The sequence below is a fragment of the Streptomyces sp. Isolate_45 genome, assembly GCF_024721315.2.
Classification (GTDB): Bacteria; Actinomycetota; Actinomycetes; order Streptomycetales; family Streptomycetaceae; genus Streptomyces.
This window is the reverse complement of sequence record NZ_JANFAK020000029.1, coordinates 1-57,279: the sequence shown is the minus strand read 5'-3', so window position 1 is coordinate 57,279 and position 57,279 is coordinate 1. Positions and strand designations below refer to the sequence as shown.

The window sequence follows — 57,279 nt, the reverse complement described above, 5'->3', positions numbered from 1 at the left end:
GCCGAGCGGTCCATGGACTTCAAGGGTTCGGGCAAGCGGCTGCTGGGGCAGCTGGCGCAGGACCGGGCGAGGCTGTGGGGCATGGTCGCGGCGGTGGTCGGCAGCGTGGGCTGCGCGGTCGTCGGCCCGAAGATCCTCGGCAGCGCGACGGACCTGGTCTTCGCGGGGATCGTCGGCCGGGAGTTCCCGGCCGGGGTCACCAAGGAGCAGGCGCTGGAACGGATGCGCGCCAACGGCGACGGCGGGATGGCCGACATGCTGTCGGGCACCGACTTCACCCCGGGCGAGGGCATCGACTTCGGCGCGGTCGGCGTGGTGTCGCTGTGGGCGCTGCTGGTGTTCACGCTGGCCGGTCTGCTGATGCTGGTCGCGACGCGGCTGTCGAACCACGTGATGAACGGCGCCGTCTACCGGATGCGCGAGGAGCTGCAGGCGAAGCTGTCGCGGCTGCCGTTGTCGTACTTCGACCGGCAGAAGCGCGGCGAGGTGCTGAGCCGGGCGACGAACGACATAGACAACATCGGGCAGACGCTCCAGCAGACGATGGGGCAGCTGCTGAACTCGCTGCTGACCATCGTCGGCGTGTTGGTGATGATGTTCTGGATCTCTCCGCTGCTGGCGCTGGTCGCGCTGGTGACCGTGCCGCTGTCGGTGGTCGTCGCGGCGAGGATCGGCAAGAAGTCGCAGCCGCAGTTCGTGGCGCAGTGGAAGAGCACGGGCGCGCTGAACGCCCACATCGAGGAGATGTACTCCGGTCACGCGCTGGTGAAGGTGTTCGGGCGGCAGGAGGAGTCGGCGGCGGTCTTCGCCGAGCAGAACGAGGAGCTGTACCGGGCGTCGTTCAAGGCGCAGTTGGTCAGCGGCATCATGCAGCCGGTGATGTTCTTCCTGTCGAACATCAACTACGTGCTGATCGCGGTCGTGGGTGGTCTGCGGGTGGCTTCGGGCACCTTGTCGATCGGTGACGTGCAGGCCTTCATCCAGTACTCGCGCCAGTTCTCGATGCCGCTGACGCAGGTGGCGTCGATGGCGAACCTGGTGCAGTCGGGCGTCGCCTCGGCGGAGCGGGTGTACGAGTTGCTGGACGCGGAGGAGGAAGAGCCGGACGTGGAGGTTCCGGAGCGTCCGGAGGTCCGGCGCGGCCAGGTCACCCTCGACAAGGTGGCCTTCCGGTACGAGCCGGGCAAGCCGCTCATCGAGAACCTCTCGCTGACGGTGGAGCCGGGCCACACGGTGGCGATCGTCGGCCCGACGGGCGCCGGCAAGACCACGCTCGTGAACCTGCTGATGCGCTTCTACGAGGTCACGGGCGGCGAGATAGCCCTGGACGGCGTGGACATCGCGAAGATGAGCCGCGCGGAGCTGCGCGGCGGCATCGGCATGGTCCTCCAGGACACCTGGCTGTTCGGCGGGACCATCGCGGAGAACATCGCCTACGGCGCCTCCCGCGAGGTCACCCGGGAGGAGGTCCAGGAGGCGGCCCGCGCGGCGCACGCGGACCGGTTCATCCGTACCCTGCCGGACGGCTACGACACGGTGCTGGACGACGAGGGCGCGGGGGTCAGCGCGGGCGAGAAGCAGTTGATCACGATCGCCCGGGCGTTCCTGTCGGATCCGGTGATCCTGGTCCTCGACGAGGCGACGAGCTCGGTGGACACCCGTACCGAGGTGCTGATCCAGAAGGCGATGGCGCGCCTGGCGCACGGCCGTACGTCCTTCGTGATCGCGCACCGGCTGTCCACGATCCGGGACGCCGATGTGATCCTCGTCATGGAGAGCGGTTCGATCGTGGAACAGGGCACGCACGAGGAACTGTTGGCGGCCGGCGGCGCGTACGCGCGGTTGTACGCGGCGCAGTTCGCGCAGGCGGTCGCCGAGGTCGACTGACCCGCGGGGTCGGGGTCGAGCGGGGTGGGGGCGTCCTTCGGGGCGCCCCCTGCCCGTTTCAGTCGAGGTAGCCGCGGAGTTGGTCGGCGAAGGCGTGGTCGCGCAGCTTGCCGAGGGTCTTGGACTCGATCTGGCGGATCCGTTCGCGCGTCACGCCGAAGATCCGGCCGATCTCCTCCAGGGTGCGGGGCCGGCCGTCGGCGAGTCCGTAGCGGAGCTGGACGACCTTGCGTTCGCGTTCCCCGAGGGTCGACAGGACGGCTTCGAGGTGTTCGCGGAGCAGGAAGAACGCGGCGGACTCCACGGGCGAGGCGGCGTCGCCGTCCTCGATCAGGTCACCGAGGGCGACGTCGTCCTCCTCGCCGACGGGGGCGTGCAGGGAGACCGGTTCCTGGGCGAGCCGGAGCACCTCCATGACCCGCTCGGGGGTCAGTTCGAGGTGGGCGGCGACCTCTTCGGCGGTGGGTTCGTAGCCGCGTTCCTGGAGCATGCGGCGCTGGACGCGGATGACGCGGTTGATGAGTTCGACGACGTGGACGGGGACGCGGATGGTCCGGGCCTGGTCGGCGAGGGCCCGGGACATCGCCTGGCGGATCCACCAGGTGGCGTAGGTGGAGAACTTGTAGCCGCGGGCGTAGTCGAACTTCTCCACGGCGCGGATCAGTCCGAGGTTCCCCTCCTGGACCAGGTCGAGCATGGTGAGGCCGCGGCCGACGTACCGTTTCGCGACGGAGACGACGAGCCGCAGGTTCGACTCGATGAGGCGGCGCTTGGCCATCCGGCCCATGACGACGAGTTTGTCGAGGTCGTGGGCCAGCCGGGAGTCGAGGTCCGGGGTGCTGCCCAGTTTCTCCTCCGCGAAGAGACCCGCCTCCACCCGCCGCGCGAGGTCCACCTCTTCGGCGGCGGTGAGCAGCGGGATCCTGCCTATCTCGCGCAGGTACTGCCGGAAGAGGTCCGCGGACGGCCCCGCTCCGGCGGCGTTGCCCCTGCTGCGCGTACGTGGCGCGGGCTCCCGGTCGACCGGTTCCAGGGCCTCGGGTTCGTCGTCCACGGCTTCGGCCTCGGGGTCGGGCTCTTCGGCGACGGCGACGGCGACGACGGCCACGGCTTCGGTGTCGTCGGCCGGTTCCGCGTCGGCGGCGGGGGCGGCGGGGTGGCTCACGTTCGCGGTCAGGGTCCGGGACTGCACGGGGGCGACCTCCAGGGCTCCGAGGACGGTGGCACCGCACCTCAGTGTGGGGTACGGCACATCACCGCCACGAGGGGCGTGCGAGCACTTTCTGAGTCCGGTGCGTGACCGGATGGTTACCCCCCGGCGGGAACCCCGATGCGGATCGGACGCATGTCCGAGATGATCGATGTCATGTCTTCGCACGGAACCTACGAAACCCACGTGACGGTCCGCTGCCCGGACGCGGTGGAGCTGGAGCGGCTCGAATCCTGGGCCGCAGCACGGGAGTTGAAGGTCACGCACATCCTGCCGGCCCGGGGTCGGATGCTCTCCCAGCCGATGTTGACGCTGCCGGACCGGACGAGTCACGAGCGGCTGGTGCCGCAGCTGCGGGCCGCGGGTTTCGACCCGGTCCGGGTCAAGGTGGAGACGGTCCCGTGGACCACGGACAGCCCGGGGCCGGGCGGCGGCTACTACGAGCACCACCTGAAGCTGCGGCTGCCGGCGGACTACGACGGGGCGACCCTGGAGTCCCTGGTCACGGAGCACCGGGCCAACCTGTCGTGGAACGCCCGCCGCACCCTGCCGGGCCCCGACGGCCAGCACGAACGTTTCGTCACGCAACGCTGCCGGGGCACCGCGTCCGGGGCGACGGCGGCCTGCGACACGTTGATCTCCGTCCTGGTGGAGGCCGGCTACGAGGTCCTCTCGGAGGAAAGGGAGTTCGTGCTGTACGACAGCGACCTGTCGGTGGACGAGGGTTGGATCGAGTGCGGGTCCCGCGTCCGACCTCCTGCGGTGAACTCCCTCAAGCCGTCTCCACCCGGACCGCGCAGGTCTTGAACTCGGGCATCCGGGAGACGGGGTCGAGGGCCGGGTTGGTGAGGGTGTTGGCGCGGCCCGCGCCCGGCCAGTGGAACGGCATGAACACCGTGTCGGCGCGGATCGTGTCGGTGATGCGGGCCGGGGCCACCGCCCGGCCGCGGCGGGAGACGACCGCCAGCGGGGCGCCGTCGTCGATGCCGAGGCGGGCCGCGAGGCGCGGGTGCAGTTCCACGAAGGGCCCGGGGGCGGCCTCGTTGAGTTCGGGCACGCGCCGGGTCTGGGCGCCGGACTGGTACTGGGCCACGACCCGACCGGTGGTGAGCAGCAGCGGGTACTCCGCGTCGGGCATCTCGGCGGCGTCCCGGTGGGTGACGGCGGCGAAGCGGGCCCGGCCGTCGTCGGTGGCGAACCGGTCCAGGAAGAGGCGGGGAGCGCCCGGCGAGCCGGCCGGGCAGGGCCAGAAGACGCCCTGTTCGGCTTCGATGCGGGCGTAGGTGATGCCCGAGTAGTCGGCGGGGCCGCCCTCGGAGGCGAGCCGGAGTTCCTCGAAGACCTCCTCGGGGTCGGTGGGGAAGCCCTTCTCCACGCCGAGGCGGGCCGCGAGGCCGTGGAGGACGTCGAGGTCGCTCCGGACGCCGGGCGGCGGGGTGAGGGCGCGTCGGCGCAGCAGGACCCGGCCTTCGAGGTTGGTGGTGGTGCCGGTCTCCTCCGCCCATTGGGTGACGGGGAGGACCACGTCGGCGAGGGCCGCCGTCTCGGACAGGACGACGTCGGCGACGGCGAGGAAGTCCAGGGACCGGATGCGTTCCTCGATGTGGGCGGCGCGGGGCGCGGAGACCACCGGGTTGGAGCCCATGAGGAGCAGGGCCCGTACGTCGCCGCCGAGGGCGTCGAGGAGCTCGTAGGCGCTGCGGCCGGGGCCGGGCAGGCTGTCGGGTTCGACGCCCCAGACCCCCGCGACGTGGGCGCGGGCGGCGGGGTCGGTGAGCTTGCGGTAGCCGGGGAGCTGGTCGGCCTTCTGGCCGTGCTCGCGGCCGCCCTGGCCGTTGCCCTGGCCGGTGAGGCAGCCGTAGCCGGAGAGGGGCCGGCCGGCCCGGCCGGTGGCCAGGCACAGGTTGATCCACGCGCCGACGGTGTCGGTCCCCTTGGACTGCTGTTCCGGGCCGCGGGCGGTGAGGACCATGGCGGTGGAGGGGGCGCAGAACAGGTCCGCGGCCTCGCGGAGCCGGGGCACGGGGACCCCGGTGATCCGTTCGACGAGTTCGGGCCAGTGGGCCATCGCGCCGGCCCGGGCCTCCTCCCAGCCGGTGGTGCGGGCGGCGATGAACTCCTCGTCCGTTCGGCCCTCGGCCACGATCAGGTGCAACAGGCCCAGGGCCAGGGCGAGGTCGGTGCCGGGGCGGGGCGCCAGGTGCAGGTCGGCGTGCTCGGCGGTGCGCGTACGGCGCGGGTCGACGACGATCAGGGTGCCGCCGTTCGCCTTCAGCTCGGTGAGGAAGCGCAGCGCGGGGGGCATGGTCTCGGCCGGGTTGGAGCCGACGAGGATGACGCAGCCGGTGCGCGGTACGTCCTCCAGCGGGAAGGGCAGCCCGCGGTCGAGGCCGAAGGCCCGCTGGTGCGCGGCTGCCGCCGAGGACATGCAGAAGCGGCCGTTGTAGTCGATCTGCGAGGTCCACAGGGCGACCCGGGCGAACTTGCCGAGCGCGTAGGCCTTCTCGTTGGTGAGCCCGCCCCCGCCGAAGATCCCGACGGCGTCGTTGCCGTGGGTTCGGCGGGTGCGGGCCAGGCCCTCGGCGACCTTGTCGAGGGCCTCCTCCCAGCCGGCCGGCTCCAGCCGCCCCGAGTCGCCCCGGACGAGCGGCTCGGTGAGGCGTGCCCGGGAGGACAGCACGGCGGGCGCGGTGCGGCCCTTGCCGCAGAGCGCGCCCCGGTTCACGGGGAAGTCGGCCCGCTCCTCCACGGTCACGCCGTCGCCGCCCGGTGTGGGGCGCAGGTTCATCCCGCACTGCAGCGCGCAGTACGGACAGTGCGTGGCGATGGGGGCGCCGGGAGCGGCTTCCGGGGTGTGCATGCGCCCCAGCGTGCGTCGCCGGTGTTACGCCGACCGCCGCTCCCGGTTACGCCTCCCGGACGGCCCCCTCACCGCCGGCCGGGGGCCGGGGTGAGGGGGCGGGCGCGGCGGGGCGGTGGTGGCACCGGCCGGTGGGGTCACCGGCCGGTGGGGTCACTGGCCGGTCAGGTACTTCACCGTCAGGCCCGCGGTCCAGCCGCCGTCCACGGCCAGTTCGGCGCCGGTCACGTAGCCGGCGGCGTCCGAGAGGAGGAAGGCGACCGCGGCGGCTATCTCCTCGGGGAGGCCGACCCGGCCGAGCGGGGCTCCGGGGTAGTTGCCCTCGCCCGCCGCGATGCCGATCGGGGCGGTCATCGGGGTCAGCGTCATGCCCGGGTGGACGGAGTTGACGCGGATCCGGGCCTCTGCGAGCTCGACGGCGCCGATCTTCGACAGGCCGCGCACGCCCCACTTGGAAGCCCCGTAGCCGGCCGTGAGGGCGAGTCCGGTCAGGCCGGCCGCGGAGGAGATGTTGACGATGGAGCCGCCGCCGTTGTCGCGCATCAGCGGGATCGCGGCCTTGATGCCGATGAACACGCCGACCAGGTTGATCTCGACCACCCGGCGGAAGTGCTCGACGCTCTCGTGTTCCAGGAACTGGCCGGTGGAGATGCCGGCGTTGTTCACGAGCCCGTCGACCCGACCGAACTCGGAAACCGCGTACGCGAACGCCGCCTCCCAATCGGCCTCGCTGGTCACGTCGTGCCGCAGGAAGCGCGCCGCGTCCCCGAGCTCGGCCGCGGTCTCGGCGCCCTCGGCCTCCAGCACGTCGGTGATCAGCACCCGGCCGCCGCCGTCGACGACGGCCCGGGCGGCCGCCGCGCCCAGACCGCGGGCACCACCGGTGATGACGACGGCCTTGCCGCCCAGATCCACAACAGCCACGGTTCCACACCCCTGACGTACAGACTGGTATATGACTAATCGGCATACGCCGATCGCGGCGTCAGTCTGCCAGAGCCGCCAGCACCCGCGACACCCCCTCCTCCTTCGGTCCCAGGAACCGCGGTTCCGGCTTGAACACGGCGTCCAGCGCCGCCTTGCCGGCCGCGAAGACCTCGCGGGTCCCGCCGTAGTACCAGGTGGCGTCGTGCACGTCCTGGACGCCGACCCCGTACGAGTCCACGCCCGCGGCCTGGCACAGCGCGACCGCCCGGCGGATGTGGAAGCCCTGGCTGATCAGCACCGCCCGGCGCACGCCGAAGATCTCCCGGGCGCGCACGCAGGAGTCCCAGGTGTCGAAGCCGGCGTAGTCGCTGACGATCCGGTCGTCCGGCACCCCGTGGGCGGTGAGGTAACCGCGCATCGAGTTCGGCTCGTCGTACTCGGTGCGGCTGTTGTCCCCCGTCACCAGGACCACCTTCACCTTCCCGGCGCGGTACAGCTCCACGGCCGCGTCGAGCCGGTCCGCGAGGTACGGGGTGGGCCGGCCGTCGTAGAGGAGGCCCGCCCCGAACACGACGGCCACCTCGGCCGGCGGCGCGTCGGCCGTGGTGCGCAGCCGGTCGGCGGCGGCCGCGTGGGTCCACGCCGAGGGCAGCAGCGCGAGGACGCAGACCGCCATCACGAGCCGTACGAGTCGGCGCCGGGCCCTGACGGTGCGCGGCACCAGCCCCCGCGCGGCGCGCGCGATCCGGTGCGGGCGCGGTGTGCGCATGAGGTTCCCCCTGGTCGTGCCGGCCGGTCTGCGGCCGGTGCCGCACCCGCAGGTCAGGACGTACGAGGAGGGCGGACGGTTTCACCGACCGCGTCCCACCCGGGCCCCGCCGCCGCCCCGGACCGGGCCGACGGTCCCCGGCGCCCGACCGGCGGGCCGGGCGCACGGCGCCGTACACCCGCGCGCCCGATCGGCGGGCCACCCGCACGGCGCCGTACACCCGCCGGTGAGCAGGCCGTAAACACCCGTCACCCCGACGCAACGCCCGCGCAACCTCCGCCCCCCAGGATCGGTTCATGACGGAGCCGGTGCACCCTCCCGAACCCTTCGCCCTCCCCTTCGGCAGCGCGGCCGAGCTGCTGACCCGGATCACCGCACAACTCGGCACGCAGCTCAGCGGCCTGCGCCCACCACGCGCCCACGGAGCCCCCGCATGCAGCCCACACTCGTCGCCGTGGCCCACGGCAGCCGTGACCCGCGCGCCCCGCGCACCGTCCTCGCCCTCCTCGAACGGGTCCGCGAGCTGCGCCCCCGCCTCGACGTCCGGCTCGGGCACGTCGAGCTGAACCAGCCGCTCCTCGGCGACGCCCTGAGCGGGCTGCCGGCGGGCGGGGAGGCGGTCCTCGTCCCGCTGTTGCTGGGCCGGGGCACCCACGTCAAGCGGGACCTCCCCGCGGCCGCCGCCCGCGCCGGACACCTGCGCGTCCGCGTCGCCGCCCCGCTCGGCCCGCACCCGCTGCTCGTCGAGGCCCTGTACGAGCGGCTCCTGGAGGCCGGCTGGACCCCGGGGACGGCGGTGGTACTGGCCGCCGCCGGGTCCCGCGACCCGGACTCCGCCGCCGACACCGGCCGCGGCGCCGCGCTGCTGTCGGAGCGGCTCGACGGAGTGCCCGTGGTCCCGGCCTACGCCTCCGCCGCCGCGCCGGGCGTGCCCGACGCCGTCCGCGCGCTGGCCTCCCGGGGTCACCACCGGATCGCGGTCGCCTCGTACTTCGCCGCCCCGGGCCGGTTCTCGGCCGCGTGCGCGGCCGCCGCGCCCGGTCCGGCGGCCGCCCCGCTCGGCGACCACCCGGCGCTGGCCCGGCTCGTCCTGCTCCGCTACGAGCAGGCCCTCGCCCGGCGGGCCCGGCCCATGGAGCTGGCCACGGCCTGAGGGCCGCGTCCGTACGGATCTCCCGGTTTGTCGGCCGGTGCGGTTACCGTCGGAGCATGGAAGGCACCGCACACTCCCCCGCCTACGAGTCCTACGACCTCGCCGCCACCGAACGCTGGGCCCCCGAGCCCGACAAACAGCCGGGCCGCACCGCCTTCCAGCGCGACCGCGCACGCGTCCTGCACTCCGCCGCGCTGCGCCGCCTCGCCGGTAAGACCCAGGTCGTCACCCCGGGCACCCGCTCCTACGACTGGGACGCGAGCCCCCGTACCCGACTTACCCACTCCCTGGAGTGCGCGCAGGTCGGACGCGAGCTCGGCGCGGCCCTCGGCTGCGATCCCGACCTCGTGGAGGCGGCCTGCCTGTCCCACGACATGGGCCACCCGCCGTTCGGGCACAACGGCGAGGAGGCTCTGAACGAGTTCGCGAAGGACAGCGGCGGCTTCGAGGGCAACGCCCAGTCGCTGCGCCTGCTGACCCGGCTGGAGCCCAAGCGGTTCGTGCCCGATCCGGCGAGCGGCGAGCTGGTGAGCGTCGGCCTCAACCTGACCCGCGCCTGTCTGGACGCCGCCACCAAGTACCCGTGGGCGCGCGGCGACCATCCGACGGACCCGGGTTCGGTGAAGTTCGGCGCCTACGAGGACGACCTGCCGGTCTTCGAGTGGCTGCGGCGCGGCGCGCCCGCCGACCGCAAGTGCTTCGAGGCGCAGGTCATGGACTGGGCCGACGACGTCGCGTACTCGGTCCACGACTTCGAGGACGGTCTGCACGCCGGTCACCTCGACCCGAACATGCTCTTCGCGGAGCCCGAGCGCACCGCGATCTGGCAGGTCGCGATCGGCCGGTACGTGCCCGCCGACACCGCCCCCGAGGAACTCCGCAAGGCCCTGGACCGGCTGATGGAGCAGGAGTGGTGGCCGCACGGCTACGACGGTTCGGCCGTCGCCCAGGCCCGGTTGAAGGACGCCACCAGCCAGCTGATCGGCCGGTTCTGCCAGGCGGCGGAGGGCGCCACCCGCGAGGCGTACGGGCCCGGCCGGCTCACCCGGTACGCGGCGGAGCTGGTCGTCCCCCGCGAGGCGCGCAACGAGTGCGCCGTCCTCAAGGCCGTCGCCGACCTGTACGTCATGCAGCGCGACGAGCAGGAGCGGCTGCGCGCCGACCAGCGCATCGTCCTGGCCGAACTCGCGGAGGCGCTCAGCGCCCGGGCCCCGGAGGGCCTGGACCCGCAGTTCCGGGCGATCTTCGACGCGGCGCCCGACGACCGGGCGCGGAAACGCGCGGTCATCGACCAGATCGCGTGCCTCACCGACGCGGCGGCCCGCTCCCTGCACGCCCGCCTCACCAGACGCCCGCAACGCGCCGAAGGGTGAGCCGATCGGGCCACTCCCCCTTCACGCGGCAGGCTCGGTGCGGGACGCTCGCATGTGGTCGCATGTGGCCCAGAGGTTATGAGGAGGCATCAGGTGGTCGACGCACACCGGACGTTCGTGATCGTCGGGGCAGGGCTCGCCGGGGCGAAGGCGGCCGAGACACTGAGGTCGGAGGGGTTCACGGGCCGGGTGATCCTGATCGGCGACGAACGCGACCATCCGTACGAACGGCCTCCGCTGTCCAAGGGGTACCTGACGGGCAAGGAGGAGCGCGAGAGCGTCTTCGTCCACGAACCGTCCTGGTACGCGGCGGCCGACATCGAACTGCACCTGGGGCAGCCGGCCGTCCACCTGGACCGGGAGAACAGGACGGTGCGCCTCGGTGACGGCGCGCTGCTGCACTACGACAAGTTGCTGCTGGCCACCGGTGCCGAGCCGCGTCGCCTGGACATCCCGGGCACCGGCCTGGCCGGGGTGCACCACCTGCGGCGGCTCGCGCACGCCGAGCGGCTGCGCAACGTACTGGCCGCCCTCGGGCGGGACAACGGCCACCTGCTGATCGCGGGCGCCGGGTGGATCGGCCTGGAGGTCGCGGCGGCGGCCCGCGGCTACGGCGCCGAGGTCACCGTGGTCGAGGCGGAGGCGACCCCCCTGTACACGGTGCTGGGGCCGGAGATCGGCCGGCTCTTCGCCGACCTGCACGCCGCGCACGGGGTCCGGTTCCACTTCGGGGCGCGGCTCACCGAGATCGTCGGCCACGACGGGATGGTGCTGGCGGCCCGTACGGACGACGGTGAGGAACATCCGGCGCACGCGGTGCTCGCCGCGATCGGGGCCGCGCCGCGGACGGCGCTGGCCGAGACCTCCGGGCTGGCCCTGGTGGACCGCGAGCACGGCGGGGGGATCGCCGTGGACGCCTCCCTGCGCACCTCGGACCCGGACGTCTTCGCCGTCGGGGACGTCGCCGCCGCCCACCACCCGGTCCTGGGGGCCCGGCTGCGGGTCGAGCACTGGGCGAACGCCCTCAACGGCGGGCCCGCCGCGGCGCGGGCGATGCTCGGGCAGGAGGTCCGCTACGACCGGGTGCCGTACTTCTTCTCCGACCAGTACGACGTGGGCCTGGAGTACTCGGGGTACGCCCCGGCGGGCGGCTACGACCAGGTGCTGATCCGCGGGGACGTGGGCAGGCGGGAGTTCATCGCGTTCTGGCTGTCGGAGGGCCGCGTGCTCGCCGGGATGAACGTGAACGTGTGGGACGTCACCGAGCACATCCAGGCCCTGATCAGGTCGAAGACGCCCGTGGACCGCGACAGGCTGGCGGATCCGTCCGTTCCGCTCGCGTCGTTGATCACCGGGGAGGGCGCCTGACGGGATTGTCCCCGCCCGGCCGTAGACTTCACGCGTGGCAGGACGGATCAACGAAGACGACGTGAAGGCGGTACGGGACGCGGTCCCGATCGACGCCGTGGTCTCCGAGTACCTCCAGCTCCGCAACGCCGGCGGCGGCAACCTCAAGGGCCTGTGCCCCTTCCACGACGAGAAGTCCCCGTCCTTCCAGGTCAGTCCCAGCAAGGGCTTCTACCACTGCTTCGGCTGCCAGGCGGGCGGGGACACCCTCGACTTCATCATGAAGATCGACCACCTCTCCTTCTCGGAGGCGGTCGAGCGCCTGGCCGGCCAGGCCGGCATCACCCTGCGGTACGAGGAGGGCGGCTACACAGCCGGCACCAGCGGCCGCGGCGAGCGGATCCGGCTGGTCGAGGCGCACAAGGCCGCCGCCCTCTTCTACGCGGAGCAGCTGGGCGGCGCCGAGGCGGAGATCGGGCGCCGCTTCCTGGCGGAGCGCGGCTTCGACCAGGCGGCGGCCGAGCACTTCGGCGTGGGCTACAGCCCGGCCGGCTGGGACCACCTGACCCGGTTCCTGCGGGGCAAGGGCTTCACGGACAAGGAACTGGTCAGCTCCGGGCTCGCCCAGGACAGCCGCAGCGGCAAGCCCATCGACCGCTTCCGCGGCCGGCTGATGTGGCCGATCCGGGACATCAGCGGCGAGGTGGTCGGCTTCGGCGCGCGCAAGCTCCGCGACGACGACAACGGCCCGAAGTACCTGAACACCCCCGAGACCTCGATCTACAAGAAGTCCCAGGTCCTGTACGGCATCGACCTGGCCAAGAAGGAGATCGCGAAGACCTCCCGGGCCGTGGTCGTCGAGGGCTACACCGATGTGATGGCCTGCCACATGGCCGGGGTCACCACCGCCATCGCCACGTGCGGCACGGCCTTCGGCGGAGACCACATCAAGATCCTGCGCCGGCTGCTGATGGACAACGCGACCGCCGAGGTGATCTTCACGTTCGACGGGGACGCGGCCGGCCAGAAGGCGGCGCTGCGGGCCTTCGAGGACGACCAGAAGTTCGCGGCCGAGACCTCCATCACCATCGCCCCGAACGGGATGGACCCCTGCGACCTGCGCCTCGCGCAGGGCGACGCGGCCGTGTCCGGGCTGGTCGAGTCGCGGACCCCGCTGTTCGAGTTCGCGCTGCGGCACATCGTGTCCCGGCACAACCTGGAGAACCCGGCGGGCCGCGCGGCCGCGCTGGACGAGGCCGCTCCGGTCGTCGCCAACATCAAGAACATCGCGATCCAGCACGAGTCGGCCGTCCAGTTGGCGGGCATGCTCGGCATTCGTGACGAGCAGTTCGTCGTCAAGCGGGTCGCGCAGCTGGCCCGCTGGGCACGCGAGCGCGGCAACCAGCCGCAGCAACAGGGCCGGGGCGGCGGCCGGTCCTCCGAGTCGGCCCCCGCGGCCCCGGCCGTGACGCCCGGCGGTCCCGCGCTGAACCTGCGCAGCCCCGCCCACCGCACCGAGCGCGAGCTCCTCAAGCTGGCGCTCCAACGGCCGGCCCTGGTCTCCCCCGCCTTCGACGCGTACGGCATCGACGAGTTCACCGCCCCGCCCTACGCGGCGGTCCGCCAGGCCATCCAGGACGCCGGCGGCGCCGCACAGGAAACCGACGACTACCTGATCCGGGTCCGCGAGGCGGCGCCCAACGACACCGTCCGCGCCCTGGTGACGGAGCTGGCCGTCGAGGCCATCCACGCCAAGACGGTGGACGAGGTGTACGCCGGGGTCCAACTGGTGCAGGTCCGGCTGCGCGCCGTGGACCGCCGGGTCCATGAGGTACAGGGCACCATGTCCCGGCTCGGCCCGCAGGCCCCGCCCGAGCAGCACGCGGCGGTCCAGGAAGAGCTGTGGGTGCTCCAGCAGTACGGCCGCCGCCTGCGCAACCGCGGGGCGGAGGGGCTCTAGAGCGCCTGGCCCCCGGTCCGCCGGCGGCCGTGCCAGTCGCCGCCCCGGATCTCCGTACCCGAGTCGGCCAGCCGGCGGGCCAGGGGCGCGGTCGCGAGGTAGACCCAGGCGCGGACGCGGACGCCGTCGGGGCGGACCGCGTCACGGGCGACCCGGTCGTAGAGGTTCCCCGGGCGGCCCGGGCCCTCGTACTCCTCCAGCAGGTCCAGCGCGGCCAGCAGTTCCCCGTACGCGTCCGGCAGCGCGGTGATCAGCTCACCGGCTATGGCGGAGCCGGGTCGGTCCGCGGCGTACGGGTAGCCGGGACCCTCGTAGAGGACCGCGTCGGGCAGCACGGCCGGTTCCTCGACGGCGGTGCGGCCGCGCAGGAACAGGTCGTGGTTGACCTCGCCCGGCCGCAGCGTCCCGTACACGAAGAACGGCAAGGTGCCGGATTCTGGCCGATCGACCGATGCCACGGGATCCTCCCTCGAATCAGACTGACTCGACCCACACCGTACGCACCCTCCCGCGCGCCGCACCCGGCCCCCCGAATCCTCGACTCCGACGGCTTCCCTCCCCATGACGCGATCACCCCGCCGCACTCCCGCCGCCCTCCTGCTCCGCGCCGCCGTACTGGCCGCCGCCGCGTCGGCCGTCGGTGGCTGCGCCGCACCCGGCGGACTCGGCCCGGCCGAACCCGCGCCCGCCCTGTCGGCCCAGCCGCGGCCCGAGGCCCTGTGGCCGGCCTGGCCCGGGACCTCGTCCCGGGTTCCGGGCGCGGGCGTCGCCACCCACGTGCCGGCGCCGGCGCCCCTGCCGGACGGGCCGGAGGTGGGCCCCGGGGGCCTCGTGGCGGTGAACGCGCCGGACGTCGTACGGGCCGACAAGCGGATGCGGCCGTTCCTGAGCAAGGGGACGATCGAAGCCCCGGGCCGGGCAGGCATGCGGCCCGTCGTCCACGCGGACCTCACCGGGGACGGCAAGGAGGAGCTCGTCGTCGCCGCCGACACCGAGAGCGGCCGCACGGCGCTGAGCGTGTACACCGCGCGGGGAAAGCGGATCGTGCCCATCCTGTTCACCCTCGGGCGGCGGCTGGTGGCCGAGACCCTCGGACCGGACCTGCTGATCCGCACCGCCGCCGACGACAACTCCGAGCAGGCCGTCCGCTACCGCTGGGACGGCGAGCGGATGAAGGTGGTCAGCGACGAGCGGCGGTTCGACAAGTCCCCGCGGGGCACCGGAGACGAGCCGTCCGCCGGGACGGGACGGGGCCCTCGATGAGAGCGCTGTCGCGGCGCTGCCGGCGGGCCCTGCGGTCCCTGGGGCTGCGCTGGAAGATCTCCGTCCTGCTGGCCGTGGGCTGCGCGCTGGTCGCGGTCACCATCGGCGTCCTGATCCACGAGGCGCGGGGGCGCCAGGTGGCCGACGCCGCCCGTAGGAGCGCGATCGAACAGCTGGTCCGCGTAGGGCAGGTGTACGAGCTCACCGGCAAGCTCGACTTCGACAAGGTCGGCGAGGCCGATGCCCGGATCGACTGCCCAGCCGTGCCCCCGGCCCTGCGGGCGGCCGCCCTGGAGGGCCTGCGCACCACCTACCTGGACCTGACCGGGCCGCGGCCGGCCGTATGGGCGGCGCGACCGATCGGCGGTTCCCACGTCCTGACGGTGCGGCATCCACTGGCCGCCGAACAGGCCGAGCTGGCGGAACTCGACGGCCTGCTGATCGCCTCGGGAACGGGTGTCGTGGCCCTGGCGGCGGGCGGCGGGGCGCTGCTGGCGAGCCGGCTGAGCAAGGACCTGCGGACGGCGGCGGAGACCGCGCGCCGGATCAGCGCGGGCGACCTCGACGCCCGGATCGGGCCGTCCGGTGTGCCCGGGACCCGCAACGAGGTGACCGAGCTGGCCTCGGCGGTCGACACGATGGCCGCGAGCCTTCAGCGGCGGCTGGAGGCGGAGCAGCGGTTCACGGCGGACGTGGCGCACGAGCTGCGGACCCCGCTGACCGGGCTGCACACGGCGGCCGAGCTGCTGCCCGCCGGGAGGCCGACGGAGCTGGTGCGCGACCGGGTCGCGGTGCTGCGGACGTTGACGGAGGACCTGCTGGAGGTGGCGCGGCTGGACGCGGACCAGGAGGAGCCGCGCCTGGAGGCGCATCGGCTGGAGGCGCTCGTTGCGTCGATCACCCGGAGGTCGGGGGTGGCGGCCGTACTGGACGGGGTGACCGGCGGCGGAGACGACGCGGGCGAGGGCGGTGCGTGGGTGCGGACCGACGTGCGGCGGCTGGAACGGATCCTGACGAACCTGCTGGTGAACGCCCATCGGCACGGCGGTGGGCCGGTGACGGTGTCGGTGTCGGGGACCTCGGTCACCGTCCGGGACCGGGGTCCGGGGTTCCCCGCGACGCTCCTGCGGGAGGGTCCGCGGCGTTTCATGACGGGCACGGCCGAGCGCGGCCAGGGCACCGGGCTCGGGCTGACCATCGCATTCGGGCAGGCCCAGGTGATCGGCGCCGAGGTGATCCTGACCAACCCGGGCCCGTCGGGCGCGGCGGCGACGGTGACCCTGCCGGCGGTGTGACCGGTGTGACCGGTGCGACCGGTGTGACCGGTGGGGCGCGTCGGGCTCCGAGGGGACCGGTCCCGTCGGCGGCGGGGCGCGTTCACCCGGACGGGGTGGGCGGACACGGATGCCGCCGCAGCGCCCCTGACGTGCGCGGATGCCGCTCCGGCGGGCAGCGGCCCGGCGATCTGACGGGGGCTCAGCAGGCGCGCGGCGGGCACGCAGGTTTACCTCAGGACACGACCCCGTGTCCTCAGGAGTTCCCATGCGCCGCAGCACCGCCCACGTGCTCACCGCCACCGCGCTGACCGTCGCCGCCTTCGTCGGTCCGGTCGCCGGAGCGGTCGCCGCCGCGGACCTCGGCATGACCGCCTTCGCCCCCGGGGACTTCGCCGTGCTGGAGGTCTGGCCCAAGTCCGCCCCGGCGGGCGCGACCGTCACCGTGAACACCACGGCCTGCGGCAAGGGCAGCCACGCCGAGGGCGATGCGAGCACCGTCGGCGGCGGGCGCTTCAAGCTCGCCCCCGGCACCCACAAGGAGGTCGTCGTGGGGCAGTTCCAGGTCGCCCACGGCACCCGGTCCGGCACCTACGGCATCGGGGTGACCTGCGCGAACGGCAAGTTCGCGACCGGCGACCTGGCCATCACCGAACGCGGCCCCCAGGGCCACGTTCGCACCGGGGTGGGCGGTGGGACGACCACCACCTCCGACCCCGCCAAGATCGCGGCGGGGGTGGCCGTACTGGCCGCCGCCGCCGTCGGCGGTACCTGGCTCCTGCGTCGCCGGGCGAGCGGCACGCGGAGCTGACGGACGCCCACCGCGGCTCCGGCCGCGGTCCGACCGGTACCGTCCCCCGTCGCCCGCCCCCGCGAGGTCCCCCCCGTTCGCGGGGCCGGGCGACGGCCAGTCACAGGAACGGCGAGACGAGGGGGCAGCCATGTGGACCTCCGGGCGGACCTCCGGGCGCGGAGGGCTCGTCGCCCTCGCCGCCTGCGTCGGCGTCTGGCTGGTGAGCAGCGGCTCCGGCGAGACGGTCGGGCCCCCTTTGCCGTCCGCCGGTGAGGCGCTGAGCGCGCAGGCGGCCTACCCGGGGAGCATCGACCCGCTGCCCGGCTCCCCGCCCACCCGGATCCGGATCCCGTCGATCCGCGTGGACGCGCCGATGACCGGTCTGGGTCTGGACCGCGCCGGCAGCCTCGAAGTGCCCCCGCCGACCCGCGGGGACCTCGCCGGCTGGTACCGCGAGGGGACCACCCCGGGCGCCGCGGGAACCGCCGTCGTCGCGGGTCACGTGGACCACGCCCGCGGCCCGGCCGTCTTCTACCACCTGGGCGCGGTGCGCCGGGGAGCCGCGATCGAGGTCGCCCGCGAGGACGGACGCACGGCCGTCTTCACCGTCCACGCCGTCGAGGTCCACGACGCCGACGCGTTCCCCGACAGCCGCGTGTACGGGCCGTCGCCGCGCGCGGAGCTGCGCGTGATCACCTGCGGCGGCGGTTTCTCGCCCCGGACCGGCTACCAGGGCAACGTCGTCGTCTTCGCCCACCTCACGGGGACGTACTGACCCGTCGCTCCCCGGTCCCCAGCGCTGTCCCCACCGCTATCCCCACTGCTCGAAGCCGAGCTTGACGACGAGCGCGCCCACGACCGTCAGCAGCACGCCGCGGACGAAGCCGCTGCCCTTCTTGAGCGCCATGCGGGCGCCGATCATGCCGCCGGCCAGGTTGAAGACCGCCATGAGGGCGGCCAGTTGCCAGAGCACCATGCCCTGGTGGGCGAACATCGCGAGCGCTCCGGCGTTCGTGCAGGTGTTGACGATCTTGGCGGTGGCGGAGGCGGTGACCAGGTCGAGGTGGAGCAGGGCGGTGAGCGCGAGTACCAGGAAGGTTCCGGTGCCCGGTCCGATGAGGCCGTCGTAGAAGCCGATGCCGAGGCCCGCGAGGGCGATGGTCAGCAGGACCCGGCCGCGGGAGACGGGCGAGGCGGAGGGCGCGGCGCCGAACCCCGGCTTGAAGATCACCACCGCGGCGACCACCACCAGGACGACCATGATCAGCGGCCGGAGGGCGTCCTTGCTGATGCCGCCCGCGAGAGCGGCCCCGCCCATCGACCCGGCGAGCGCCGCCAGGCCGATCCGGACGGCGATCCTCACGTCCACCGGGGCCTTGCGGGCGTACGTGACGGCCGCGCCGGCCGTGCCGACGATGGCCACCGCCTTGTTCGTCCCGAGCACGGTCGCGGGGTGGGCGTTGGGCAGGCCGAGCAGCAGGGCGGGCAGGAGGAGCAGTCCGCCGCCGCCCACCACCGCGTCGATCCAGCCGGCCGCCGCGGCGGCCACGCACAGCACGATGATCATCGCTGTTGATATGTCAGGCACCTGACGACCCTATGGAGCGGATCGGTGCAGCGGCCATCAATCGCCGGAAACTTGCGCGAAGGTTGAGCTTTGCCGGGCGGGCACCCGGTCCGGAGCCACCGGAGCAGCCGGGTCCACCACGGCCGTCAGCGCGGTCGCGATCAGCGCCCCGGCCAGCCCGAGGCCCGCCGCCAGCCGTCGCGGCGCCGGTACGCGGGCCGCCGCGCCCGGCCCGACCCGTACGAGGGACTCCCGGCGCGGCTTGCGGTGCCGGCCCGCGGCCGGGGCCGTGGGGGCGGTCGCGGACAACGGCAGGGCGACGTGCAGGGGGTGACGCATGGGCGCGGTGACCTCTCGGCGGGACGTACGGAAGCGGGAAGCGGGGAGCGGGAGCAGGCGCGGGGCAGGGGCAAGGGCAGGGGCGAGGCAAGGGCGGGGCGGGAGCGGACGGAAGACCGGCGCGGAAGGGCCGAGAGGCGGGTCGCGGCCCCGGGTTCAGAAGCTGAAGCACTCGCTGTGCACGCGGTCCGCCGGCACCCCGGCCCGCAGCAGGGCGGCCAGGGTCGCCTCCGTCATCCCGGGCGGCCCGCACAGGTACACGTCGTGCTCCGCGAGGTCCGGCACCAGCGCGGTCAGCGCCTGCGGGGCGAGCGGGTCGTACGCGGCCCCCGACGGCCCGAGCAGGTAGTGCAGCCCTGCCCCGCGTCCGGCGGCTATGGCCTCCAGCTCGGTCCGCAGCACGAGCTGCTCCTCGGCGCCGGCCCGGTAGAGCAGCGTGATGTCCCCCGGCCCGCCGGGCAGGGTCTCGAACAGGGCCCGCATCGGGGTGATCCCGACCCCACCGGCGATCAGCAGCACCTTGGGCCTGGTCCGCCGGGCGGCGGTGAGCGCCCCGAACGGGCCGGTGGCCAGGACGCGCGTACCGGGGCGCAGCCGGCGGATCCGTCGGGAGTGGCCGCCTAGCGCCTTGACGGTGATCCGCAGCCGGCCCCCGTCGACGGGCGCGGACAGGGAGAACGGCAGGGCGGTGTACCAGAGCCGTCGCTGGAGGAAGCGCCAGCGCAGGAACTGTCCCGGCTCGGCGCGCAGTTCGGCGAGGTGCTGCCCGTACATGACGACGGACACCACCCCGGGCCCCTCCACCCGCACCTCGGCGACCCGCAGCGCGTGCCGCAGGGCCTGGCGTACGGGGACCACGACCCGGTACCAGACCAGCAGGACGGCGACGACGGCGTGGGCGAGGGCCCAGAACCAGGCGACGGCCGCGAGGTCGGGCCCGGCGAGCTGGTGGACGAAGCCCAGGGCGACGGCGAGGTGGACCAGGAGGTGGACCCCGCGCCAGGTTTCGTGGGGGATCCGGCGGCGTACGGCGCGGGCCGAGGTCACGCCGACCGCGGCCAGCAGGACCGTCCCGGCCGCGGCGGCGGCGAGCGCGGGGTAGCCGAGCAGCTCCCGGGCGGCGGAGAGCACGTCGACGCCCTCGTGCACGGCGTACCCGAGCAGGGCGAACAGGCCGTGCCCGAAGCAGAGCAGGAGCACGTGCCGGCCCGCGAAGGCGTGCCAGCGGGCGAGCCGGTCGGCGCCGACGCCGTGCTCGACGGCGGGCACCCGGGCCATGAGGAACAGCATGACGAGCACTCCGTACCCGGCGAGGAGGCCGGTCAGGTGCGCGGCGGTCGCGAAGAGCGCGTCGAGCCGGGCCGAGGGGCGCACCTGGGCCGCCCAGAGCAGGGTCACCAGTCCCGCTCCGACCAGCATCCCGCCCTTGACCCGCACCGCCGCATCTCGCATGCCGCTCACGCTAGGCGGCCTCCGGGGCCCGTCCGGGCGCCCGGGGTGATCCTTAAGGCGGCCTTGAGGGGCGCCTCACCGGCCCTTAATCCGGGCCCTCGTGGGACGCCTCACCGGCCTGCGATCCGGGCGCTGAGGTCGGCGTTCCGTCCGGGTAACAGGGGCGATGCCGAGGGGAAACAGCGGCCGCGCACGCTCGTGCCATGACCTCGGAGCAGCGTGTGGTGGTGATCGGCGGAGGGCTGGCGGGCCTGCGGCTCGCACAGCGGCTCGGCGCGGAGCGGGGACCGGCGGTGACCGTCCTCGGGGAGGAGACGCACGCGCCGTACAACCGGGTCCTGCTCGCCGAGGTACTCGCCGGCCGGTACCCGCCCAAGGTGACGGCGCTGCCCGCGCCCGGCCCGGTGCTGCGCCGGGGCGTCCGAGCGGTCCGCATCGACCGGGCGGACCGGCGGGTGCACTGCGACGACGGCACGGCGCCGGAGTACGACGTACTGGTCCTGGCCACCGGGTCGAACCCAGTGCTGCCGCCGCTGCGCGGGCTGTTCCCGCCCGACGGCCGGGAACTGCCCGACGGGGTGCACGCGTTCCGCACCATGGACGACTGCCTGGCCCTGGACGCGGCGGTGCGGCCCGGGGTGCGGGCGGTGGTGATCGGCGGCGGTCTGCTGGGGGTGTCCGCGGCCCGTGCGCTGGCCGCGCGGGGTGCCCAGGTGGTGCTCGCGCAGCAGGCGGAGCGCCTGATGGAGCGCCAGCTGGACGCGGACGCCTCGGCGCTGCTGCACACGCACCTGACGGCCCTCGGCGTGGAGATCCACACGGAATGCCGGGTCCGCGGCCTGACCACGGCCGGCGACCAAGGACCCGGCACGAACAGCACCCCGAGGCCCGGCACGAACAGCGCCCCGCACTCCGGCACGAACAGCACCCCGAGGCCCGGCACGGACAGCCCCCCGCACTCCGGCACGGGCAGCGTCCCCGTCGCGGGTCCGGTCGCCGCCCCCGCCCACCCCGAGCGACGCCGGGTCACCGGGGTCGAGCTCGCCGACGGCTACCGGCTCGACGCCGACCTCGTCGTACTGGCCTGCGGCGTTCGCCCCCGTACCGGTCTGGCGCGGGCGGCCGGGCTCGACGTCCGCAAGGGCGTCGTGGTCGACGACCAACTCCGCACCAGCGACCCCCGCATCCACGCCATCGGCGACTGCGCCGAGCACGCGGGCCGGGTGTACGGCCTGGCCGGACCCGCGCTGGAGCAGGCCGAGACCCTCGCCGCCCTGCTGACGGGCGGCGACGGGGCGGCCCCCTCGGTCACCCCGTACGCCGGGACCCGCGCCCTCACCCGCCTCACCCTCGGCCGCACCGGCCCGGGGGACGGCCACTTCGACCTGGCCGCCTTCGGCGAGCCCACCCCGCTGCCCGGCGACGACGTGGTCCGCCTCGCCGACGCCACCCGCCGGACCTACCGGAAGGTCGTCGTCCGCGGCGACCGGCTCGTCGGCGGGGTACTGCTCGGCGAGCTCTCCACCGTGGGGGCCCTGGCCCGCACCTGGGCGGACGACGAGTCGCTGCACGACCTGTTCCACCTGCTCACCGACGACGGAGGCCACTGACATGACCGAGCCCTTGCCCGCAATCGTGCTCATCGGGCACGGCATGGTCGGCCAGCGCTACCTGGAGGCGCTCGCCGAGCGCGGCGCCACCGCCACGCACCGCATCACCGTGCTGTGCGAGGAGCCCCGGCCCGCATACGACCGCGTGCACCTGACCTCGTACTTCTCCGGGTCGACCCCCGAGGACCTGTCGCTGACCCCGGCCGGTTTCCTCCGGGACAACGGCATCGACCTGCACCTCGACGACCCCGCCGAGAGCATCGACCGGGACGCCCGCACGGTGACCTCCCGCTCCGGGCGGGTGTTCCCGTACGACGTGCTCGTCCTGGCGACCGGCAGCTACCCGTTCGTGCCGCCCGTCCCCGGCAAGGACGCCCCCGGCTGCTTCGTCTACCGCACCATCGAGGACCTCCTCGCGATCGAGGAGTACGCGAAGACCCGCACCAGCGGCGCGGTCGTCGGTGGCGGCCTGCTGGGCCTGGAGGCGGCCGGCGCCCTGAAGGGGCTGGGGCTCGTCACCCGCGTCGTCGAGTTCGCGCCCCGCCTGATGCCCGTCCAGGTCGACGAGGGAGGCGGCGCGGCGCTGCTGCGCACCATCGAATCCATGGGGTTGACCGTGCACACCGGGGTCGGCACCCAGGAGGTGCTCACGGGGGAGGACGGCGCCGTCAGCGGAATGCGGCTCTCCGACGGTTCGACGGTCGACACCGACCTGGTCGTCTTCTCCGCCGGCGTCCGCCCGCGCGACCAGCTCGCCCGCGAGGCCCGCCTCGACGTCGGCGAACGCGGCGGCATCGCCGTCGACTCCCGCTGCCGCACCTCCGACCCGCACGTCTACGCCATCGGCGAGTGCGCGTTGGCGAGCGACGGCCGCGTCTACGGCCTGGTCGCCCCCGGGTACGAGATGGCGGAGACGGCCGCCGAGGACCTGCTGGGCCGCGAGAAGGAGTTCACCGGCGCCGACCTCTCCACGAAGCTCAAGCTGCTCGGCGTGGACGTGGCCTCGTTCGGCGACGCCCACGGCACCGCCCCCGGCAGCCTCGACGTCGTCTGGTCCGACTCCCGCTCCGGCGTCTACAAGAAGCTGGTGGTCTCCCCCGACGGCGTCCTGCTCGGCGGGGTCCTGGTCGGCGACGCCGACTCCTACGGCCTGCTGCGCCCGCTCACCGGCAGCGTCCCGCCCGTCTCCCCCGAGCAACTGGTGCTGCCCGCGGGGCTCGGTCCCGCCGCACAGCTGGGCCCGTCGGCGCTCCCCGACAGCGCGGTGATCTGCTCCTGCCACAACGTCACCAAGAAGGCCATCACCGCCTGCGCCACCCTGCCCGAGGTCAAGAAGTGCACCAAGGCGGGCACCGGGTGCGGCAGTTGCGTCAAGGTGATCGGGCAGCTGCTGCCCGCCGCCACCGACAAGGGCCTGTGCGGCTGCTTCCCGTACACCCGGGCCGAGCTCTACGAGATCGTCCGCACCCGCCGGCTCGTCTCGTACGAGGAGATCCTCGACGGCCACGGCCGGCCGGAGGCCCGCGGCGGCGACGGCTGCGAGGTCTGCAAGCCCACCGTCGGGTCGATCATCGCCTCGCTCGCCCCCGTCCTCGGGGCCAGCGGCTACGTCCTCGACGGGGAGCAGGCCGCCCTCCAGGACACCAACGACCACTTCCTCGCGAACCTCCAGCGCAACGGCTCGTACTCGGTCGTCCCGCGCATCCCGGGCGGCGAGATCACCCCCGACAAGCTCATCGTGATCGGCGAGGTGGCCCGCGACTTCGGCCTCTACACGAAGATCACCGGCGGGCAGCGCATCGACCTCTTCGGCGCGAGCGTCGACCAGCTCCCGCGGATCTGGGCCCGCCTCGTCGACGCCGGGTTCGAGTCCGGGCACGCGTACGGGAAGGCCCTGCGGACGGTGAAGTCCTGCGTGGGGCAGACCTGGTGCCGCTACGGGGTCCAGGACAGCGTACGGATGGCCATCGACCTGGAGCTGCGCTACCGCGGCCTGCGCGCCCCGCACAAGCTGAAGTCGGCCGTGTCGGGCTGCGCCCGCGAGTGCGCGGAGGCGCAGAGCAAGGACTTCGGGGTCATCGCGACGGCGAGCGGCTGGAACCTCTACGTCGGCGGCAACGGCGGGGCCACCCCGCGCCATGCCGACCTCCTGGCCCAGGACCTGTCGGACGCCGAACTGGTCCGGTTGATCGACCGGTTCCTGATGTTCTACATCCGCACCGCAGACCGGCTGGAGCGGACCTCCACCTGGCTGGACCGGCTGGAGGGCGGCCTGTCCCACCTGCGGGACGTGATCGTGCACGACTCGCTCGGCCTGTGCGCGGAGCTGGAGTCGCTGATGGCCGGGCACGTGGCGCACTACCGCGACGAATGGGCCGAAACCCTTCAGGACCCGGAGCGGTTGCGCCGGTTCGTGTCCTTCGTCAACGCGCCCGGGGCCCCGGACCCGACCGTGAGGTTCGTCCCCGAACGCGACCAGGTCAAGCCCGACCTGGCCGTCCTGACCATAGGAGGAGCCGTCCGATGACCGTCGAACTGCGGGTGGCCGAAGGCTGGCTCACGGTGTGCGAGCTGTCCGCGCTCGTTCCCGGGCGCGGGGTCGCCGCGCTGCTCCCCGACGGGAGCCAGGCCGCGGTCTTCGTGGACCGCTCGGGGCGGCCCTGGGCCATCGGCAACCAGGACCCCTTCACCGGCGCGCACGTGTTGTCGCGCGGGCTGGTCGGCTGCGCGGCGGGGCGGCCCTTCGTCGCCTCGCCGCTGCTCAAGCAACGCTTCGACCTGGAGTCGGGGCGCTGCCTGGACGACGAGGGGGTGACGGTCCGGACCTATCCGGTGCGGACCGCCGCGACCTCGTGAGCCCCGCCCGGACCGACCCGGCCCCGGCCCAGGCCCGGTCCGGGCTCAGCCCTGGAGGGCGGCCGGGTCCATCCACATGATCTCCCAGGTGTGGCCGTCGAGGTCGTCGAAGGCCCGCCCGTACATGAAACCGTGGTCCTGGGCCGGCCGGGGCTCGGTGGCCCCGGCGCCCACGGCCGCGTCGACGAGCTCGTCGACCGCCGTGCGGCTCTCGGCGCTCAGACACAGGAGCACCTCCGAGGTGCGGGTGGCGTCGGCGATCTCCTTGTGGGTGAAGTCCTTGTACCGGGCCTCGGTCAGCAGCATGGCGACGATCGTGTCGCTGATCACCACCGAGGCGCAGTTCTCGTCGGAGAACTGGGCGTTGAGGGAGTAGCCGAGCTTGCTCCAGAAGGCCTTGGCGGCGTCCAGGTCCTTGACCGGCAGGTTGACGAAGATCATGGTGGCGGACATCTCGGTCCCTCTTCTCTCGTGTGCGGCGCGGCGCCGTTCCGTGGTGTTCGAGGGGTAGACGGGAGCCGCCGGCGAAACTCATCGGCGCCCGGCGAACTTTTTTCGCCGATCCCGCCCACCCGGACGAAGGCACTGGTCAGCGGGGTGGGCCGGGTCACCTTCCGGGCAGGACCCGGCCGCGGCCGGCCGGTCCCCCGCGCACGGCACCCGGGGGCCCGACAGCCGCCGAAGCGTCCCGCGGGGAACGTCCGGGTGTACGGAAGTCACCGCCGAAGGATTGACCCCGAGCCGGTCGCTCGTGCGTCATGAGGAATTGACGTCACGTCAATTCGACGCCTCTAGGTTCCTCGACGCATGCGACCTCGCGCCCGACCGGACGCGGGGCCTTCCTCCCACAGGAGTGACCGTGGAACGTCGTACCTTCCTGCGCGGTGCTGTCATCGGCTCGTCCGCCGCCGCCTTCGGGGGCACGTTGATGCGGGGAGCCGCCTACGCGGCACCCGCCCAGCCCGGCGCCGGCCCCTACGGGGCGCTCGGCGCGGCCGACGCGAACGGCATCATGCTGCCCGCCGGGTTCACCAGCCGGGTCATCGCCCGCTCCGGCCAGACCGTCGCCGGCACCTCGTACACCTGGCACAGCGCCCCGGACGGCGGTGCCTGCTACGTCGACGGCTCCGGCTGGATCTACGTGTCCAACTCGGAGATCAACCCGTCCGGCGGGGCGAGCGCCGTCAGGTTCAACTCGTCCGGCACCGTCACCGGCGCCTACCGGATCCTCTCCAACACCCGCCAGAACTGTGCGGGCGGCAAGACCCCGTGGAACACCTGGCTGTCGTGCGAGGAGGTCGACCGCGGCTTCGTCTACGAGGCCGACCCGTACGGCATCAACGCGTCGGTGCAGCGCCCCGCGATGGGCCGCTTCAAGCACGAGGCCGCGGCGGCGGACCCGGTGCGCCAGGTGATCTACCTGACCGAGGACGAGACGAGCGGCTGCTTCTACCGCTTCATCCCGACGACCTGGGGCAACCTGTCCTCCGGCACCCTCCAGGTCCTCAAGGCGGGCACGGCCACCTCGGGCTCCTTCACCTGGGCCAACGTGCCCGACCCGGACGGCTCGCCGACGGCCACCCGCAGCCAGGTCTCGGGGTCGAAGAAGTTCAACGGCGGCGAGGGCTGCCACTACGCCAACGACACCGTCTGGTTCACCACCAAGGGCGACAACCGCGTCTGGCAGCTCAACCTCGCCACCAACACCTACGAGCTGGCCTACGACGACTCCCTGGTCCCCGGCGGCGCGGCCCCGCTGACCGGTGTGGACAACGTGACCGGGTCCTCGTACGGGGACCTGTACGTCGCCGAGGACGGCGGCAACATGGAGATCTGCGTGATCACCCCGGACGACGTGGTGGCCCCGTTCCTCCGGATCACCGGCCAGTCCTCCTCGGAGATCACCGGCCCGGCGTTCTCCCCGGCCGGCAACCGCCTGTACTTCAGCAGCCAGCGCGGCACCACGGGCAGCTCCTCCAACGGCATCACCTACGAGGTGACCGGCCCCTTCCGCACCTGACGCCCCTGCCGGCACCTCCGGCACCTACGTCCCGCGCGGCCCCGGAGACCCCGGGCCGCGCGGGACCGCGTACGTGAACTCGCGCGCGCCCCGTCACGAGACCACGGCGCCGCCCTTGAGCAGGGCCGCGCCGAGCGGGGTCACCGTGTGCAGGACGGCATTGCCGTGGCGCAGCGTGGTGACCAGGCCCGCTTCGCGCATCACGCAGGCGTGCTGGCTCGCCGAGGCCAGGGAGACCCCGGCCCGGCGGGCGAGCTCGCTGGTGGTGGCCCCGTCGCCGATGGCCCGCAGGACCACCGAGCGGGTGTGTCCCACCAGCTTGCCCAGGGTCCTTTGGCGCAGCTCCTCGGGGCGGCCGCCCTCGCCCCCGGCCGAGGCGGAGGCCAGCTGGGCGGCGGCCGGGTAGACCAGGACCGGCGGCAGCTCCGGGTCGTGCAGGGTCACCGCGGTGCGCCGGCAGAAGAAGGACGGCTGGAGCAGCAGCCCGCGGCCCCGCAGTCGCACGTCCCGGTCCACGGGGTACTCGCATTCCAGGACGGGCGCCCGCCAGCGCAGCATCGGCGGCAGCGAGGCGAGCAGTTCGTCCGCGCCGCCGTCGAGCAGGGCCCGACCGCGCGCGGCCCGCTCGGCCTCTATCTGGGCCTGTATGTGGGTCCAGTACGGCTCCACGGCCGCCCGGTGGTATCCGCGCAGTTCGCCCAGCAGCCGGGGCATGTGTTTGGTGCCGCCGTCCATGAACTCCCGCAGCCGGTTCGGCGGCGGCGTCCCGAAGGCCGCGCCGAAGCCGGCGCCCGCGCCGACGAGGGACAGCTCGCGCCGCAGCCGTTCGGGGCGGAGCCCGCGCAGCGCGTCGAGGGCGACGTCCCAGCCGTACTGCCCCTCGGTCGGGGTGAGGAAATCCGGGAAATAGCCGCGCGCCGGTATCAAGGCACCGAGCAGCCTTGTTTCACTATTCAACCGGCTCCGGGTTTCCGTACGCCATTCGCCGAACAGCCGGGCGTCGCGCCGGTCTCTTAAGCGGTGAAAACTAAGAATCGTTTCCCACAACGCATCGGGACGCCCTGCCATCCTTACGCGTGCCAGGTCCACTCCAGTGAAATGGATACGAAGCACCGAACCCCCAGCTGTGCAACCGCAATCCCCCCGCCCCATGAGTATGCATGCCGTCACACGTGGTCACCACGCCCTTTCGGCCACAGTTGAAACCCCTTTCGGCAGGGGCGTGACAAGCGAAATCCTGTAGTCCGCCAGGCACACTCCGGTGCGACCGAAACGCTCCGTGAAGGCCGTGGGGGGCTTTGCGGGGCCTGGCGGTCGGTCGCACAGGGAAGCGCCGACGTGCCTGACGCCGTAAAACTTTGTTGAATACTTTGCGGAACGGGCCCTACGAAAAGACGTCGACGCCCGCCCCGGGCAGTCAGGGAACCCGGGGCGGGCGCGGTCAGGAGGCCGTTGACGTTCGGCGGTCAGCGGCTGTCGGAGCCCTTCGACTCGGCGGCCGCGCGGCCCGCCTCCAGGCGCGCCACCGGGATCCGGAAGGGCGAGCAGGAGACGTAGTCGAGGCCGACCTCGTGGAAGAAGTGCACCGACTCGGGGTCGCCGCCGTGCTCGCCGCAGACACCGAGCTTGAGGTCGGGGCGGGTGGCCCGGCCGGCCACGACCGCGCTGCGCACGAGGGCGCCCACGCCGTCCTTGTCGATGGTCTCGAAGGGCGAGACCCCGAAGATGCCCTTCTCCAGGTACGCGGTGAAGAAGCTGGCCTCGACGTCGTCGCGGGAGAAGCCCCACACCGTCTGGGTCAGGTCGTTCGTGCCGAAGGAGAAGAACTGCGCGGCCTCGGCGATCTGGCCGGCGGTCAGCGCGGCGCGCGGCAGCTCGATCATGGTGCCGATGCTCAGCTTGAGGCTGGTGCCGGTGGCGGCCTCGACCTCGGCGATGACCTGGTCGGCCTCGTCGCGGACGATCTCCAGCTCCTGGACGGTGCCGACGAGCGGGACCATGATCTCGGCGCGCGGGTCGCCCTTGGCGTTCTTGCGCTCGGCCGCGGCCTCGGCGATCGCCCGGACCTGCATCTTGAACAGACCCGGGATGACCAGGCCGAGACGGACGCCGCGCAGACCCAGCATCGGGTTCTGCTCGTGCAGCTTGTGCACGGCCTGGAGCAGGCGCAGGTCGTTCTCGTTGGCGTCCTTGCGGGACTCGGCGAGGGCGACGCGGACCGACAGCTCGGTGATGTCGGGCAGGAACTCGTGCAGCGGCGGGTCCAGGAGGCGGACGGTGACGGGCAGGCCGTCCATCGCCTCGAACAGCTCGACGAAGTCCTTCTTCTGCAGCGGCAGCAGGGCACTGAGTGCCTCTTCGCGCTCACCGTCGGTGTCGGCGAGGATCAGTCGCTCCACCAGTTCACGGCGCTCGCCGAGGAACATGTGCTCGGTGCGGCACAGGCCGATGCCCTGGGCGCCGAAGCGGCGGGCGCGCAGCGCGTCCTCGGCGTTGTCTGCGTTGGCGCGCACCCGCAGGCGGCGGACGCGGTCCGCGTACGCCATGATCCGGTGCACGGCGGCGACGAGCTCGTCGGCGTCGTCGGCGCCGGCGTGCATGCGGCCCTCGAAGTACTCGACGACCGGGGAGGGTACGACGGGTACCTCACCGAGGTAGACCTTGCCGGTGGAGCCGTCGATGGAGACGACGTCGCCCTCTTCGATGACGGTCTCGCCGACCGTCATGCGGCGGCGCTTGGTGTCGACGTCGAGCTCCTCGGCGCCGCAGACGCAGGTCTTGCCCATGCCGCGGGCGACGACGGCGGCGTGCGAGGTCTTGCCGCCGCGCGAGGTCAGGATGCCCTCGGAGGCGATCATGCCGTCGAGGTCGTCCGGGTTGGTCTCGCGGCGGATCAGGATGACCTTCTCGCCGGAGCGCGACCACTTGACGGCCGTGTACGAGTCGAAGACGGCCTTGCCGACCGCCGCGCCCGGGGAGGCGGCGATGCCGCGGCCCAGCAGCGTGGGCCCCTCACTGCCGTGGGCGGTGTCGTCGAAGCGCGGGAACATCAGCTGCGCGAGCTGGTGGCCGTTGACGCGCTGGAGGGCCTCGGCCTCGTCGATCAGGCCCTGGTCGACGAGCTGCGTGGCGATGCGGAAGGCGGCGCCGGCGGTGCGCTTGCCGACACGGGTCTGGAGCATCCACAGCTGACCGCGCTCGATGGTGAACTCGATGTCGCAGAGGTCCTTGTAGTGGGTCTCCAGCGTCGTCATGATCGTCATGAGCTGGTCGTAGGAGGTCTTGTCGATGCCCTCCAGGTCCGCGAGCGGCACGGTGTTGCGGATGCCCGCGACGACGTCCTCGCCCTGGGCGTTCTGGAGGTAGTCGCCGTAGACGCCCGCGTGACCGCTGGCGGGGTCGCGGGTGAAGGCGACGCCGGTGCCCGAGTCGGGGCCGAGGTTGCCGAACACCATGGAACAGATGTTGACGGCGGTGCCCAGGTCGCTCGGGATGCGCTCCTGGCGACGGTAGAGCTTGGCGCGGTCGGTGTTCCACGAGTTGAAGACGGCCTCGACGGCGAGGTCCATCTGCGCGCGGGCGTCCTGCGGGAACTCGCGGCCGGCCTCCTTCGCGACGATCTTCTTGAAGTGCTTGACCAGCTTCTTCAGGTCGGCGGCGTCGAGGTCGGTGTCGACGGTGACCTTCTTGGCGGCCTTGGCCTCGTCGAGGGCGTCCTCGAAGAGCTCGCCCTCGACGCCGAGGACGGTCTTGCCGAACATCTGGATGAGGCGGCGGTAGGAGTCCCACGCGAAGCGCTCGTCACCGGACTGCGCGGCGAGGCCGACGACGGACTCGTCGGAGAGGCCGATGTTGAGGACGGTGTCCATCATGCCGGGCATCGAGAACTTGGCGCCGGACCGCACGGAGACCAGCAGCGGGTCGTCCGACTGGCCGAGCTTCTTGCCCATCTGCGCTTCGAGGGCGGCAAGGTGTGCGCTGACCTCGTCGCGCAGCTCGGCCGGGGCCTCGCCGCTTTCGAGGTAGACCTTGCAGGCCTCGGTGGTGATGGTGAAGCCGGGAGGAACGGGGAGACCCAGGTTGGTCATCTCGGCGAGGTTGGCTCCCTTGCCGCCGAGAAGGTCCTTGAGGTCCCGGTTTCCCTCGGTGAAGTCGTAGACGAACTTCTGATCTTTGTTTTCCGACACGGGTCTCGACTCCTCGAGGACTCGGGTGGCTGCCCTGACGGCCAGGAACATACCCAGATCGAAGGCTTATGGGTACGTCCACTTGGTCGTCATACGGCTGTAACCACCCGTGCGCCAGCAGATCGAAAGTAACTCACGGGTAATCGGAAGGTACGAAGAGCGTTCATCTTCCGAAGGCGGAGGGGCCCACAGAGGCCTGATCACGCTCGGATGAGCGATCATCGATACATTTGCGTTCAAGTCCTGAACACACAAAGTGTGGCACCCAGTGCCACCCTTTGAAAGTCTTACCCGTGACCTTTTTGCTCATCTGAGCGAAACCTCTCCCATGCGTGGCGTATATCACGCGACACGGAGGGCGATTTGTCAGCCTCCGGAAGTGTCCAGCTCCGCGTCCTCGCTCACACCCGCGCAGTCGTACGGATCCTTCAGCCAGCCCTCAGGCAGGACAACTCGGTTGTTTCCGGACGTCCGACCCCGCGGGCCGTCCGCACTCTCGGGCCACGACTGATCCAGATCCAGCTCGCTCAAATGAGCGTCCAGTTCCGCCAGGGAGGAGGTGACCGCCAGCTTCTGGCGCATCTCCGATCCGACGGCGAAGCCCTTCAGGTACCAGGCCACGTGCTTACGGAAGTCGATCACCCCGCGCGCCTCGTCACCGATCCACTCCCCCAGCAGCTCGGCGTGCCGGTGCATGGTGACCGCGACCTCGCGCAGGGTGGGCTTGTGGAAGTCCTCGGGGCGGCCCTCGAAGGCCGCGACCAGGTCGTTGAAGAGCCACGGCCGGCCCAGGCAGCCGCGCCCGACCACGACGCCGTCGCAGCCGGTCTCGCGAACCATGCGCAGCGCGTCCTCGGCGCACCAGATGTCGCCGTTGCCGAGGACCGGGATCTCCGGCACGTGCTCCTTGAGGCGCGCGATGGCCTCCCAGTCCGCGGTGCCGCCGTAGTGCTGGGCCGTGGTCCGGCCGTGCAGGGCTATGGCGGTGACGCCCTCCTCGACGGCGATCCGACCCGCGTCGAGGTAGGTGAGGTGCTCGTCGTTGATGCCCTTGCGCATCTTCATGGTGACCGGCAGGTCCCCGGCGCCCGCGACGGCCTCGCGCAGGATGGCGCGCAGCAGGTTCCGCTTGTACGGGAGCGCCGAGCCGCCGCCCTTGCGGGTGACCTTGGGGACGGGGCACCCGAAGTTGAGGTCGATGTGGTCGGCGCGGTCCTCGTCGACGATCATCCGGACGGCCTTGCCGACGGTCGCCGGGTCCACCCCGTACAGCTGGATCGAGCGGGGCTTCTCGGTCGCGTCGAAGTGGATCATCTGCATGGTCTTGTCGTTGCGCTCGACCAGGGCGCGGGTCGTGATCATTTCGCTCACGAACAGCCCCTTGCCGCCCGAGAACTCGCGGCAGAGCGTGCGGAAGGGGGCATTGGTGATCCCGGCCATCGGCGCGAGCACCACCGGGGGCTGCACGGTGTGCGGGCCGATCGCGAGGGGCTGGGGAAGCGTGGTCATCCGCCCATTGTCCCGCATGCCGGGTCGGAGGTGCGGACGTACGATCGGCCCCATGATCGAGCCGAGTCAACGGCAACGCACGCTCGTCCTGGCGATCTGCTGCATCAGCCTGCTCATCGTCAGCCTCGACAACACCGTCCTCAACGTGGCGCTGCCCTCGATGCGCCAGGATCTGGGCGCCTCGGTCGCGGGCATGCAGTGGACCATCGACGCCTACACCCTCGTCATGGCCTCGCTGCTGATGCTCGCGGGCTCCACCGCCGACCGGATCGGCCGCCGCAAGGTCTTCGTCACCGGTCTGATCCTCTTCACCCTGGGCTCCCTGCTGTGCTCCCTCGCCCCCGGGCTGGGCTGGCTCATCACCTTCCGGATGGTCCAGGCCGTCGGTGCGGCGATGCTCAACCCCGTCGCCATCTCGATCATCACCAACACCTTCACCGATCCGGCCGAACGGGCCCGTGCCATCGGCATCTGGGGGGCGGTCGCCGGTCTCTCCATGGCGGCGGGTCCCGTGATCGGCGGCGTGCTGGTGGACTCGGTGGGCTGGCGGTCCATCTTCTGGGTGAACCTGCCGATCGGACTCGTGGCCCTCTGGCTGACCCTGCGGCACGTCCCCGACTCCCGGGCCCCGCACGCGCGCCGGCCGGACCCGGTCGGACAGCTGCTGATCATGGGCCTGCTGGGCTCGCTGACGTACGGGATCATCGAGGCCCCGGCCGCCGGCCTGGGCTCCCCCCTGATCCTGGGGTGCGGCCTCGTGGCCGTCGCCTCGCTGGTGGGGCTGCTGCTGTACGAGCCCCGGCGCGAGGAGCCGCTGATCGACCTGCGGTTCTTCCGCAGCGCTCCCTTCAGCGGGGCGACCGTGTGCGCCGTCAGCGCCTTCGCCGCGCTGTCCGGGTTCCTCTTCCTGAACACCCTGTACCTCCAGGACGTACGGGGGCTCAGCGCCCTGCACGCCGGGCTCTACATGGTGCCGATGGCCGGGCTGACCCTGCTCTTCGCGCCCCTGTCGGGACGGCTGACCGGCAGTCGGGGTCCCCGGCTGCCGCTGCTGATCGCGGGCGGGGCGATGGGGGCGAGCGGGCTCCTGTTCGCGGCCTTCTCGGCGGAGACCTCCACACCCCTGATGTTCGCCGGGTTCATGCTCTTCGGCCTGGGCTTCGGCATGGTCAACGCCCCGATCACCAATACGGCCGTGTCCGGGATGCCGCGTTCCCAGGCCGGGGTCGCGGCGGCCGTGGCCGCCACCAGTCGGCAGACCGGCGGGACGCTGGGGGTCGCCGTGATCGGCGCCGTGCTGGCTGCCGGGACGGCGGGCGGCGGGGAGTTCACGGCGGCCGCCAAACCCGCCTACTGGATCATCACCGTCTGCGGGCTGCTCGTCCTGCTGGTCGGCGCCGCCACCAACGGCCGCTGGGCGCGCGAGACCGCCCTGCGCACCGCCGCGGCGCTGGAGCCGGACCCGCCCGGGCAGGGCTCCGCCCCGGTCGGGGCCCCGCGTTCGTAGGCTCCGCCGCCGGCCCCTCCCCACCGCGAGGCGCCCCATCGCACTGACGGGTGACAGATATTGAAATCTGTCACCCGTCATGCCATTCTCGTTGCATGACCACGAACCAGAACACCAACGACGCCCAGGACACCGGCGACGCACAGGACGCCGGGAACGCCCGGCGCACGCTCGGCGCGAGCGGCCCCTCCGTCTTCCCGCTCGGCCTGGGCTGCATGGGCATGTCCGCCCTGTACGGCGAGGCCGACCGGAGCGAGTCCATCGCCACCCTCCACGCCTTCCTCGAGGCCGTCCCCGAGGGCACGAACGCCCTCCTCGACACCGGCGACTTCTACGGGATGGGCCACAACGAACTGCTCATCAACGAGGCCCTGCGCACCGCCCCCGCGGCGGCCCGCGAGCGGGCCCTGACCAGCGTGAAGTTCGGCGCCCTGCGGACGGTCGAGGGCGGCTTCGCCGGGTACGACGGCCGGCCGGACGCCGTCCGCAACTTCCTGGCCTACTCGCTGCAGCGGCTCGGCCGGGACCACGTCGACGTCTACCGGATCGCCCGCGTGGACCCGGACGTGCCGATCGAGGAGACGGTCGGGGCCATCGCCGAGGCCGTCCAGGCCGGGCACGTCCGGCACATCGGCCTCTCCGAGGTCGGCGCCGACACCTTGCGGCGGGCCGCCGCCGTCGCCCCCATATCGGACCTCCAGATCGAGTACTCGCTGATCTCCCGGAACATCGAGGCGGAGATCCTGCCCACGGCCCGCGAGCTCGGGATCGGCGTCACGGCGTACGGGGTGCTGTCCCGAGGGCTGATCAGCGGTCACTTCTCGCGGGAGCGGGAACTGGCCCCGGGCGACTTCCGGGGCATGAGCCCCCGCTTCCAGGGCGGCAACCTGGACCGCAACCTCGACCTGGTCGAGGCCCTGCGCAAGGTCGCCGAGGAGAAGGGTGTGAGCGTCGCCCAGATCGCCATCGCCTGGGTGCTCGCGCGCGGCGAGGACATCGTTCCGCTGGTCGGTGCCCGGCGCCGGGACCGGCTCACCGAGGCACTCGGTGCCATGCGGGTGGAACTGACCGCAGCCGACCTGGCGGCTGTCGAGGAGGCCGTACCGGCCGGTGCCGCGGTGGGCGAGCGCTACCCGGCGGCGCAGATGGCCCACCTCGACAGCGAGCACTGAAGCGGCTGTACGGTCGTACTCATGCCTCCCGCTGCCGCCGAGCCCCTGACCCCCGAGCGCATCCTCGAAACCACCGAGGAAGTGCTGCGCCGCTTCGGCCCCACCAAGGCGACCGTGGTGGACGTGGCGCGCGCCCTGGGAGTCAGCCACGGCAGCGTCTACCGGCACTTCCCCTCGAAGGCGGCTCTGCGCGAGGCGGTCACCGACCGGTGGCTCGCCAAGAGCGTCGTGATGCTGGAGAAGATCGCCTCGGCTCCGGCCGAGCCGGCCCCCTCCAAGCTGGAGACGTGGCTGGAGGCCCTCTTCGAGGCCAAGCGCCACAAGGCCGGTGACGACCCCGAGCTGTTCGCCACCTACACGGTGCTGCTCGCCGAGAACAGCGGCACGGTCGACGCGCACCTCACCGAGCTGATCGACCAGCTGGCCGGGATCATCGCCGAGGGCGTCGAGGACGGGACCCTGTCAGCGCCCGACGTCCGGGCCGCCGCCCGCGCGGTCTTCCACGCCACCGGACGGTTCCACGATCCCCAGTACGCGGCGGACTGGCTCTCGCCGTCGATCCTCACCGAGTTCGAGGCGGTCACCGCGCTCGTGATCCGGGGCCTGCGCGCCTGAGTTCCGGCGCCGGGGTCCGGCCGGGGTGCGGCCTTCCCGGCTCCTGCGCGCTCCCGCGCTCCCCCCGCCCCTCGGTTCGAGGCGGACCCGTTCGCCGCGATGCCCGGAATTCGATGGCCCGGGTGTCTTGACGATCATTTTGGGCACTCGATGGCTTGTCCATGCCATCTTGCTGCCTACGGTCCCCTGGACCGCACGCACGAGGCACACCAGGGGGAAGCATGTCCACCCAGGTCGCTCGACCCGCCGCACCCGCCCGATCGGGCGTCGCCACCGCACTCGGTTGGCTCCTGACCATCGGGCTCAACGTGGTCGCGCCGATCATCACCTACAACGTCCTGACCGGCAGCCGGGGTTGGGAGGAGTTCCCGGCCCTGCTGCTGAGCGGCGCCTGGCCCGTCCTCGACACCGTGATCCACGTGGCCTGGCGCCGCAAGGTCGACGAGTTCGCCGTGGTCACCATGGTGTTCCTGGTCATCACCGCCGTGGTGGGACTCGTCGGGGACCACTCGGCCAGGACCCTGCTGATCAAGGACTCAGCCGTGACGGGGCTGTTCGGCGTGCTCTGTCTGGCCACCCTGCTCGCCAAGCGCCCGTTGATGTTCTACTTCGGCCGCAAGTTCGCCACCGACGGCACGCCCGAGAGCACCGCCTGGTGGAACGGCCTGTGGCAGTACGAGGGCTTCCGCACCACGATGCGCCGCATGACCCTGGTCTGGGGCGTGGCCTACGTGATCGAGGCGCTGGTGCGGGTCGTGCTGTCGTACAGCGTGAACACCAGGACCATGGTGGTCGTCAGTCCGATCATGGTCTACGCCGTCCTGGCCGCCCTCGGCGTCTGGACGGCCCTCTACGGCAAGCGCTCCCAGGCCGAGGGCGAGCGCCTCCAGGCCGAGGCGAAGGCGCGGGCCGAGGCCGAGGCCGTGCCCGAGGGGCGGAGCGAGCCGGCCGAGGCCGGTCGCGGCGGCGCGCCCGCGTAGGGCGTGAGGCGGGACGACGGTGGCCCGGCGCGCGGATCGCGCACCGGGCCACCGGTCGTTTCAGGCCGCTTCGAAGAGGGCCCGGGATGCCACTAGCAACCGAGCAGACGGCTGCCCAGGTAGCTCTGGATCTGGTCCAGGGAGACGCGCTCCTGCTTCATGGTGTCGCGCTCGCGCACGGTCACCGCGTTGTCGTCCAGGGTGTCGAAGTCGACGGTGACGCAGAACGGCGTACCGATCTCGTCCTGGCGACGGTAGCGGCGGCCGATGGCGCCCGCGTCGTCGAACTCGATGTTCCAGAACTTGCGCAGGTCGGCGGCGAGGCCCTTGGCCTTCGGCGACAGCTGCGCGTTGCGGGACAGCGGCAGCACGGCGACCTTGATCGGGGCCAGGCGCGGGTCGAAGCGCATCACGGTGCGCTTCTCCATGACGCCCTTGGCGTTCGGGGCCTCGTCCTCGTTGAACGCGTCGAGCATGAAGGCGAGCATGGCGCGGTTGACACCGGCCGCCGGCTCGATGACGTACGGGGTGTACTTCTCCTTCGTCTCCTGGTCGAAGTAGACGAGGTCCTGGCCCGAGGCCGCCGAGTGGGCCTTGAGGTCGAAGTCGGTGCGGTTGGCGACGCCTTCGAGCTCGGAGAACTCGTTGCCACCGAAGTTGAAGCGGTACTCGATGTCGGCGGTGCGCTTCGAGTAGTGGGAGAGCTTCTCCTTCGGGTGGTCGTACCAGCGGATGTTCTCCTCGCGGATGCCGAGGTCGCGGTACCAGTTCCACCGCTCCTGCATCCAGTACTCCTGCCACTGCTCGTCCTCGCCCGGCTTGACGAAGAACTCCATCTCCATCTGCTCGAACTCGCGCGTGCGGAAGATGAAGTTGCCGGGCGTGATCTCGTTGCGGAAGGACTTGCCCATCTGCGCGATGCCGAAGGGGGGCTTCTTGCGCGAAGTGGTCTGCACCTGGGCGAAGTTGGTGAAGATGCCCTGAGCGGTCTCGGGCCGCAGGTACGCCTTCGAGCCGGTGTCCTGGGTCGGGCCGAGGTGGGTCTCCAGCATGCCGGAGAACTGCTTCGGCTCGGTGAACTGGCCCTTCACACCGCAGTTGGGGCAGTTGATGTCGGCAAGACCATTGGCGGGCACGCGGCCGTGCTTGGCCTCGTACGCCTCTTCAAGGTGGTCCGCGCGGTGACGCTTGTGACAGGAGGTGCACTCGGTCAGCGGGTCCGAGAAGGTCGCGACGTGACCGGAAGCCACCCAGACCTCGGGGGCCAGGATCACGGAGGAGTCGATACCGACGATGTCCTCACGTCCGGTGACCATGGCCTTCCACCACTGACGCTTGATGTTCTCCTTGAGCTCGACACCGAGCGGGCCGTAGTCCCAGGCGGCCTTGGAGCCGCCGTAGATCTCACTGCACGGGAAAACGAAGCCACGGCGCTTGCTCAGGCTGACGATGGTTTCGATCTTGTCGGCGGCCACGGTGCTCTCTTCATTACGAGGACGAACGGCGAAGGCTTCAGGTTACCGGCGCCCACACCCCCCTCTTCAAATCGGGATCCCCTTCTACGCATACCGCCCGGGCCCCTCACCTGGGTTTTTGACAATCGTTTCCATCTTTGATGAAAATGGATGTCATGAACGTACGACGCCTCATACCCAGCGCCGCCCTCGCCGGTGCCGTCGCCCTCGCGGCCACGGCCCTCACCGCGTGCTCCGGAGCCGCCGACGCGGCCGGGAACAAGGACGGCAAGGTCAGCGTGCTGGCGTCGTTCTACCCCATGCAGTTCATAGCCGAGGAGATCGGCGGGGACCACGTGAAGGTCGACACCCTGACCAAGCCGGGTGTCGAACCGCACGACCTGGAGATCACGCCGAAGCAGACCGCGCAGCTGGCCGAGGCCGACGTCGTGCTCTACCTCCGCACCCTCCAGCCCGCCGTCGACAAGGCCGTCGGCCAGGCCGTCGCCCACTCCGGCCTGGAGCACGCCGTCGACGCCACCGCCCTCACCAAGCTGGAGGCGCACGGCAAGCCGGGCCACGGCGAGGAGGGCCACGAGCACGCCGACGGCGACGAGCACGCCGGCGGCCACTCCAAGGGCGACGGCCACGACCACGGCGAGGCCGGCGAGGACCCGCACGTCTGGCTCGACCCCACCAAGTACGCGGAGATAGCCACCGGCTTCGGCGCCGCACTGGAGAAGGCCGACCCCGCCCACGCCGCGGACTACCGGAAGAACACCTCCCAGCTCGTCGGCAAACTGCAGGCCCTGGACACCGAGTTCGAGGACGGCCTGAGGAACACGGCCACCAGGACGTTCATCACCACCCACTCCGCCTTCGGCTACCTCGCCGAGCGCTACGACCTCGACCAGGAGGGCATCTCCGGCGTCGACCCCGAGGCAGAGCCCAGCCCGGCCCGCATGAAGGACCTCCAGGCCCTGGCCAAGAAGGACAACGTCACCACGGTGTTCTTCGAGGCGCTGGCCAGCGACAAGACGGCCAAGACCCTCGCCAAGGACACGGGGCTGACCACCGACGTCCTCGACCCGCTGGAGGGAATCACCGACAAGTCCCAGGGCGCTGACTACTTCGAGGTCATGCGGTCCAACCTGAAGAACCTCCAGAAGGCACTCGGAGCCAAGTAATGACACCAGCAGTCACGGAGGTGCGAGCCATGCAGTCCACGCCCCGCACGGCAGAGGACCAGCCCGTCATATCCCTGCGCGGGGCCACGGCCTCGCTCGGCTCGCGCCCCGTACTGCGCGGCGTCGACCTCACCGTCCACCGCGGCGAGGTCGTCGCGCTCCTCGGCGCCAACGGCTCCGGCAAGTCCACGGCCGTGCGCGCCGTGGTCGGCCAGGTCCCGTTGACCGACGGAACGCTGTCCCTCTTCGGCACCGAGTTCCAGCGCTTCCGGCAGTGGTCGCGGATCGGCTACGTGCCGCAGCGCACCACCGCCGCCAGCGGCGTCCCGGCCACCGTCCGCGAGGTCGTCTCCTCCGGCCGGCTGGCCCGCTCCCGTTTCGGGATCCTGCGCAGGGCCGACAAGGACGCCGTGACCCGCGCCCTGGCCCTCGTCGACATGGAGGCGTACGGCGACGCCTCGGTGAACGCCCTGTCCGGTGGCCAGCACCAGCGCGTGCTCATCGCCCGGGCCCTGGCCGTCGAACCCGAGCTGCTGATCATGGACGAGCCGATGGCGGGCGTCGACCTCGCCAACCAGGAGGTCCTCGCGAACGCCCTGCGCGAGCAGGTCTCCACCGGTTCCACCGTCCTGCTGGTCCTGCACGAGCTGGGCGCGCTGGAGCCGCTGATCGACCGGGCCGTCGTGCTGCGCGACGGCTGCGTCGTCCACGACGGGCCGCCGCCGGAGGCCGTCGGCCAGCACGCGCTGCCCGGCCACGACCACGTACACCCCCACGCGGCGCACGACGCCGAGCCCCTGCGGACGGGACTGCTGAGCTGATGGACCTCCTGAACTACGCCTTCATGCAGCGTGCGCTGCTCGCGGCCGTACTGGTGGGCCTGACGGCGCCCGCGATCGGCACGTACCTCGTGCAGCGCCGACAGGCCGTCATGGGCGACGGCATCGGGCACGTGGCGATGACCGGTGTCGCGCTCGGGTTCCTGCTCAACACCAACCCGGTGTGGATGGCCAGCATCGTCGCCGTCGTCGGCGCGGTCGGCATGGAGCTGATCCGCTCCCGCGGCAGGACCAGCGGCGACATCGCGCTCGCCATGCTCTTCTACGGCGGCCTGGCCGGCGGCGTCATGATCATCAACGTGGCCGGCGGGTCCACCGCCAGTCTGAGCAGCTACCTCTTCGGCGGCATCACCTCCGTCGCGCCGGAGGACGTCACGGCCGCGGCGGTCCTCGCGGTGTTCGTGCTCGCCGTCACCGTCGGCCTGCGCCGCCAGCTGTTCGCGATCAGCCAGGACGAGGAGTTCGCGCGGGTCACCGGCCTGCCGGTGCGCGCGCTGAACCTCCTGATGGCCGTCACCGCCGCCCTCACCGTCACCGTCGCGATGCGGATCGTGGGCCTGCTGCTGGTCAGCGCCATGATGGTGATCCCCGTCGCGGCGGCCCAGCGGGTCACCCGCGGGTTCACCGCGACCCTGTCGCTGGCCATGGCGATCGGCGTGCTGGTCTCGCTGACCGGCGTGACCACGACGTACTACCTCGACGCCCCCTCCGGCGCGGCGATCGTGCTGCTCGCCATCGCCGTCTTCGTCATCATGACGGCGGTTTCGGCGCCGCTGGCCAGGCGCCGGGCGAAAGCGGCCCGGGCGGGCGGGGAAGAGGTCTGCACGCGCGACGACGTCAAGGTCTAGGGTGGGCGGCCGCCTGGCACAATGGCGGCAGGCCGAAACGAGGAGGAACCGGTGGCGACTGCGCCTGGCGAGACGAATACCGCGCCAGTACGAGGACGGTCCACCCGGCAGCGGGCCGCCGTCGCGGCGGCGCTGGACGAGGTGGACGAGTTCCGCAGCGCCCAGGAGCTGCACGACATGCTCAAGCACCGCGGGGACTCCGTGGGCCTGACCACCGTCTACCGCACGCTCCAGTCCCTCGCCGACGCGGGCGAGGTCGACGTCCTGCGGACCAGCGACGGAGAGTCCGTGTACCGGCGCTGCTCCACCGGTGACCATCACCACCACCTGGTCTGCCGCAAGTGCGGCAAGGCCGTCGAGGTGGAGGGCCCGGCCGTGGAGAAGTGGGCCGAGTCCATCGCCGCCGAACACGGTTACGTCAACGTGGCCCACACCGTCGAGATCTTCGGCACCTGCGCGGACTGCGCGGCCGCCGGCTGATCCGACACGGGAACGGACGGCCTAGCCGGCCCGCCCGAAGCGGCCGACGCGCCCGACACGGGTCAGGTTCCGGTCGAAGATCGATCGGATCCGGTCGATGTCCTGCGGGGTCGTCGCCGCCCTTTTGGGCAGCCAGCCCACGTCGCCCGTCGTGAAGACCACGACGAACAGGTGTCGGGTCTCGCTCCAGCCGCTGTACCGCGCCCACCCGTAATCGACCACCGTCCCGTCGGGACGGTAATTGGACATTCCCGACTCCGAGACCACGCAGTGGTACTCCGGGTACTCCGCCGCCCAGGCGTACCAGCGGCGGCAGCGCAGCGCCAGGTCGGTCAGGCACCACAGCAGGCCCATGACGAGCCCCGCAGCGACGGTGACGGCCGGCTGCGGCACCCGGCCCCCGTTGGTGAGCCAGACGAGCGCCACGACGAGCACCGGCACCGAGAGCAGCCGCGACGGCAGCCCCCGGCGGTCCCGGGGGCGCTCGCGCAGGCACCAGCGCTGGACCTGGCGCACGTCGGAGCGCGCCGTGCCGTAGTACAGCCCCACCGCCTGATCAGTCGTGTCCATGGCGGCAGAGCGTACCGGTGGGGTCAGCCGGTCGGACCCTCGGCCTGGTTCGGGACGGCGCCGCCGAAGCGCCGGTCGCGCTGGGCGTACTCCAGGCACGCCGCCCACAGGTTGCGGCGGTCGAAGTCCGGCCACAGCACGTCCTGGAAGACCATCTCGGCGTACGCGCTCTGCCAGAGCAGGTAGTTCGAGGTGCGCTGCTCTCCGCTGGGGCGCAGGAAGAGGTCCACGTCCGGCATGTCCGGGTAGTAGATGTACTTCGCGAAGGTCTTCTCGTTGACCTTCGACGGGTCGAGCCGGCCCGAGGCGACGTCGCGGGCGATGGCCTGCGCGGCGTCGGCGATCTCGGCTCGGCCGCCGTAGTTCACGCAGAAGTACAGGGTCATCGCGTCGTTGTCGACGGTCTGCTCCTGGGCGACCTGGAGCTCCTGGACGACCGACTTCCACATCTTCGGCATGCGGCCGACCCAGCGGATGCGGATGCCGAGCTCGTTCATCTCGTCACGGCGGCGGCGGATCACGTCGCGGTTGAAGTTCATGAGGAAGCGGACCTCGTCGGGCGAGCGCTTCCAGTTCTCCGTCGAGAAGGCGTACAGGGACAGGTTCTTGACGCCCATCTCCAGGCAGCCCTTGAGGACGTCGAGGACGACGCCCTCGCCGACCTTGTGGCCCTCGGTGCGCGGGAGCCCGCGCTCCTTGGCCCAGCGGCCGTTGCCGTCCATCACGATGGCGACGTGGTTCGGGACCAGCTCGCCGGGGATCTTCGGGGGGCGCGCACCGGACGGGTGCGGCTCGGGAACCTTGTACTCGCGGCGAGAGCGTCCCAGAATCCCGCGTCGTGCCATGTGCCCAGCTCCTATTTCTCGACGTATCGCAGGGAGCGTAGCCCGCGCTCCAGATGCCAGTGCAAATAGGCCGAGACCAGCCCGCTGCCCTCCCGCACGTGACGCGCCTCGCAGGCGTCCGCGTGACGCCAGTCGCCCGTCAGCAGGGCGCTGAGCAGAGCGATGGCCTCCGACGAGGGTACGACGGACCCGGGGACGCGGCAGTCCCCGCATATCACCCCGCCCGCGGCGACGGAGAAGTGCCGGTTGGGGCCGTGGATGCCGCACTTCGCGCAGTCGTCGAAGCTGGGCGCGTAGCCGTTGACGGCGAGGGAGCGCAGCAGGAAGGCGTCGAGGATCAGGTGGGGTTCGTGTTCGCCGCGGGAGAGGGTGCGCAGGGCTCCGACGAGCAGCAGGTACTGCTGTACGGCGGGCTCGCCCTCGTTCTCGGCGAAGCGCTCGGCGGTTTCCAGCATCGCGGTGCCGGCGGTGTAGCGGGCGTAGTCGGTGACGATGCCGTTGCCGTAGGGGGCGATGATCTCGGTCTGGGTGCACAGCGGCAGGCTGCGGCCGATGAGGTCGTTGCCGCGGGAGAAGAACTGGACGTCGGCGTGGGAGAAGGGTTCCAGCCGGGCGCCGAACTTGGATTTGGTGCGCCGCACGCCGCGGGCGACGGCGCGGACGCGGCCGTGGCCGCGGGTGAGCAGCGTGATGATGCGGTCCGCCTCACCCAGCTTCTGGGTGCGCAGCACGATGCCGTCGTCGCGGAACAGACTCATGCGCCCATTGTCGCCCGTGCGGGAACCCGTACGGGAACGCCTGCGCGGACGGCGCGGACCCCTCGCCCGGACCGGGGGGTCCTGGCGAGGGGTCGGCACCCCTTGGGAGGTTCAGCCGGCGGGGGTTCCCGCCTCGTCGGCCTTGTCGGCCTTATCGGCCTTGTCGCCGCCCGCCGGGGCCCGCTCGGGGGCCGCGGGGGCGTTCTCGGTGGTCACCGTGGCCTTCTCGGTGGTCACCGCGGCCTTCTCGGTGGTCACCGGGGCCTTCTCTGCACCCGCCGGGGCCGCCGCCGCCTGGACGGGGAGCCCGACCGGGGCGAGCGGGGCCGGCGCCTTGTCCTTGGCCAGGCCGTTGAAGATCAGGTTGAGGACGATGGCGGCCGTGGCACCGAGGGTGACGCCGCTGTTGAGGAGCGAGGACAGGTCCGGGTCCATGTGCTTGGTGAAGAAGACCGGGACGGTGGCGGGGAGCAGGGCGAAGGCGAGGGAGACGCCGACGATCAGGGCGTTCTTCTCCTCCTTGAGGTCGACCTTGCCGAGGGTCTGGATGCCGGCGAGGGCGACCATGCCGAACATCACGGTCGCGGCGCCGCCGAGGACTCCGTGCGGGACGGCGGCGACGATGGCCGCGGCCTTGGGCAACAGACCCAGGATGATCATGAAGACGCCGGCGGCGACGACCACGAACCGGCTCTTGACCTTCGTCATCCGCACGAGCCCGACGTTCTCGGCGAAGGCCACGTACGGGAAGGAGTTGAGGACGCCGCCCAGCGCGGTCGCGGCGCCGTCGGCACGCAGGGCGCGGGCCACGGTCTCGCTGTCGATGTCCTTCTCGACGATCTCGCCGACGGCGTAGGTGTCACCGGTCGTCTCGACCATGGTGATCAGCATGACGATGAGCATCAGGACGATCGGGAACCACTCGAACTTCGGGGCGCCGAAGTGGAAGGGGGTGGTGACGCCGATCCAGCCGGAGTCGCCGACGTCGCCGAACTTCGCGTCGCCGAGGAGGAAGGCGACCGCGGTGCCCCCGACGAGGCCGAGGAGGATGGAGATGCTGGAGAGGAACGGCTTGCCGATCTTCATCAGGATGAGGATGAAGAGCATCGTGCCGCCGGCGTAGGCGAAGTTCTTGGGGTCGCCGAAGTCGGGGCTGCCGAGGCCACCGGCCGCGTCGTTGAGGCCGACGGGGATCAGGACGATGCCGAGCACGGTGATGACGGTGCCGGTGACGACCGGTGGGAACAGCCGCATGACCGTACGGAACGCCTTGGCGGGCAGCCAGGCGAAGGCGAAGGTGGCTATGCCGGCGGTGATCACCGCGCCGTAGATGACCAGCAGCGCGGCGGTCCCGCCGCCCGCTCCGAGGCCGATGGCGATCATCGGGGAGACGGCCGTGAAGGTGACGCCCTGGATCAGCGGGAGGCGCGCGCCGACCCTGCCGATGCCCCAGGCCTGGATGATCGAGGCGATGCCGCAGGTGAACAGGTCGGCGTTGATCAGGTAGACGAGCTGCTCAGGGCTCAGCTTCAGCGCGTTGCCGACGATGATCGGGACGATCACCGCGCCGGCGTAGAAGGCGAGTACGTGCTGGAAGCCGTACAGCGCGAGCTTGGGGAGGGGGAGCACCTCGTCGACCGGGTGCGTGCTCTGCTCTCCGTTGGCGGAAAGCCGGGCGGCGACACGTGCCATCTCTGCCTTGCCCTTCAATGAGGTAGGTAACGAGAGGAGTCTGGTTGCCCCGGTCGGAGTGGGTCGCTAACCCGTTGATCCGCCGGGGGCCGATGGTGAGAACACGTGGATCGAAGCCCCGCTGTGTTTCAGGCGGTGTCTCGTCGTGTGACCGGAATTGAACGCCTGTGGGAGGGCTCACAGATATCGTCGACTTCTACAAACTGTGGAAGTTCCAGGACGCGCGATCTGGAGGTTCCCCCAATGGCGCGGACCCCTGCGCGGGGCGTATGCCGGACGACCGCCGAACCGCCCGTTCCGACCGCGCGCATCGGTGGCGACCACATGCCCGGACCTGCGGGGACACGCCCTCCGGGACTGGGGCGCGGGCCCGTTCGAACACCTGGTTCCGGCCGTCCAAGGGGTGGATGGTCCGGGGTGGAGGCAGACCCTCCACCCCTCTGCACGGATGGCTCGGGAGGCCGGTTCACCCCCCACGAGGCCGGATCGTTACGCTCTGCGGGCCCGTTTCGGACGTTCGCCTCACGCTCCGGGGCCGCCCGGACACGCGGCCGGGCCCGGCGGGATCCCGCCGGGCCCGGAGCCTCGTACGCCTCGCGTCCCGCTGTTGCGGGGCGCTACGGGGCTCGTACCGCCGACAGCAGCCGCGCCACCTCGTCCGTGTCCATGCGCAGGGCCGCGCCGACGGTTGCGAGCACCTCGCGCTCGGCGGGGATGTACGGCCCGTCCGCGAGGGCGATTCGCGCGCCCTGGAGCAGGATCGACTCCCGGCCCGGACCGGCCAGGTGCGGGGCGAGGGGCTCCAGCGCCTCGTGGAGCTCTATCGACAGCGCGGCCCCGCAGCACTCGGGCCCGTCGTACAGCCCCAGCCGGCCCTCGTCGGTGGCCAGCGCCTCCACCAGGGCCTCCAGCTGCTCCTCGGTGCAGTCCTGGAAGCCGGCGGCCCGTACGGCCGACACGGCGGCCTCCAGGGCGCTGCGGGAGGTGGTGCCGCCCGCGGCGAGGACCGCCAGCGTGACGGTGTGCACGGCGTCCCGGAGCAGCGCCGAGAAGCGGGTGGTGGTGAGGTGGTCGAGCACGTCGGTGTCGAAGCGCTCCCGACAGCCGTGGCATTCGACGACGGGCCCGGCCTGTCCGCGCGGCAGCAGCGGGACGCCGAGCACGGTGAACCGGCGGCGCCCGGTGCGCCGCCGGTAATTGCGGTCACCGCCGCAGCCGGGGCAGAAGAACTCCCCGTCGCCCACGGTGCTCCAGGTGGTACGGATGCCCCAGGCCGTCAGCTTCCGGCCGTCCCCACCCCGAACTGGCAGCACGTCGCACCTCCGTAACCTTCCGGCAACATCGCCGGGTTGGCGTGATGTTAGCCACATCGGTGAGGATGCGTCAGCCGTGTGACAGGACAACCTCGCGCAGGGGGGCGTACTTGGCCGGTCTGCGCCCCTCCCCGCGCCGGGTCCGGCGGGCGGTGTCCTGCCGGTGAACGGCGGCCGGCCGGCCCTCGGGGCCCCTCGAAACGCCGGAGCCCCCGCCCTGCCCGCACGGGGGAAGGGAGGGGGCTCCGGCGGGTGGGTCAGCGGCCCGCGCGGTTGACGGCGGAGATGACCGCCTTCAGGGAGGCGCGGGTGGTGTTGGCGTCGATGCCGATGCCCCACAGGACGCGGCCGTCGATCACGCACTCGATGTACGAGGCGGCCACGGCGGAGGCGCCCTCGCTCATCGTGTGCTCCGTGTAGTCCAGCAGGCGGGCGTCGATCCCGATGCCGGCCAGCGCGTCGAAGAAGGCCGAGATCGGACCGTTGCCCGTGCCGTTCAGCACGGCCTCGACGCCGTCCACGACGGCCTCGACGGTCAGCGTGTCGGTGCCGTCCTTGTCGGTGGCCGTCGAACCGGAGCGCAGCTGGATGCGCCCCCAGGGGTTCTCGGGGTTGGGCAGGTACTCGTCGGAGAAGACGTCCCAGATGGCCTTCGGCGTGACCTCGCCGCCCTCGGCGTCGGTCTTGCTCTGGATGATCCGCGAGAACTCGATCTGCATGCGGCGCGGCAGATCCAGCTTGTGGTCGTTCTTCAGGACGTACGCGATGCCGCCCTTGCCGGACTGCGAGTTGACCCGGATGACGGCCTCGTAGGAACGGCCGACGTCCTTCGGGTCGATGGGCAGGTACGGGACGGCCCACTCCAGGTCGTCGACGGTGACGCCGGGCCCGGCGGCGGCCGCGTCGGCCTCCATGGCGTCGAAGCCCTTCTTGATGGCGTCCTGGTGGGAGCCGGAGAAGGCCGTGTAGACCAGATCGCCCGCGTAGGGGTGGCGCGGGTGGACTTCCATCTGGTTGCAGTACTCGCTCGTGCGACGGATCTCGTCGATCTGCGAGAAGTCGATCTGCGGGTCGATGCCCTGCGAGAACAGGTTCATGCCCAGCGTGATCAGGTCGACGTTGCCGGTGCGCTCGCCCTGACCGAACAGGCAGCCCTCGACGCGGTCGGCGCCGGCCATCAGGGCCAGCTCGGCGGCGGCGACGGCGGTGCCGCGGTCGTTGTGCGGGTGCACGGAGATGCAGATGTGCTCGCGGCGGGTCAGGTTGCGGGCCATCCACTCGAAGCGGTCCGCGTGCGTGGACGGCGTCGAACGCTCCACGGTGGCGGGCAGGTTCAGGATGATCTCGCGGCCCTCGGCCGGCTGCCAGACGTCGCAGACGGCCTCGCAGACCTCCAGGGCGAAGTCCAGCTCGGTGTCGGTGAAGATCTCCGGGCTGTACTGGTAGCCGAAGGTCGTCTCGGGTCCCAGCAGCTTCTCGGCGTACTCCATGACCAGGCGGGTGCCGTCGACCGCGATCTGCTTGATCTGCTCCTTGGAGCCGCGGAAGACGACCCGGCGGAAGGTCGGGGCGGTCGCGTTGTACAGGTGGACGGTGGCGCGCTTGGCGCCGACCAGGGACTCCACGGTCCGTTCGATCAGGTCCTCGCGGGCCTGGGTCAGTACGGAGATGGTGACGTCGTCCGGGATCGTTCCCTCTTCGATGATCGAGCGCACGAAGGCGAAGTCGGTCTCGCCGGAGGAGGGGAACCCGACCTCGATCTCCTTGTAGCCCATGCGCACCAGCAGGTCGAACATCTCGCGCTTGCGGGCGGGGGTCATCGGGTCGATCAGTGACTGGTTGCCGTCGCGCAGGTCGGTGGACAGCCAGCGCGGGGCCTTGGTGACGCGGGCGTTGGGCCACGTGCGGTCCGCGATCTCGACCTGCTCGTAGAAGCCGTACTTGTGGATCGGCATGCCGGAGGGCTTCTGGGTGTGGGTCGCGTTCGTGATGGGCGTGGGGCGACCGACAAAAGGCTGCTGGCTCATGGCGTTGGGCTCCTCGCGTGTCCGCGTGTAGTTCGCTGGGACGGCCGACGGCGGTCGTAAAAACCGCAACACCAAACTCCGCGGGGAGGGGGCCGGCCTACGACTACAGACCCTCGCCGCGGCAGCTAAGGAGAAGCAGCCCGAAACGCATGATGGACCGAGCCTATCCGAGCCGCGCCGTATCGCGAGGACCTGTTCAGTATGCAAGACCCTTGGGTCCGATTTGTACCCTTCGTGAGGTATTTCTCTTTCTCGGAGGCGTTCGCCGTCCGATGTCCGGTCGATCCGTCAACGCGGCGCGGCCTCTTTCAGACAAGAGAATGAATCATGGTTGCGGGTAGTGACAGCGGCATCACGCACTGCCACATTGCCGGTCATGGACGCCCCCCTCTCCCCAGGCCGCACCCACCGCCACCCCGTCTTCTGCACCGTCGTGCCCCCGCACCTGCTCGACAAGGCCGCCCGCTCGGCCGATACCGGCAGGGCCGACGCCGCGCAGCGCACCCTGGAACAGGACGCCTTCCTGCGGACCCGGCGGCGCATCAGCACCGTCCGGGGCATCGTCCCCGCGGCAGCCGTCCCCGGCTCCGACACCCCGCTGCGGACCGTGTACGACGCCCAGCACCGCACCCGCCTCCCCGGGAGGAAGGTCCGGGGCGAGGGCGACGAGCCGGGCCGCGACGCCACCGTCAACCGGGCCTACGCCGGCCTCGGGGCGACCTTCGAACTGTTCCTCCAGGGCTTCGGCCGCCGCTCCATCGACGACTCCGGACTGCCGCTCGACGCGACCGTGCACTACGGCGAGGACTACAACAACGCCTTCTGGGACGGCCGGCAGATGGTCTTCGGCGACGGGGACGGCGACCTGTTCCTCGACTTCACCGTCGCCGTGGACGTCATCGGGCACGAATTGGCCCACGGCGTCACCCAGTACACGGCCAACCTCGACTACCACGGCCAGTCGGGCGCGCTGAACGAGTCCATGTCGGACGTCTTCGGTTCCCTGATCAAGCAGTACTCCCTCGGCCAGAACGCCGACGAGGCCGACTGGCTGATCGGGGCCGGCCTCCTCGGGCCCAACGTCACCGGCGTCGCGCTGCGCTCGATGCGGGCGCCCGGCACCGCTTACGACGACGACGAGCTCGGCAAGGACCCCCAGCCCGCCACGATGGACGACTTCGTGGTCACCTCGCGCGACAACGGGGGCGTCCACATCAACTCCGGCATCCCCAACCACGCGTTCTTCATCGCGGCGACCGAACTCGGCGGCCGGGCCTGGGAGCGGGCCGGACAGCTCTGGTACGACACCCTGACCGGCGGGGAGCTGACGGAGAAGGCCTCCTTCGCCGACTTCGCCCGGCTGTCGGTGGCGGCGGCGGTCACCCGCTTCGGGGACGGCGGAGCCGAACACCGGGCCCTGCAGAAGGCCTGGGCGACGGTAGGCGTCCCGGCGGCGGGGTAGACGCTCCCCATGCGCATCCAGGTGGTCAGGACGGGCGGCTTCGCGGGCATCGAGCGCCGGGCCGAGGTGGACACCTCGGGCCGGTCCGACGAGGACGAGTGGCGGGCGCTGGCCCTGCTCGCCCTGCGGCCGGACCCGGCGGGGCCGCAGGACGCGAGCGGTGTCCGGGACGGGTTCTCGTACCGGATCACGGTGGACGGGCGGACGGTTTCCTGCCGGGACCCCCACCTGTCGGAAGCCCAGCGGGACCTGATCTCGCGCGTGCTGAAGGAGGGCGCCTGAAACCCGGGTGCCCGGGCCCGCCCCTTGCGCTTGGATGTCCGGATGACCGACATGATCCTGGCAGCGCTGGAGCGGTACTACGACGGCGTCCCCCGCCGGGGCGGGGCCCGCGGCGAGGACTTCGGACCGCTGACCCTCTTCGTGCAGGAGGGTGAGGGCTGGCAGTACTACGCGCGCCCCGCACCCGGAGCCCCGGAGGCCACCGCGGCGGACGTGGAGCGGGTGCGGGCGCGACAGCGGGAGCTGAAGGTGCCCGAGGCGTTCGAGTGGGTGGCCGAGAACAATCCCGCCCTGCGGGCCGCCGCGGAGGCGGCGGGCCTGCACGTCCACGCGCACCCGCTCATGGTCCTGGAGGCCGGCGCGGAACCCCCCGCGCCGCATCCGGACGTACGGGTCCTCGGTGCGGACGACCCGCTGCTCGCGTCGGCGGTGACGGTGCCCGCGCTGGCGTTCTCCGCACCGGGCACGGCACTCGGCGAGGCGGGCCCCGCCGAACTGGCCTCCGCGCTGGCGGATCCCGGCGTGGAGCAGCGCCGCGCCTTCGTCGCGGAGATGCTCGCGACGGGTCGCACGGGGATGGCGGCGGCCGTCCGGGACGGCGTGGTGCTGTGCTCGGGCCAGTTCAACCCGGTCGGCGAGGTCGCCGAGATCGTGGGAGTGGGCACGCTGCCGGCCGCCCGGCGGCAGGGCCTGGCCCTCGGTGTGACCGCCGCCCTGGTGGCTCAGGCACGCGAGCGGGGAGCCGGGACGGTGTTCCTGTCGGCCGGTGACGAGGACGTGGCCCGGATCTACGGGCGCGCCGGGTTCCGCCGGGTGGGCACGGCCATGATCGCGGAGCCCCCGGCGCGGTAACCGCGTCGTACCGAGTCGGGTACGCGAACGGGTCCGCACCGGCCCGGAGGCCGGTCCGGACCCGGACGGGATGCCGTGCGCCGCGGGTGCCGCGGCGCCGTGGGGTCAGAAGCCGAGCTTGCGGAGCTGCTTGGGGTCGCGCTGCCAGTCCTTGGCGACCTTCACGTGCAGGTCGAGGAAGACCGGCGTGCCGAGCAGCGCCTCGATGTGCTTGCGCGACTTCATGCCGACCTCCTTCAGGCGCGAGCCCTTCGGGCCGATGATGATGCCCTTCTGGCTCGGACGCTCGATGTAGACGTTGGCGTGGATGTCCAGCAGCGGACGGTCGGCCGGGCGGTTCTCCCGGGGGATCATCTCCTCGACCACGACGGCGATGGAGTGCGGGAGCTCGTCGCGCACGCCCTCCAGCGCGGCCTCGCGGATGAGCTCGGCGACCATCACCATCTCGGGCTCGTCGGTGAGGTCGCCCTCCGGGTACAGCGGCGGGCTCTCCGGCAGCAGCGGCGCGATCAGGTCGGCCAGCAGCTGGACCTGGCTGTCGCCGACGGCCGAGACGGGCACGATCTCGGCCCACTCGAAACCGAGCTCGGCGCCGAGCTGGTGCACGGCGAGGAGCTGTTCGGCCAGCGCCTTGGACTCGACCAGGTCGGTCTTGGTGATGATGGCGATCTTGGGGGTCTTCTTGATCCCCGCGAGCTCCTTGGCGATGAACTTGTCGCCGGGACCGAGCTTCTGGTCGGCGGGCAGGCAGAAGCCGATGACGTCGACCTCGGACCAGGTGGCCCGCACGACGTCGTTGAGGCGCTCGCCGAGCAGGGTGCGCGGCTTGTGCAGACCCGGCGTGTCGACCAGGACGAGCTGCGCGTCGGGGCGGTGCACGATGCCGCGGACGGTGTGGCGGGTGGTCTGCGGCCGGTTGGAGGTGATCGCGACCTTGGTGCCCACGAGCGCGTTGGTCAGGGTCGACTTGCCCGCGTTGGGGCGGCCGACGAAGCAGGCGAAGCCCGCGCGGTGCGGGGCGGTGGGCTCGGGGGAACGATCGCTCATACGGGCCATTCTCCCCGATGCGGCTCCCAGCGCCGACCAGGCCACCGCCGCGAGGGCCGAAGCGAGGGCCAGGGCGGTCGCGAGACCGGGGTGCGCGGCGTGGTCGGCGACGCCCCGGGCGCCCGCTCCCCCGCCCTCGGCGCGCACCGTCAGCCGGCTCCACTCCAGGTCGGGCGGGTCGTCCCAGCGGGCGGTGAGCGTGAGCCGTGTCCCGGGGAGCAGTTCGGGAGGCAGGCCGGTGAGCTCGCGCCGGAGCAGGTTCCGGCCGAGGAAACCCGAGGCGGTGAGGGTCGCCCGGGGGCGCAACGTCACGTTGCCGAGGTTGTGGAGGGTGTACGTGACCACCGCGCCGGTGGCGTTGCCCGCGACCCGGACGTCCTCGACGGCGAGGGCGGGGGCGGTGGGTCCGGCCACCCTCAGGTACAGGCGGGCGGCGACGGCCTGCCGTACGCCGATCCCCCGGCCGGTGGGGGTGGCGGGGCCGTCCTCGACGGCGACGACGGCGCCGGGGTGGTCCCCCGGCTCGGCCCGTTCGGGGACGGCGACGGTGAACGGCACGTCCGCGGTGCCCCCGGCCGGTACGGTGATCCGCTCCCGCGAGAGCCGGGTCCAGGCGGCGGCGCCCAGGCGCGGCTCGTCCGGGCCGCGCAGGGCGAAGCCTCCGTCGCGGGCGGTGTTGTGGGCGTCGGCGGCGTACAGCAGGAAGGTGCGGGGCCGGTCGGTGCGGTTGGCGACGGTGACGGTGTCCCGCACCTCTCCGCCGGGTGGGGCGGAGAGGTAGAAGTAGGGACGCTGTCCGACGGTGGTGGCGGCCGGCAGGACGGACCACCGGCCGTTGTCCGCGGCGGCGGCCGGCGGGGTGCGGGCGAGCGACCCGAGCACGACGAGGACCGCCACCGCCAGGGCCACCGGAACGGCCCGTGCGGCCCCTGCCGCCCGGGCCGGGCCGGGCGGGCGGCGGTCGCGGGTCACGACAGGGTCAGCGTCAGGACCGCCGTGTACGCGCCCGGCGGGGTGTAGGGCGGCACCTGGAGGGAGACGGCGGCGTCCACCGTGAAGGTGCCGCCGGCCGTCGGGGCGTCGGCCGTGGAGGCCAGGACCGCCCCGTCCGGGCCGACGACGCCCGCGCTGCCCGGCGCGCAGGCGCTGGGGCTGCCCGCCGCGGCGGTGCAGGACGGGGTCCAGGACAGTCGGGCGCCCGGGATGCGGATGCCGCCGGGACCGGTGAAGTCGGTGACCTTCCCGACCAGCGACCACCCCGCCGGACCGCCCCGGGCGTCCTTGACGGTGACGGTCCCGATCCGGCCGGGGGCCGCGCCGCCGTCCCCGTACGGGACCGCCCCGAGGGTCACCGACTCGCCCGCCTGGGTCATGGCGAGGGTGCCCGGCTCCACGATGGCGGTCACCTCGCGGGCCACGGGCTCGGGCGTCCGCGCGGGCGCGGGCGGGGCGGGATCGACGACGGTGTACGCGGCCGGGGCGGTGCCCCGCGGCGCCGACCAGGCCGTGCCCTCGTACGCGACCACCCCCGTGGTGGCCCGGTCCGTCAGGGGCAGTTCCGCGACCACTTCCCCGTGCCGGTCGGCGGTGGCGGCGACCCGGTCACCCGTCTCGGCGGCGCCCGCGCGGCCGGCCACGGTCACGGCCGCGCCGGGGGCGAAGCCCGCGCCGGTGACCTTGACGCGGGCGCCCGGCGCTCCGTAGGCGGTGGCGAGGGTGAGGCCGCGCAGGTTGGCGGTGGGCAGCGGAGTCGCGGTGAGGCGCTCGGACACCGGGGTGCCCGGTCCGGCGGCGCAGACCGTGGCCAGGTCGAGCAGGTGGGCGGTGTGCAGGGTGTAGGGGCCCGGGGTGAGGGTGATCGCGCCGGGCGCGGTGACGGTGAAGGTGCCGGTCATGGTCACGGCCGGGAGTGCGCCGCCGGGCGGAACCGGTTCATTGCGTTTGGCGCCCGTGACGGTGACCTCGCCGCTCTGCGCACCGCCCAGCAGGACCCGTCCGGTGGGGGTGAGCACGTCGGCGGGCAGTTCGGAGGGGAGCGGGTTCACGGCCGGGGCGGCGGCCACCCGGTAGGTCACGGTGACCGTGTCGCCGACGCGCGGCGCCGGGTCGTCGACCGTGATCCGGGCCGTGGTGGGACCGTCCGCGGGTGGCAGGCCGGCTTCCTGCGGGGGCAGGCAGTGCGTGGGGAACTCCACCTGCCCGGGGGGCGTTTCCCCTACGGCGGCGGCCGGTGGGCTCAGCGCTCCCCCGGTCACCGCCGCGAGTACGGCCATGCCGAAGGCCGCCGACCGTCTCCTGCTGCGCGCGCCTGTTCGCACTGCCCGCCCCCCGCGTTCCGTCGCCCCGACAGGGGGCCATTCACGAGCGGGCGGCGGGAGAAGTCAATGCACGGATCCGGCAGAATCTGATGGACCATCAGAAGCCGGCAGGGTGACCGGATCCGTGGTGTCCGCGGCCGGGCGGAAGGTGCGTCGGTAGGCCGTCGGGCTCACCCCCAGGGCCGCCTGGACGTGCTTGCGCAGCGACTGGGCCGTGCCGAAGCCCGCCTCCCGCGCGACCTGCTCCATCGACAGTTCCGTCCGCTCCAGGAGCCGCCGGGCCCGCTCGACCCGCCGGCCGGTGATCCACTCCCCCGGGCTGACCCCGGATTCCTCCCGGAACCGGCGCGTGAAGGTCCGTACCGACACGGCCTCCTGCCGGGCCAGGTCACTGAGGCGCAGCGGCTCGTGCAGCCGGTCCAGCAGCCGGGCGCGGGCCGCCGTGGTGGAAGCCTGCCGCGGCTCGGGCAGCGGCCGGTCGACGAACTGCGCCTGGCCGCCCTCCCGGTGGGGCGGTACGACGGTCCGCCGGGCCACGTCGTTGGCGACGGCCACGCCGTGGTCGCGGCGCACGATGTGCAGGCACAGGTCGATCCCGGCGGCGACCCCGGCGGAGGTGAGGACGTCCCCGTCGTCGGTGTACAGCACGCCCGGGTCGACGCGGACGGCGGGGAAGAGCCGCTGGAAGTGCTCGGCGGAGGCCCAGTGCGTGGTGGCGGGCCGGCCGTCCAGGTAGCCGGCGGCGGCCAGCACGTAGCCGCCCGTACAGATCGAGACGAGCCGGGTGCCGGGCCGGATGTGCGCGAGGGCCGCCGCCAGCTCCCCGGTCAGCACCCCGAACTCGTGCACCGGGCCCAGCTCGTACGAGGCGGGCACCACCACCGTGTCGGCCGTGGCCAGCAGCTCCGGGCCGTGCTCGACGTGGACGGCGAAGTCGGCGTCCGTGGACACCGGCCCCGGGGCCAGTCCGCAGGTGAGGATCTCGTAGAGCGGCCGCCCGGCCGGGTCCTTGGCCCGGCCGAAGATCCGGTGCGGGATCCCGAGCTCGAAGGGCAGCAGGCCGGCGAGGGCGAGGACGACGACGCGGTGGGCCGGGGCCGGGGCCGCCTGGTTCGACTCCATGGCCGATCGTACCGAAGCATGACACTCAGGCCACTGTCGGTGGGTGCGACGTCCACCGGAAGCTGTCGGGGTGACGCAGACAGCCCCCACCTCCGCCGCCCCCACGGGCGCCCCGCGGGCCCCCCGCCGGGCCGGCCGCATCCACCGCGCCTGGTACGCGGCGGCCGTGGCCTTCGTGACGATCATCGGAGCCGCCGCCTTCAGCTCCCTGCCGGGCCTCCTCATCGAACCGCTGCACGAGGAGTTCGACTGGTCGCGCGGCACGATCGGCTTCGCCGTCTCCGTCAACCTCGCCCTCTACGGGCTCACCGCGCCGTTCGCCGCCGCGCTGATGGACCGCTTCGGCATCCGCAAGGTCGTCGCCCTCGCCCTCACCGTCATCGCCGGCGGCTCGGTGGCCACGGTGTGGATGACGCGACCGTGGCAGCTGGTGCTGTACTGGGGCGTCCTCGTCGGCCTCGGCAGCGGCTCGATGGCACTGGCCTTCGCGGCGACCGTCACCAACCGCTGGTTCACCGCGCGACGCGGCCTGGTCACCGGGATCCTCACCGCGGCGGGCGCCTCCGGTCAGCTGGTCTTCCTGCCGCTGCTGTCCTGGATGGTCGAACACCACGGCTGGCGTCCGGCGGCGGTCACGGTGTCCCTCGCGGCGCTGGCCGTCGTCCCGTTCGTGTGGCTGCTGCTGCGCGACCACCCCGCCGACGTGGGGCTCGCGCCGTACGGGGGCAGCTACGCGCCCAAGCCGGAGCCCGTGCCGGGTGCGGCGCGGCGGGCGGTCACGGTGCTGTTCAAGGCGGCGCGGACCGGGCCGTTCTGGCTGCTGGCCGGCACCTTCGCGATCTGCGGGGCCTCGACGAACGGGCTGGTCAAGACGCACTTCGTGCCGGCCGCGCACGATCACGGCATGCCGGTGACGGCGGCCGCCGGGCTGCTGGCGGTGATCGGCGTGTTCGACGTCGTCGGGACCGTGGCCTCCGGCTGGTTCACGGACCGCTTCGAGGCGCGGCGACTGCTGGCGGTGTACTACGCGCTGCGGGGGATCTCGCTGCTCTTCCTGCCGATGTTGCTCGCGCCGTCGGTGCACCCGCCGATGGTGTTCTTCATCGTCTTCTACGGCCTGGACTGGGTCGCCACCGTTCCGCCGACGATCGCCCTGTGCCGGGAGCACTACGGGGAGGACAGCGCGATCGTCTTCGGCTGGGTCCTGGCCTCGCACCAGGTGGGCGCGGCGCTGGTGGCCTTCCTGGGCGGGGTCGCCCGGGACGCCTTCGGCTCGTACGACCTCGTCTGGTACGCGTCGGGCGGGCTGTGCGCGATGGCGGCGCTGATGGCGATGGTCATCCGGCGACACCGCGCTTGACCTGGCCGGTCGGGGTGGGGTGGGGGTGGCCGGTGCTGGGGGTGGGTCGGGGCCGGTGCGGGTGCGGGCTGCGGGTGGGCCGGTGCGGGTGCGGGCTGCGGGGGCGGGGCGGCTGCGGGTGGGGGGGGGGGGGGGGGGGGGGGGGGGGGGGGGGGGGGGGGGGGGGGGGGGGGGGGGGGGGGGGGGGGGGGGG

General features: G+C 72.4%; 47 protein-coding genes and 1 pseudogene (1 of these 48 only partly in view). 26 read left to right on the top strand and 22 right to left on the bottom strand.

What is annotated here, in order from left to right:
• On the top strand, nt 1-1,887 hold the 3' portion of the coding sequence (locus NOD94_RS12555) for an ABC transporter ATP-binding protein (RefSeq protein ID WP_281205940.1). The gene continues 36 nt to the left of window position 1, outside the view; the window shows 1,887 of its 1,923 coding nt (coding positions 37-1,923); its start codon lies beyond the left edge, outside the window; its stop codon occupies nt 1,885-1,887.
• A 58-nt stretch (nt 1,888-1,945) separates the two neighbouring features.
• Here NOD94_RS12555 and NOD94_RS12550 read toward each other — a convergent pair whose 3' ends face one another.
• Nucleotides 1,946-3,139: an RNA polymerase sigma factor gene (locus NOD94_RS12550; RefSeq protein WP_281205939.1), complete on the bottom strand. Its 1,194-nt coding sequence runs from the start codon at nt 3,137-3,139 to the stop codon at nt 1,946-1,948.
• Between the two features lie 114 nt (nt 3,140-3,253).
• Between NOD94_RS12550 and NOD94_RS12545 the strand changes: the two genes are divergently transcribed.
• Entirely contained in the window at nt 3,254-3,904 is a 651-nt protein-coding gene (locus tag NOD94_RS12545; RefSeq protein ID WP_281205938.1) for a hypothetical protein, read from the top strand.
• On the opposite strand, the gene NOD94_RS12540 is transcribed toward NOD94_RS12545, so the two are convergent.
• The 3 genes from NOD94_RS12540 to NOD94_RS12530 all read right to left on the bottom strand — a co-directional run bounded on the left by NOD94_RS12540 (nt 3,870) and on the right by NOD94_RS12530 (nt 7,653).
• Nucleotides 3,870-5,957, bottom strand: coding sequence for a molybdopterin oxidoreductase family protein (locus NOD94_RS12540; protein ID WP_281205937.1), 2,088 nt, complete (start codon nt 5,955-5,957; stop codon nt 3,870-3,872). The genes NOD94_RS12545 and NOD94_RS12540 overlap by 35 nt on opposite strands.
• 153 nt (nt 5,958-6,110) lie before the next feature.
• On the bottom strand, nt 6,111-6,881 hold the full coding sequence (locus NOD94_RS12535; RefSeq protein ID WP_281205936.1) for a glucose 1-dehydrogenase: 771 nt from the start codon (nt 6,879-6,881) through the stop codon (nt 6,111-6,113).
• Between the two features lie 61 nt (nt 6,882-6,942).
• Nucleotides 6,943-7,653 carry an ElyC/SanA/YdcF family protein gene (locus NOD94_RS12530; RefSeq protein WP_281205935.1) on the bottom strand — a complete coding sequence of 237 codons (711 nt, stop codon included), beginning with the start codon at nt 7,651-7,653 and terminating at the stop codon, nt 6,943-6,945.
• Between the two features lie 296 nt (nt 7,654-7,949).
• Between NOD94_RS12530 and NOD94_RS12525 the strand changes: the two are divergent.
• From NOD94_RS12525 to dnaG, 4 genes and pseudogenes are all read left to right on the top strand, one after another.
• A pseudogene (locus tag NOD94_RS12525) lies at nt 7,950-8,806 on the top strand (sirohydrochlorin chelatase).
• Between the two features lie 56 nt (nt 8,807-8,862).
• The gene (locus NOD94_RS12520; RefSeq protein ID WP_281205934.1) at nt 8,863-10,179 is read left to right on the top strand and encodes a deoxyguanosinetriphosphate triphosphohydrolase; all 1,317 of its coding nucleotides are present in this window, start codon (nt 8,863-8,865) and stop codon (nt 10,177-10,179) included.
• 93 nt (nt 10,180-10,272) lie between these two features.
• Entirely contained in the window at nt 10,273-11,547 is a 1,275-nt protein-coding gene (locus NOD94_RS12515; RefSeq protein ID WP_281205933.1) for an FAD-dependent oxidoreductase, read from the top strand.
• A 34-nt stretch (nt 11,548-11,581) separates the two neighbouring features.
• On the top strand, nt 11,582-13,486 hold the full coding sequence (gene dnaG, locus NOD94_RS12510; RefSeq protein ID WP_281205932.1) for a DNA primase: 1,905 nt from the start codon (nt 11,582-11,584) through the stop codon (nt 13,484-13,486).
• Here dnaG and NOD94_RS12505 read toward each other — a convergent pair.
• Nucleotides 13,483-13,944 carry a gamma-glutamylcyclotransferase family protein gene (locus tag NOD94_RS12505; RefSeq protein WP_281205931.1) on the bottom strand — a complete coding sequence of 154 codons (462 nt, stop codon included), beginning with the start codon at nt 13,942-13,944 and terminating at the stop codon, nt 13,483-13,485. The genes dnaG and NOD94_RS12505 overlap by 4 nt on opposite strands.
• A gap of 103 nt (nt 13,945-14,047) precedes the next feature.
• On the opposite strand from NOD94_RS12505, the gene NOD94_RS12500 reads away from it, so the two are divergent.
• The 4 genes from NOD94_RS12500 to NOD94_RS12485 all read left to right on the top strand — a co-directional run bounded on the left by NOD94_RS12500 (nt 14,048) and on the right by NOD94_RS12485 (nt 17,591).
• Entirely contained in the window at nt 14,048-14,749 is a 702-nt protein-coding gene (locus NOD94_RS12500; protein ID WP_281205930.1) for a hypothetical protein, read from the top strand.
• The gene (locus NOD94_RS12495) at nt 14,746-16,044 is read left to right on the top strand and encodes a HAMP domain-containing sensor histidine kinase (RefSeq protein ID WP_281205929.1); all 1,299 of its coding nucleotides are present in this window, start codon (nt 14,746-14,748) and stop codon (nt 16,042-16,044) included. Before NOD94_RS12500 ends, NOD94_RS12495 begins: the two co-directional genes overlap by 4 nt.
• Before the next feature lie 247 nt (nt 16,045-16,291).
• The gene (locus tag NOD94_RS12490) at nt 16,292-16,834 is read left to right on the top strand and encodes a hypothetical protein (RefSeq protein WP_281205928.1); all 543 of its coding nucleotides are present in this window, start codon (nt 16,292-16,294) and stop codon (nt 16,832-16,834) included.
• 130 nt (nt 16,835-16,964) lie between these two features.
• Nucleotides 16,965-17,591, top strand: a complete 627-nt coding sequence (locus tag NOD94_RS12485; RefSeq protein ID WP_281205927.1) for a class F sortase — start codon at nt 16,965-16,967, stop codon at nt 17,589-17,591.
• 36 nt (nt 17,592-17,627) lie between these two features.
• Here NOD94_RS12485 and NOD94_RS12480 read toward each other — a convergent pair whose 3' ends face one another.
• The 3 genes from NOD94_RS12480 to NOD94_RS12470 form a co-directional block, all read right to left on the bottom strand.
• Nucleotides 17,628-18,404, bottom strand: coding sequence for a TSUP family transporter (locus tag NOD94_RS12480; RefSeq protein WP_281205926.1), 777 nt, complete (start codon nt 18,402-18,404; stop codon nt 17,628-17,630).
• A 36-nt stretch (nt 18,405-18,440) separates the two neighbouring features.
• Complete coding sequence (locus NOD94_RS12475) at nt 18,441-18,722, bottom strand: hypothetical protein (protein WP_281205925.1); 282 nt, start codon at nt 18,720-18,722, stop codon at nt 18,441-18,443.
• 156 nt (nt 18,723-18,878) lie between these two features.
• Nucleotides 18,879-20,174, bottom strand: a complete 1,296-nt coding sequence (locus tag NOD94_RS12470) for a ferredoxin reductase family protein (RefSeq protein ID WP_281205924.1) — start codon at nt 20,172-20,174, stop codon at nt 18,879-18,881.
• Between the two features lie 203 nt (nt 20,175-20,377).
• Here NOD94_RS12470 and NOD94_RS12465 point away from each other — a divergent pair, with 203 nt between their 5' ends.
• From NOD94_RS12465 to nirD, 3 genes are read left to right on the top strand one after another with little or no spacing between them, the layout of a single operon-like run.
• Entirely contained in the window at nt 20,378-21,784 is a 1,407-nt protein-coding gene (locus NOD94_RS12465; protein WP_281205923.1) for an FAD-dependent oxidoreductase, read from the top strand.
• A 1-nt stretch (nt 21,785) separates the two neighbouring features.
• Nucleotides 21,786-24,311, top strand: a complete 2,526-nt coding sequence (gene nirB, locus NOD94_RS12460; protein ID WP_281205922.1) for a nitrite reductase large subunit NirB — start codon at nt 21,786-21,788, stop codon at nt 24,309-24,311.
• A complete protein-coding gene (gene nirD, locus NOD94_RS12455) occupies nt 24,308-24,640 on the top strand; it encodes a nitrite reductase small subunit NirD (RefSeq protein ID WP_281205921.1) in 333 nt (110 codons plus the stop codon). The genes nirB and nirD overlap by 4 nt, the downstream gene beginning before the upstream one ends.
• A gap of 45 nt (nt 24,641-24,685) precedes the next feature.
• On the opposite strand, the gene NOD94_RS12450 is transcribed toward nirD, so the two are convergent.
• On the bottom strand, nt 24,686-25,093 hold the full coding sequence (locus NOD94_RS12450) for a VOC family protein (RefSeq protein WP_281205920.1): 408 nt from the start codon (nt 25,091-25,093) through the stop codon (nt 24,686-24,688).
• A gap of 406 nt (nt 25,094-25,499) precedes the next feature.
• Between NOD94_RS12450 and NOD94_RS12445 the strand changes: the two genes are divergently transcribed.
• Nucleotides 25,500-26,660, top strand: coding sequence for an alkaline phosphatase PhoX (locus NOD94_RS12445; RefSeq protein ID WP_281205919.1), 1,161 nt, complete (start codon nt 25,500-25,502; stop codon nt 26,658-26,660).
• 93 nt (nt 26,661-26,753) lie between these two features.
• On the opposite strand, the gene NOD94_RS12440 is transcribed toward NOD94_RS12445, so the two are convergent.
• The 3 genes from NOD94_RS12440 to dusB form a co-directional block, all read right to left on the bottom strand.
• Nucleotides 26,754-27,773 (bottom strand): winged helix-turn-helix domain-containing protein, encoded by a 1,020-nt coding sequence (locus NOD94_RS12440; protein WP_281205918.1) that lies wholly within the window; start codon nt 27,771-27,773, stop codon nt 26,754-26,756.
• A gap of 353 nt (nt 27,774-28,126) precedes the next feature.
• Entirely contained in the window at nt 28,127-30,847 is a 2,721-nt protein-coding gene (gene ppdK, locus NOD94_RS12435) for a pyruvate, phosphate dikinase (RefSeq protein WP_281205916.1), read from the bottom strand.
• Nucleotides 30,848-31,213: 366 nt separating this feature from the next.
• Entirely contained in the window at nt 31,214-32,374 is a 1,161-nt protein-coding gene (dusB, locus tag NOD94_RS12430; protein WP_281205915.1) for a tRNA dihydrouridine synthase DusB, read from the bottom strand.
• A 34-nt stretch (nt 32,375-32,408) separates the two neighbouring features.
• Here dusB and NOD94_RS12425 point away from each other — a divergent pair, with 34 nt between their 5' ends.
• From NOD94_RS12425 to NOD94_RS12410, 4 genes are all read left to right on the top strand, one after another.
• Nucleotides 32,409-33,863 carry an MFS transporter gene (locus tag NOD94_RS12425; RefSeq protein ID WP_281205914.1) on the top strand — a complete coding sequence of 485 codons (1,455 nt, stop codon included), beginning with the start codon at nt 32,409-32,411 and terminating at the stop codon, nt 33,861-33,863.
• Between the two features lie 95 nt (nt 33,864-33,958).
• Nucleotides 33,959-35,035: an aldo/keto reductase gene (locus NOD94_RS12420; protein ID WP_281205913.1), complete on the top strand. Its 1,077-nt coding sequence runs from the start codon at nt 33,959-33,961 to the stop codon at nt 35,033-35,035.
• A gap of 21 nt (nt 35,036-35,056) precedes the next feature.
• A complete protein-coding gene (locus tag NOD94_RS12415; RefSeq protein ID WP_281205912.1) occupies nt 35,057-35,650 on the top strand; it encodes a TetR family transcriptional regulator in 594 nt (197 codons plus the stop codon).
• Between the two features lie 221 nt (nt 35,651-35,871).
• The gene (locus tag NOD94_RS12410; RefSeq protein WP_281205911.1) at nt 35,872-36,630 is read left to right on the top strand and encodes a VC0807 family protein; all 759 of its coding nucleotides are present in this window, start codon (nt 35,872-35,874) and stop codon (nt 36,628-36,630) included.
• Nucleotides 36,631-36,722: 92 nt separating this feature from the next.
• Here NOD94_RS12410 and NOD94_RS12405 read toward each other — a convergent pair whose 3' ends face one another.
• Nucleotides 36,723-38,105, bottom strand: a complete 1,383-nt coding sequence (locus NOD94_RS12405) for a glycine--tRNA ligase (protein WP_281205910.1) — start codon at nt 38,103-38,105, stop codon at nt 36,723-36,725.
• A gap of 155 nt (nt 38,106-38,260) precedes the next feature.
• Between NOD94_RS12405 and NOD94_RS12400 the strand changes: the two genes are divergently transcribed.
• From NOD94_RS12400 to NOD94_RS12385, 4 genes are read left to right on the top strand one after another with little or no spacing between them, the layout of a single operon-like run.
• Nucleotides 38,261-39,271, top strand: a complete 1,011-nt coding sequence (locus tag NOD94_RS12400) for a metal ABC transporter substrate-binding protein (protein WP_281205909.1) — start codon at nt 38,261-38,263, stop codon at nt 39,269-39,271.
• A gap of 29 nt (nt 39,272-39,300) precedes the next feature.
• A complete protein-coding gene (locus NOD94_RS12395) occupies nt 39,301-40,092 on the top strand; it encodes a metal ABC transporter ATP-binding protein (protein ID WP_281205908.1) in 792 nt (263 codons plus the stop codon).
• Nucleotides 40,092-40,958 (top strand): metal ABC transporter permease, encoded by an 867-nt coding sequence (locus tag NOD94_RS12390; RefSeq protein WP_281205907.1) that lies wholly within the window; start codon nt 40,092-40,094, stop codon nt 40,956-40,958. Before NOD94_RS12395 ends, NOD94_RS12390 begins: the two co-directional genes overlap by 1 nt.
• 51 nt (nt 40,959-41,009) lie before the next feature.
• Nucleotides 41,010-41,438: a transcriptional repressor gene (locus tag NOD94_RS12385; protein WP_150519707.1), complete on the top strand. Its 429-nt coding sequence runs from the start codon at nt 41,010-41,012 to the stop codon at nt 41,436-41,438.
• A gap of 21 nt (nt 41,439-41,459) precedes the next feature.
• Here the strand turns inward: NOD94_RS12385 and NOD94_RS12380 are convergent, their stop codons facing one another.
• The 6 genes from NOD94_RS12380 to leuA form a co-directional block, all read right to left on the bottom strand.
• Nucleotides 41,460-42,008: a YcxB family protein gene (locus tag NOD94_RS12380; protein WP_281205906.1), complete on the bottom strand. Its 549-nt coding sequence runs from the start codon at nt 42,006-42,008 to the stop codon at nt 41,460-41,462.
• A 23-nt stretch (nt 42,009-42,031) separates the two neighbouring features.
• On the bottom strand, nt 42,032-42,853 hold the full coding sequence (locus NOD94_RS12375) for an isoprenyl transferase (protein ID WP_281205905.1): 822 nt from the start codon (nt 42,851-42,853) through the stop codon (nt 42,032-42,034).
• 11 nt (nt 42,854-42,864) lie between these two features.
• Nucleotides 42,865-43,611, bottom strand: coding sequence for a DNA repair protein RecO (gene recO / locus NOD94_RS12370; protein WP_281205904.1), 747 nt, complete (start codon nt 43,609-43,611; stop codon nt 42,865-42,867).
• Between the two features lie 111 nt (nt 43,612-43,722).
• A complete protein-coding gene (locus NOD94_RS12365) occupies nt 43,723-45,303 on the bottom strand; it encodes a nucleobase:cation symporter-2 family protein (protein ID WP_281205903.1) in 1,581 nt (526 codons plus the stop codon).
• 617 nt (nt 45,304-45,920) lie between these two features.
• Entirely contained in the window at nt 45,921-46,616 is a 696-nt protein-coding gene (locus tag NOD94_RS12360; protein ID WP_281205902.1) for a TerB family tellurite resistance protein, read from the bottom strand.
• A gap of 257 nt (nt 46,617-46,873) precedes the next feature.
• A complete protein-coding gene (gene leuA, locus NOD94_RS12355) occupies nt 46,874-48,643 on the bottom strand; it encodes a 2-isopropylmalate synthase (RefSeq protein ID WP_281205901.1) in 1,770 nt (589 codons plus the stop codon).
• Nucleotides 48,644-49,019: 376 nt separating this feature from the next.
• Here leuA and NOD94_RS12350 point away from each other — a divergent pair, with 376 nt between their 5' ends.
• From NOD94_RS12350 to NOD94_RS12340, 3 genes are read left to right on the top strand one after another with little or no spacing between them, the layout of a single operon-like run.
• On the top strand, nt 49,020-50,105 hold the full coding sequence (locus tag NOD94_RS12350) for a M4 family metallopeptidase (protein ID WP_281205900.1): 1,086 nt from the start codon (nt 49,020-49,022) through the stop codon (nt 50,103-50,105).
• Nucleotides 50,106-50,114: 9 nt separating this feature from the next.
• Entirely contained in the window at nt 50,115-50,387 is a 273-nt protein-coding gene (locus tag NOD94_RS12345) for a protealysin inhibitor emfourin (protein ID WP_281205899.1), read from the top strand.
• 42 nt (nt 50,388-50,429) lie between these two features.
• Entirely contained in the window at nt 50,430-51,239 is an 810-nt protein-coding gene (locus NOD94_RS12340) for a GNAT family N-acetyltransferase (protein ID WP_281205898.1), read from the top strand.
• A gap of 105 nt (nt 51,240-51,344) precedes the next feature.
• Here the strand turns inward: NOD94_RS12340 and era are convergent, their stop codons facing one another.
• The 3 genes from era to NOD94_RS12325 all read right to left on the bottom strand — a co-directional run bounded on the left by era (nt 51,345) and on the right by NOD94_RS12325 (nt 55,726).
• Nucleotides 51,345-52,295 carry a GTPase Era gene (gene era, locus NOD94_RS12335; RefSeq protein ID WP_281205950.1) on the bottom strand — a complete coding sequence of 317 codons (951 nt, stop codon included), beginning with the start codon at nt 52,293-52,295 and terminating at the stop codon, nt 51,345-51,347.
• 959 nt (nt 52,296-53,254) lie between these two features.
• On the bottom strand, nt 53,255-54,559 hold the full coding sequence (locus tag NOD94_RS12330; RefSeq protein WP_281205897.1) for a beta-xylosidase: 1,305 nt from the start codon (nt 54,557-54,559) through the stop codon (nt 53,255-53,257).
• 108 nt (nt 54,560-54,667) lie between these two features.
• On the bottom strand, nt 54,668-55,726 hold the full coding sequence (locus tag NOD94_RS12325; protein WP_281205896.1) for a helix-turn-helix domain-containing protein: 1,059 nt from the start codon (nt 55,724-55,726) through the stop codon (nt 54,668-54,670).
• 70 nt (nt 55,727-55,796) lie between these two features.
• Here NOD94_RS12325 and NOD94_RS12320 point away from each other — a divergent pair, with 70 nt between their 5' ends.
• Nucleotides 55,797-57,086: an MFS transporter gene (locus tag NOD94_RS12320; RefSeq protein WP_281205895.1), complete on the top strand. Its 1,290-nt coding sequence runs from the start codon at nt 55,797-55,799 to the stop codon at nt 57,084-57,086.
• The last annotated feature ends 193 nt before the right edge of the window (nt 57,087-57,279 follow it).

Excerpts from the sequence above, each read along its gene's own strand:
- nirD (WP_281205921.1), top strand. The coding sequence starts at position 24,308 with ATGACCGTCGAACTGCGGGTGGCCGAAGGCTGGCTCACGGTGTGCGAG.
- NOD94_RS12390 (WP_281205907.1), top strand. The coding sequence starts at position 40,092 with ATGGACCTCCTGAACTACGCCTTCATGCAGCGTGCGCTGCTCGCGGCC.
- recO (WP_281205904.1), bottom strand. The coding sequence starts at position 43,611 with ATGAGTCTGTTCCGCGACGACGGCATCGTGCTGCGCACCCAGAAGCTG.
- NOD94_RS12350 (WP_281205900.1), top strand. The coding sequence starts at position 49,020 with ATGGACGCCCCCCTCTCCCCAGGCCGCACCCACCGCCACCCCGTCTTC.
- NOD94_RS12545 (WP_281205938.1), top strand. The coding sequence starts at position 3,254 with ATGTCTTCGCACGGAACCTACGAAACCCACGTGACGGTCCGCTGCCCG.
- leuA (WP_281205901.1), bottom strand. The coding sequence starts at position 48,643 with ATGAGCCAGCAGCCTTTTGTCGGTCGCCCCACGCCCATCACGAACGCG.
- NOD94_RS12490 (WP_281205928.1), top strand. The coding sequence starts at position 16,292 with ATGCGCCGCAGCACCGCCCACGTGCTCACCGCCACCGCGCTGACCGTC.
- NOD94_RS12375 (WP_281205905.1), bottom strand. The coding sequence starts at position 42,853 with ATGGCACGACGCGGGATTCTGGGACGCTCTCGCCGCGAGTACAAGGTT.
- NOD94_RS12345 (WP_281205899.1), top strand. The coding sequence starts at position 50,115 with ATGCGCATCCAGGTGGTCAGGACGGGCGGCTTCGCGGGCATCGAGCGC.
- nirB (WP_281205922.1), top strand. The coding sequence starts at position 21,786 with ATGACCGAGCCCTTGCCCGCAATCGTGCTCATCGGGCACGGCATGGTC.
- NOD94_RS12400 (WP_281205909.1), top strand. The coding sequence starts at position 38,261 with ATGAACGTACGACGCCTCATACCCAGCGCCGCCCTCGCCGGTGCCGTC.
- NOD94_RS12465 (WP_281205923.1), top strand. The coding sequence starts at position 20,378 with ATGACCTCGGAGCAGCGTGTGGTGGTGATCGGCGGAGGGCTGGCGGGC.
- NOD94_RS12500 (WP_281205930.1), top strand. The coding sequence starts at position 14,048 with ATGACGCGATCACCCCGCCGCACTCCCGCCGCCCTCCTGCTCCGCGCC.
- NOD94_RS12395 (WP_281205908.1), top strand. The coding sequence starts at position 39,301 with ATGCAGTCCACGCCCCGCACGGCAGAGGACCAGCCCGTCATATCCCTG.
- NOD94_RS12540 (WP_281205937.1), bottom strand. The coding sequence starts at position 5,957 with ATGCACACCCCGGAAGCCGCTCCCGGCGCCCCCATCGCCACGCACTGT.
- dusB (WP_281205915.1), bottom strand. The coding sequence starts at position 32,374 with ATGCGGGACAATGGGCGGATGACCACGCTTCCCCAGCCCCTCGCGATC.
- NOD94_RS12415 (WP_281205912.1), top strand. The coding sequence starts at position 35,057 with ATGCCTCCCGCTGCCGCCGAGCCCCTGACCCCCGAGCGCATCCTCGAA.
- NOD94_RS12520 (WP_281205934.1), top strand. The coding sequence starts at position 8,863 with ATGGAAGGCACCGCACACTCCCCCGCCTACGAGTCCTACGACCTCGCC.
- NOD94_RS12485 (WP_281205927.1), top strand. The coding sequence starts at position 16,965 with ATGTGGACCTCCGGGCGGACCTCCGGGCGCGGAGGGCTCGTCGCCCTC.
- NOD94_RS12495 (WP_281205929.1), top strand. The coding sequence starts at position 14,746 with ATGAGAGCGCTGTCGCGGCGCTGCCGGCGGGCCCTGCGGTCCCTGGGG.
- NOD94_RS12530 (WP_281205935.1), bottom strand. The coding sequence starts at position 7,653 with ATGCGCACACCGCGCCCGCACCGGATCGCGCGCGCCGCGCGGGGGCTG.
- NOD94_RS12380 (WP_281205906.1), bottom strand. The coding sequence starts at position 42,008 with ATGGACACGACTGATCAGGCGGTGGGGCTGTACTACGGCACGGCGCGC.
- era (WP_281205950.1), bottom strand. The coding sequence starts at position 52,295 with ATGGCCCGTATGAGCGATCGTTCCCCCGAGCCCACCGCCCCGCACCGC.
- NOD94_RS12325 (WP_281205896.1), bottom strand. The coding sequence starts at position 55,726 with ATGGAGTCGAACCAGGCGGCCCCGGCCCCGGCCCACCGCGTCGTCGTC.
- NOD94_RS12420 (WP_281205913.1), top strand. The coding sequence starts at position 33,959 with ATGACCACGAACCAGAACACCAACGACGCCCAGGACACCGGCGACGCA.
- NOD94_RS12450 (WP_281205920.1), bottom strand. The coding sequence starts at position 25,093 with ATGTCCGCCACCATGATCTTCGTCAACCTGCCGGTCAAGGACCTGGAC.
- NOD94_RS12475 (WP_281205925.1), bottom strand. The coding sequence starts at position 18,722 with ATGCGTCACCCCCTGCACGTCGCCCTGCCGTTGTCCGCGACCGCCCCC.
- NOD94_RS12330 (WP_281205897.1), bottom strand. The coding sequence starts at position 54,559 with ATGGCCGTACTCGCGGCGGTGACCGGGGGAGCGCTGAGCCCACCGGCC.
- NOD94_RS12425 (WP_281205914.1), top strand. The coding sequence starts at position 32,409 with ATGATCGAGCCGAGTCAACGGCAACGCACGCTCGTCCTGGCGATCTGC.
- NOD94_RS12340 (WP_281205898.1), top strand. The coding sequence starts at position 50,430 with ATGACCGACATGATCCTGGCAGCGCTGGAGCGGTACTACGACGGCGTC.
- NOD94_RS12410 (WP_281205911.1), top strand. The coding sequence starts at position 35,872 with ATGTCCACCCAGGTCGCTCGACCCGCCGCACCCGCCCGATCGGGCGTC.
- NOD94_RS12470 (WP_281205924.1), bottom strand. The coding sequence starts at position 20,174 with ATGCGAGATGCGGCGGTGCGGGTCAAGGGCGGGATGCTGGTCGGAGCG.
- NOD94_RS12365 (WP_281205903.1), bottom strand. The coding sequence starts at position 45,303 with ATGGCACGTGTCGCCGCCCGGCTTTCCGCCAACGGAGAGCAGAGCACG.